General features: G+C 63.8%; 38 protein-coding genes and 1 tRNA gene (1 of these 39 running past the window's edge). 21 read left to right on the top strand and 18 right to left on the bottom strand.

Annotation, left to right across the window (positions count from 1 at the left end; translation table 11 throughout):
- On the top strand, nucleotides 1-402 hold a 402-nt coding region (locus QZ409_RS14805; RefSeq protein ID WP_296712822.1), incomplete at its 5' end, for an efflux RND transporter permease subunit.
- Between the two features lie 485 nt (nucleotides 403-887).
- Entirely contained in the window at nucleotides 888-1,646 is a 759-nt protein-coding gene (locus tag QZ409_RS14800; protein ID WP_296712821.1) for an outer membrane beta-barrel protein, read from the top strand.
- A gap of 679 nt (nucleotides 1,647-2,325) precedes the next feature.
- Here QZ409_RS14800 and QZ409_RS14795 read toward each other — a convergent pair.
- From QZ409_RS14795 to ppk2, 3 genes are all read right to left on the bottom strand, one after another.
- Nucleotides 2,326-2,799, bottom strand: coding sequence for an OmpA family protein (locus QZ409_RS14795; RefSeq protein ID WP_296712819.1), 474 nt, complete (start codon nucleotides 2,797-2,799; stop codon nucleotides 2,326-2,328).
- Nucleotides 2,800-3,063: 264 nt separating this feature from the next.
- Entirely contained in the window at nucleotides 3,064-4,662 is a 1,599-nt protein-coding gene (locus QZ409_RS14790) for a phospholipase D family protein (RefSeq protein ID WP_296712817.1), read from the bottom strand.
- 73 nt (nucleotides 4,663-4,735) lie between these two features.
- Entirely contained in the window at nucleotides 4,736-5,590 is an 855-nt protein-coding gene (gene ppk2, locus QZ409_RS14785; RefSeq protein WP_296712816.1) for a polyphosphate kinase 2, read from the bottom strand.
- 1,355 nt (nucleotides 5,591-6,945) lie between these two features.
- Between ppk2 and QZ409_RS14780 the strand changes: the two genes are divergently transcribed.
- The 5 genes from QZ409_RS14780 (at nucleotide 6,946) to QZ409_RS14760 (ending at nucleotide 12,670) form a co-directional block, all read left to right on the top strand.
- Entirely contained in the window at nucleotides 6,946-8,658 is a 1,713-nt protein-coding gene (locus tag QZ409_RS14780) for a hypothetical protein (protein ID WP_296712815.1), read from the top strand.
- Between the two features lie 200 nt (nucleotides 8,659-8,858).
- Nucleotides 8,859-9,737 (top strand): tyrosine-type recombinase/integrase, encoded by an 879-nt coding sequence (locus QZ409_RS14775; protein WP_296712811.1) that lies wholly within the window; start codon nucleotides 8,859-8,861, stop codon nucleotides 9,735-9,737.
- The gene (locus QZ409_RS14770; RefSeq protein ID WP_296712809.1) at nucleotides 9,734-10,528 is read left to right on the top strand and encodes a hypothetical protein; all 795 of its coding nucleotides are present in this window, start codon (nucleotides 9,734-9,736) and stop codon (nucleotides 10,526-10,528) included. The genes QZ409_RS14775 and QZ409_RS14770 overlap by 4 nt, the downstream gene beginning before the upstream one ends.
- Nucleotides 10,529-11,014: 486 nt before the next feature.
- Entirely contained in the window at nucleotides 11,015-12,040 is a 1,026-nt protein-coding gene (locus QZ409_RS14765; RefSeq protein WP_296712807.1) for a recombinase family protein, read from the top strand.
- Nucleotides 12,041-12,100: 60 nt separating this feature from the next.
- Nucleotides 12,101-12,670 (top strand): hypothetical protein, encoded by a 570-nt coding sequence (locus QZ409_RS14760; RefSeq protein ID WP_296712805.1) that lies wholly within the window; start codon nucleotides 12,101-12,103, stop codon nucleotides 12,668-12,670.
- Here the strand turns inward: QZ409_RS14760 and QZ409_RS14755 are convergent.
- Nucleotides 12,641-12,717, bottom strand: a tRNA-Arg gene (locus tag QZ409_RS14755). The genes QZ409_RS14760 and QZ409_RS14755 overlap by 30 nt on opposite strands.
- A 286-nt stretch (nucleotides 12,718-13,003) precedes the next feature.
- On the opposite strand from QZ409_RS14755, the gene rpmH reads away from it, so the two are divergent.
- The 10 genes from rpmH (at nucleotide 13,004) to dapE (ending at nucleotide 21,460) form a co-directional block, all read left to right on the top strand.
- Nucleotides 13,004-13,138: a 50S ribosomal protein L34 gene (gene rpmH / locus QZ409_RS14750; RefSeq protein WP_283364330.1), complete on the top strand. Its 135-nt coding sequence runs from the start codon at nucleotides 13,004-13,006 to the stop codon at nucleotides 13,136-13,138.
- Between the two features lie 31 nt (nucleotides 13,139-13,169).
- Complete coding sequence (gene rnpA, locus QZ409_RS14745; RefSeq protein ID WP_296712800.1) at nucleotides 13,170-13,613, top strand: ribonuclease P protein component; 444 nt, start codon at nucleotides 13,170-13,172, stop codon at nucleotides 13,611-13,613.
- 11 nt (nucleotides 13,614-13,624) lie between these two features.
- Nucleotides 13,625-15,424, top strand: coding sequence for a membrane protein insertase YidC (gene yidC, locus QZ409_RS14740; protein WP_296712799.1), 1,800 nt, complete (start codon nucleotides 13,625-13,627; stop codon nucleotides 15,422-15,424).
- Nucleotides 15,425-15,496: 72 nt separating this feature from the next.
- Nucleotides 15,497-16,189: a ribosome biogenesis GTP-binding protein YihA/YsxC gene (gene yihA, locus QZ409_RS14735; RefSeq protein WP_296712798.1), complete on the top strand. Its 693-nt coding sequence runs from the start codon at nucleotides 15,497-15,499 to the stop codon at nucleotides 16,187-16,189.
- Between the two features lie 31 nt (nucleotides 16,190-16,220).
- Complete coding sequence (gene argB, locus QZ409_RS14730; protein WP_296712796.1) at nucleotides 16,221-17,126, top strand: acetylglutamate kinase; 906 nt, start codon at nucleotides 16,221-16,223, stop codon at nucleotides 17,124-17,126.
- Nucleotides 17,123-17,833 (top strand): pyrimidine 5'-nucleotidase, encoded by a 711-nt coding sequence (locus tag QZ409_RS14725; RefSeq protein ID WP_296712793.1) that lies wholly within the window; start codon nucleotides 17,123-17,125, stop codon nucleotides 17,831-17,833. The genes argB and QZ409_RS14725 overlap by 4 nt, the downstream gene beginning before the upstream one ends.
- A 136-nt stretch (nucleotides 17,834-17,969) precedes the next feature.
- A complete protein-coding gene (locus QZ409_RS14720) occupies nucleotides 17,970-18,869 on the top strand; it encodes a cation diffusion facilitator family transporter (protein ID WP_296712791.1) in 900 nt (299 codons plus the stop codon).
- Between the two features lie 71 nt (nucleotides 18,870-18,940).
- Nucleotides 18,941-19,795, top strand: a complete 855-nt coding sequence (gene dapD / locus QZ409_RS14715) for a 2,3,4,5-tetrahydropyridine-2,6-dicarboxylate N-succinyltransferase (RefSeq protein WP_296712789.1) — start codon at nucleotides 18,941-18,943, stop codon at nucleotides 19,793-19,795.
- On the top strand, nucleotides 19,795-20,271 hold the full coding sequence (locus QZ409_RS14710) for a hypothetical protein (protein WP_296712788.1): 477 nt from the start codon (nucleotides 19,795-19,797) through the stop codon (nucleotides 20,269-20,271). The genes dapD and QZ409_RS14710 overlap by 1 nt, the downstream gene beginning before the upstream one ends.
- 13 nt (nucleotides 20,272-20,284) lie before the next feature.
- Complete coding sequence (gene dapE / locus QZ409_RS14705; RefSeq protein ID WP_296712787.1) at nucleotides 20,285-21,460, top strand: succinyl-diaminopimelate desuccinylase; 1,176 nt, start codon at nucleotides 20,285-20,287, stop codon at nucleotides 21,458-21,460.
- A 35-nt stretch (nucleotides 21,461-21,495) separates the two neighbouring features.
- Here dapE and QZ409_RS14700 read toward each other — a convergent pair whose 3' ends face one another.
- Both QZ409_RS14700 and QZ409_RS14695 read right to left on the bottom strand, forming a co-directional pair.
- A complete protein-coding gene (locus QZ409_RS14700) occupies nucleotides 21,496-22,467 on the bottom strand; it encodes a nitronate monooxygenase (protein ID WP_296712784.1) in 972 nt (323 codons plus the stop codon).
- A gap of 57 nt (nucleotides 22,468-22,524) precedes the next feature.
- Nucleotides 22,525-23,259: an SDR family NAD(P)-dependent oxidoreductase gene (locus QZ409_RS14695; protein WP_296712781.1), complete on the bottom strand. Its 735-nt coding sequence runs from the start codon at nucleotides 23,257-23,259 to the stop codon at nucleotides 22,525-22,527.
- Between the two features lie 127 nt (nucleotides 23,260-23,386).
- Here QZ409_RS14695 and rpiA point away from each other — a divergent pair, with 127 nt between their 5' ends.
- The 4 genes from rpiA (at nucleotide 23,387) to QZ409_RS14675 (ending at nucleotide 29,101) form a co-directional block, all read left to right on the top strand.
- Nucleotides 23,387-24,100 (top strand): ribose-5-phosphate isomerase RpiA, encoded by a 714-nt coding sequence (rpiA, locus tag QZ409_RS14690; RefSeq protein ID WP_296712780.1) that lies wholly within the window; start codon nucleotides 23,387-23,389, stop codon nucleotides 24,098-24,100.
- Between the two features lie 138 nt (nucleotides 24,101-24,238).
- Nucleotides 24,239-25,624, top strand: coding sequence for a glutathione-disulfide reductase (gene gor, locus QZ409_RS14685; RefSeq protein WP_296712778.1), 1,386 nt, complete (start codon nucleotides 24,239-24,241; stop codon nucleotides 25,622-25,624).
- Nucleotides 25,625-25,667: 43 nt separating this feature from the next.
- Complete coding sequence (locus tag QZ409_RS14680) at nucleotides 25,668-26,357, top strand: SOS response-associated peptidase (protein WP_296712777.1); 690 nt, start codon at nucleotides 25,668-25,670, stop codon at nucleotides 26,355-26,357.
- 89 nt (nucleotides 26,358-26,446) lie between these two features.
- A complete protein-coding gene (locus QZ409_RS14675) occupies nucleotides 26,447-29,101 on the top strand; it encodes a DUF2339 domain-containing protein (protein WP_296712775.1) in 2,655 nt (884 codons plus the stop codon).
- Here QZ409_RS14675 and QZ409_RS14670 read toward each other — a convergent pair.
- The 12 genes from QZ409_RS14670 to QZ409_RS14615 form a co-directional block, all read right to left on the bottom strand.
- The gene (locus QZ409_RS14670; RefSeq protein ID WP_296712771.1) at nucleotides 29,098-30,003 is read right to left on the bottom strand and encodes a PhzF family phenazine biosynthesis protein; all 906 of its coding nucleotides are present in this window, start codon (nucleotides 30,001-30,003) and stop codon (nucleotides 29,098-29,100) included. The genes QZ409_RS14675 and QZ409_RS14670 overlap by 4 nt on opposite strands.
- Nucleotides 30,004-30,009: 6 nt before the next feature.
- Nucleotides 30,010-30,810, bottom strand: coding sequence for a CDP-diacylglycerol--serine O-phosphatidyltransferase (gene pssA, locus QZ409_RS14665; protein ID WP_342394847.1), 801 nt, complete (start codon nucleotides 30,808-30,810; stop codon nucleotides 30,010-30,012).
- 70 nt (nucleotides 30,811-30,880) lie between these two features.
- On the bottom strand, nucleotides 30,881-31,579 hold the full coding sequence (locus QZ409_RS14660; RefSeq protein ID WP_296712768.1) for a phosphatidylserine decarboxylase: 699 nt from the start codon (nucleotides 31,577-31,579) through the stop codon (nucleotides 30,881-30,883).
- 107 nt (nucleotides 31,580-31,686) lie between these two features.
- Nucleotides 31,687-31,902, bottom strand: coding sequence for a SlyX family protein (locus QZ409_RS14655; RefSeq protein ID WP_296712765.1), 216 nt, complete (start codon nucleotides 31,900-31,902; stop codon nucleotides 31,687-31,689).
- A 31-nt stretch (nucleotides 31,903-31,933) separates the two neighbouring features.
- Complete coding sequence (mutL, locus tag QZ409_RS14650) at nucleotides 31,934-33,745, bottom strand: DNA mismatch repair endonuclease MutL (protein ID WP_296712762.1); 1,812 nt, start codon at nucleotides 33,743-33,745, stop codon at nucleotides 31,934-31,936.
- A 20-nt stretch (nucleotides 33,746-33,765) separates the two neighbouring features.
- Nucleotides 33,766-35,103, bottom strand: a complete 1,338-nt coding sequence (locus tag QZ409_RS14645) for a pitrilysin family protein (RefSeq protein WP_342394846.1) — start codon at nucleotides 35,101-35,103, stop codon at nucleotides 33,766-33,768.
- 22 nt (nucleotides 35,104-35,125) lie between these two features.
- Nucleotides 35,126-36,472, bottom strand: a complete 1,347-nt coding sequence (locus QZ409_RS14640; RefSeq protein WP_296712835.1) for a pitrilysin family protein — start codon at nucleotides 36,470-36,472, stop codon at nucleotides 35,126-35,128.
- A gap of 111 nt (nucleotides 36,473-36,583) precedes the next feature.
- Nucleotides 36,584-37,351, bottom strand: coding sequence for a hypothetical protein (locus tag QZ409_RS14635; protein WP_296712759.1), 768 nt, complete (start codon nucleotides 37,349-37,351; stop codon nucleotides 36,584-36,586).
- Between the two features lie 53 nt (nucleotides 37,352-37,404).
- Nucleotides 37,405-37,809, bottom strand: coding sequence for a hypothetical protein (locus QZ409_RS14630; RefSeq protein ID WP_296712758.1), 405 nt, complete (start codon nucleotides 37,807-37,809; stop codon nucleotides 37,405-37,407).
- A gap of 72 nt (nucleotides 37,810-37,881) precedes the next feature.
- The gene (gene lspA, locus QZ409_RS14625) at nucleotides 37,882-38,412 is read right to left on the bottom strand and encodes a signal peptidase II (RefSeq protein WP_296712754.1); all 531 of its coding nucleotides are present in this window, start codon (nucleotides 38,410-38,412) and stop codon (nucleotides 37,882-37,884) included.
- Nucleotides 38,409-41,408 (bottom strand): isoleucine--tRNA ligase, encoded by a 3,000-nt coding sequence (gene ileS, locus QZ409_RS14620; protein WP_296712750.1) that lies wholly within the window; start codon nucleotides 41,406-41,408, stop codon nucleotides 38,409-38,411. Before ileS ends, lspA begins: the two co-directional genes overlap by 4 nt.
- A gap of 279 nt (nucleotides 41,409-41,687) precedes the next feature.
- Nucleotides 41,688-42,307, bottom strand: the final stretch of a protein-coding gene (locus tag QZ409_RS14615) for an NAD(P)(+) transhydrogenase (Re/Si-specific) subunit beta (protein WP_296712747.1). The gene runs 784 nt beyond the window's last position; the window shows 620 of its 1,404 coding nt (coding positions 785-1,404); the start codon falls outside the window, past its right edge — the gene reads right to left on this strand; it ends in the stop codon at nucleotides 41,688-41,690.

Raw genomic sequence — 42,307 nt, 5'->3', positions numbered from 1 at the left:
ACGCTCGATCTCTATGGCCAGATCGGCATGGTCGTGCTCATCGGCCTCGCGGCGAAGAACGGCATCCTCATCGTCGAATTCGCCAAGGAGCAGCGTGAGCGCGGCGTTCCCCTGCTCGAAGCGGCGACCGAGGGCGCGCGGCTGCGTTTCCGCCCGGTGATGATGACCTCGCTCGCCTTCATTCTCGGCCTCTATCCGCTGGTCGTCGCCCATGGCGCTTCCGAGTTGGCGCGGAAAAATGTCGGCACGCCGGTGTTCGGCGGCATGATCCTGGCCTCGGTGGTCGGCATTTTCGCCATTCCGCCGCTCTATGTGGCGTTCCAGGGCCTGCGCGAAAAATTCCGCCCCTCGACGCGGCCGAAGGCCGAGCAGGAGAGCGCGGGAACGCCCGCGCACGGTTGAGCCACAGGGAGAAAAAGGACGAATGGTCTGGAACCAGGCCGTCCGGACCGAGGCGGCAGAACGAACGATGAGCCTCAGCATCCCTCGACGTGGCTTAAGGTACAAATTGGGGAAGATTCTGCGATGCCCCCCAAAAACCGCTACCGCCTGCTCGTTGAACGTGGCCTGTCGACAGCCCCATGAATCATTTTACTGCCTGGCGCGGATTCCTAAGCGACGCAGCTGAATCCGTTCCGAATATGGCCAACAAAAAGTGAAACTTTACGCTCAACGACTCGTCCATGAAGGCACATCAAATTGATCGGCATTATGCCGCGTCCACGCCCTCGGAAAACCGCCCCTCCGTGAGTCGCTTTTGCAACACTCCATGGAAAACAACACGATGAGGTTCAATTCGACTAGCCCTGGCTGATTAAGTCACATTATCATCTGACTAAGAAACGCAGCTTGCGTCCGTTACGGCATCCCGCAAGGAAGGAAAACAAATGCGTCATATTCTTCTCTCCACGGTCGCTCTTGCGGCTCTGGCGGGCTCGGCCTTGGCCGCCGACCTGCCCTCGCGTAAGGAAGCTCCGGTTTACGTTGCGCCGGTTCCGGTCTTCTCCTGGACCGGCTTCTACATCGGCGCCGACATCGGCGGTAACTTCGGCTCGACCTCGCTCCGCTCCGACTGGGGCTGGAACTCGCACAGCCTCGACACCTCGGGCGTGCTGGGCGGCGGCTACGTCGGCTATAACTACCAGATCAACCAGAACTTCGTGATCGGCATCGAAGGCGACTTCCAGGGCTCCTCGGCTTCGACGTCCTGGTCGTGGGTCGGCAGCAACATCAATGGCGACGCCAACGTCTACACCGCGAAGATCCAGACGAACTGGCTGGCTTCGATCAACGGCCGCCTCGGCGTCGCCTATGATCGCGCCCTGTTTTACGCCATCGGCGGCGCGGCTTGGGCTCAGGGCAGCACGTCCCTGTCGGGCGCGGCTCCGTCGGGCCTGTTCATCGGCTCCATTTCCCGCAACACCGACCTATCCGGCTTCGACGTCGGCGCCGGCGTCGAATACGCCTTCACCCCGAACTGGGTCGGCCGCGTCGAATATCGTTACTACGACTTCGGTTCGTACAACATTGTCCCGAACTGGGCTGCTGGTTACGACCCGATCCGGCCGTCGACCTCCATCAACACGGTCCGCGTCGGCTTGGCTTATCTGTTCAGCGCCCCGGCTCCGGTCGTCGCCAAGTACTGAGATCCGTAAGGATCAGGGTTTTTCCCTACCGAGCCCGGCCAATTGGCCGGGCTCTTTTTTTGCATTCAAATCGCCTTTGCGATTATGTCGCTTTCGCTCGCAAGCCAGTCTCCAGGACGTCAAGCTCCGCTGTATGGCCCGCGAGGCGTTGGGCTTGATGTGCGGCGCCTGGGCATGATCCCGCTGCTATTTTCTAACTCAAATCGCCCCCGCGGACACGCCTCTTCCAGCCTTTTACGATCTGCACTGCGGATTACGTCGATATTGCCCGCGTAAAGGGAACAGGCAGGCCTGATCGGACGCTCCAATTCCCTTCAAATACAGATAATTGCTCACAGCCGCCAGACGCGCGCATCACATTTTTGTATCACGCCGTCGCCCGCTCCACGACGGTGGTCGACGCGTCAAAACCTGACTACAAGATGACGCGGCGCTATTTCGCTAGGTTGCACTCCCATTCCCGAGGACTAAGGCAAACCTTGCGAGTTGGAAAGGCCATCTGGACAAGCTCATACTAAAGCTCTCGCGCGGACACCGGCGGGCGCTCCCCTATGTCGATGTCCCCGACTTTGTGGACCCGCCTGCGGGCTCGCACCTCAAAACTGCGGGCAACATGGCAGCCTTGGCGCTAGAGTTCCCGGTCCTGACCGCGGCCCGCACGAGCGAAACCCTTCAACGCTCATCTGCCACAAAAATGGCCCACCGTCGCTTTGCTAACGACAATCGCAACCACCCTGTTCTGTAAATCCGCCGTTTCATCGGCAGCGGACATGAATGGCAAACGCTCGCCAGTCCAGCACACCTCCACCCGGTTCTGTGCCACCTTGTTGTCATAAACGAGAGACCCGAAGACCGCATCGGCGCGTCGTTTGGATAGGCGCTCATTGAAGTCTGCGGAGCCAACCGAATCGGTCTTGCCGATGATCGTGGCGACGACGGTCGGGGAGCTTTGCATCATTGCGGCCACGTCGCGTATTTGGCCTTCGTCTTTCGCCGATAACGCGTGGCTGCCAGTGTCAAAGTAAATAAAATGGGCGGTAGAATCCCGCGGCAGACCTTTCGTCTCTTGCGCTGTCACAGCGTGAGCCGCAAAAAGCCCTATGAGCGCCGCCGCTGCAAGGCTCCTCGTTCCTTTGCTTTTGCTTTTAGACATTGGGGTTCCCCTTTCCCTAATACGGCATCCACCGGATGGTCGTTTGGGTAAATGACCGGGCGCAGGCCATTAAAGCGAAGAACCAGATAACATAGCATAATCCAACCGCTTCTGAAAGCACGAGCATCAGGGCTCAAGGAAATGGTCTGTCCTGCAGAGCGCAGGTCGTTTTCATGTGATGCTCGGCCGATGCACCACCGTTTCAGCGACAGCGTCGTGATCGGTCTCCGCCCATCTCTCAGGTCGAGTAGAAACTTCTACAGATCAGAGTTGCGAGTCGATCGGCAGGAGCTTCCACAGTTTGGCGACGAAGCGCCGGCGGAAGCCGGTTTCGGGCTCGTCCCGGTATCGTACTATTTGGCCGTCCCTCATCGTCTCCCAGACGATCTCGCCATTCGTGTCGAGGAGGACACGGTAACTGTTGGCGGGCTCGACGCCAGTCGACATGTAGGCCGTCAGCCTTTCGGCAAGTTCCCGGCTCTCGATATAGAGACCGGCTTCGGTGTTGATTACGGCCGAGCGCGGGTCGAGATTGAAGCTGCCGATAAACACGGCTTCGCGGTCGAAGACCATGGCCTTGGTATGCAAGGCCGCTGGCGACCGCCCGGAAAGAAGCGACCAGCCCGGCCGGAAGGCGTCAGTATCCGCGCGCAGTTCGTAAAGCTCCATGCCGTTCTCGAGCAGCCGCCTGCGGGTCTTGGCATAGCCTGAATGCGCGGGCAGCATGTCGTTTGAAGCGAGCGAGTTGGTCAGCACGCGCACCCGGACCTTGCGCTCGTGCAGCGCCTTGACGGTGGCCTGCGCCCTGGCGGGCAGGACGAAATAGGGCGACTCGGCAAGCAGTTCCTCTTTTAGCTGGGCGACCCGCCCGCGGATGAATTCGACCACGTCGTCGCTCTCCTCGCTGTGTGTGACGGTATCCGGGTCGTCGGCGATGATTCGGCCGGGCGCCCACACGAGATCGTCACGAAGCTCGGCGCCCCGAGCCGCCAGTTCGTCCAGGTCCTGGTCGATCGGATAAGGGTAGTCGACCACGGCGATCTCTTCACGCAAGCGAACCAGGATGGCGTCAAGATCGGCGGCGCCATAGACGCGATCGACGAGGGCCGCGATCGGTACGGTCGAGCGGCTATTCCAGTATTGGTCGAATACCCGCGACAGATCGCGGACGACAGGCCCAGCCGCCAATACATCCAGATCGCGAAAGTTGGCGGCGGTGTTCACGCCATAATAGATGTCGCCGATATTGCGGCCGCCAACGATCGCAGCCGCATTGTCGGCAATCATCAACTTGTTGTGCATGCGGCGGTTGACCCGGCCGAAGTCGAAAATGAAGTCAAGAGTGGACCACCTCCGGTTGGTGAGAGGGTTGAAAAGACGGATCTCGACATTCGGGTGTGCGTCGAGGGCGGCAATAACGGAATCGCTGGCCTTGTAGTAGGGATCGTCGACAAGGAGCCGCACCCTGACCCCACGATCGGCCGCCTTCATCACGCGGTCGACGATGATCCGGCCGGTCGTATCGCCATCCCAGACATAATACTGCATGTCGAGGCTTCGCTCGGCCAGGTCGCCGAGGGCCAGACGGACGATGAAGGCCTCGCGCCCGTGGCTCAAGAGGCTGAAGCCGGAGAGTCCCGGATGCTCATCGGCCGCCGGGTCGAAGAATTGGCCCAGCCTGGTCGAGGAGGTGTCCTGGAGCGCCGTCGAAATTGTGCGCGGATGATCGGGCCGAGGGCGGGTGGAGCCGCCGGTGATCTGGGCGAGCCAGTTCAGAACCTTGCGTGGAAGCCCGCGACGGGCCAGCGCCCGAGACTCGGCCGAACACGCAGCGCTGCTGGCTCGTTGCTGGTCGCCGCGCATTTGGCCGCAGCCCGCAAACCAAAAGGGCGTTCCACGGCGCATGGCGCTCTCCACTCCCACCCCCGCCCCACGCCTAGACCTTTTCCACGCCCCAATCATGTTCGGTGACATATTTATAGGGATAATCCGGCTCGACATAACCATCGCGGCTCTGGCGCTTGGGAAGTTTGATCTTCTCGCGCGGCAGGTCGTCATAGGGAATGTGCCTGAGCATATGCGAGATGACATTCAGCCGCGCCCGCTTCTTATCGTCCGAACGCAGAACATACCACGGCGCCCAAGACGAATCGGTGGCGGAGAACATTGCGTCGCGGGCGCGCGAATAATCATACCACCTGCTGAAGCTCTTCAAATCCATCGGCGACAGCTTCCAGATCTTGCGGCCATCGTCGATGCGCGATGCGAGACGACGCTCCTGCTCTTCCTCGCCGACCTCCAGCCAATATTTCAGCAGAATGATGCCGGATTCCGCCATCGCCTTTTCGAAGCTCGGCGCCTGCTCAAGGAAGCGCTCGGCCTGCGAATCGTTCGCAAAGCCCATCACGCGCTCGACCCCGGCGCGATTATACCAGGAGCGGTCGAAGATCGCGATCTCGCCCGCGGCGGGGAAATGCTCGATGTAGCGCTGAATATACATCTGCGATTTCTGTCGCTCGGTCGGCGCCGGAAGCGCGACGACGCGGAAGACGCGCGGGCTGACGCGCTCGCAGATCGCCTTGATGCAGCCGCCCTTGCCAGCGCCGTCGCGGCCCTCAAATACGATGCAAACCTTCAGGCCCTTGGCCACGACCCATTGCTGCAGCTTCACCAGCTCGACATGAAGCTTCTCAAGCTCCTTTTCATAGACCTTGTCCTTCAGCTTGCCGTTGGTTGCTTCGGCAGATGGTTCAGCGGCGTGTTCGACGTGGTTCTTTTTTTTCTTGCCCATTTCAGATCCTCCTCACGGCCATCCCGCGCTTTTGCGCGAAGCGGCGCGCGCTCCGTCCCCTCTGCTTCGCCGTCGTCAGGCGCGGCAATTTTCGGAAAGCCGCCACAAGACCGCGTCCGCACAGCTTTTTGTCGCATCGGCGCGGCCTGCCGCAATGAAACAGACATTACATAGCACAGGATCGTGCTTTCCGCGCGATGGGATCGCTCGCCGAGAAGTCACGTCGCAGAGCGGTTGCCGAACCTTTTCACTATCGCCAACGTCCGCTGTCAGATTATGTCGGCGAGCGTCACCTTCGGTAGTCTTCCCGCTCTTCCGTAGGGCACGCTAGGTGCGGTTGGCAGCAACAACGGACAGAGGAAGGCATTTGGCTCGTCAGCATTATGAGCTGCGATCTCGGCTTCATCGATCTGGCTTGCCGCTCGCCTTGCGGCTTGTTCCCCTCGCGAGCCTCGTCGCGGCCACAGCCTTCCTGATTTGTGCGCGCCATTGTCGCGCGGACCGATTGGAGGTTCCTTAGCTGCCGATCTGGCGGATCTGGAGAACGCTAGCGCGGTTCTGCTCCTGTCGCTGTCCTTCCACCCGCGCCTCCATCTTCAGGCGGTAGCGCAGGACATCAACCCCACCGGATCACCCCTCCGCCCCGCGCCGCGGATCCAAAACCTCTTTTGAATTCTGGTCGGTTTCCGGATCGGCCTCATAGGCGACCTGACTTAAAAATGGACGATGCGTCAATCTCGTACATCGCCTCCAATTTTTTGCTCGCAAGTCCAGGCGAGCGATCAAACACCGGGGGCCTCGGGAACTGGGGCTGCCGTTCGTCAGGTTTCTACCGTCCCGAATACTTCATCCCGCTCCGCTTCGAGGCCCGGACCACAAGAGCTTCCGTGCGGCCTTCCCGACTGGGTTAGTGCAGCGGCCGTCAATTCAGCTCCGACCAAGTGGTCCACATCGGATCGGGCTGACATGGGCAGTACCGGCGGCGCCGACGCCTCGGTTGGCGATGAAACAACCATTGAATGCGGTCGAAAGAGCAGCGGAAGACGCGACCCATCAACCCACGCGAGCACGCTAGCGCCTCTTCTTACCACCAAAGACGCTGCTCAAATCCTGAATGTCTCTCAGCGAACGATCCGCCGCCTCATCGCATCGGGGTCAATCCCAGCGGTTCGGATCGGCCGGTCGGTACGGATTAGGCGCAGGGATCTCGTGGCATTAATCGGAAGCGGTGAGACATTGAAATAACATTATATTTTTATTATCGTTATTACACTATCATGCAAACGCATTCGTTTAATAAGTATGGTAATAACGAAAATGACCGCCTGTCCACTCGTGTCATAACGAGACCGCACATGACCACTTCCGAAGCTTCACGAAGCACGCTCGCCGATCTCATCCCTCTGATTGAACGCGCGAATCTGTCGCCGACCCAAAAGCGCGACCAGATCTCCGCGGTGCGCACGCTCGCGCGCCTGCTCGGCGCGGAACCTCGGGATATCGCCGCCGATCCGGCAAGGTTGCGCCGCCGGATGGAGGCGATCGCGCCAGAGGCCGAGGGATTGTCGAATGGTCGTTGGACAAACATCAGGTCGCTCGTCGGCAAGGCGCTTAGCCTTGCCCGCCCGATGCAGCCGGGGCGCCAGGCTTTGCCGTTGACGCCCGAATGGGAAGCTCTGCTCAAACCTCTGCCGCGGAACCGCGCGACGCGACTTCTTGCTATGGCCCGGTATCTTGGCGCGAAGGGCGTTCGCCCTGCCGACGTCACCCTCGACGACCTTGAGGCCTATCGCGAAGCGATTCACGGCGATCGCCTGCGTTCGAAGCCAGAGCAGACCTGGGATATGATCGTCTGGACCTGGAACGCCTGTCGGCGGGAAATCGCAGGTTGGCCTGATGTCGAGATACCTCGAATCGTTCGCCGCGAAATCTATGTGCTGGACTGGTCCGCTTTTCCGGCTTCGCTGAAAACTGACGTCGACGCGTTTCTTTTGCGCCAGTCGGGCGCCGACTTGGACGAGGACGGGCCTCCTCGCCCGCTCCGGGCCGCGTCATTGAAGACCCGCGCATACCAGTTGCGCGTCGCGGCCTCTGCGCTCGTCCACAAGGGCGTCCCGCCTGAATCCATCTGTTCGCTCGCCGACGTCGTCAGCCTCGAGAACTTCAAACTGGTTTTACGGTTCTTGCTCGATCGTCATGACGGCAAGAACTCGCCCCAGGTCTCGCAAATGGCCGGTTTCCTGAAAGGCGTCGCCAAACATTGGGCGAAGGCCGACGATCTGATCCAGTTCAAGATGAAGAATCTGGCCGCGCGCTTTCCCGCCGGACCGCGGCGCCTGACGCCGAAGAACCGCGAGCGGCTGCGCCCGTTTGACGATCCCGGTGCTGTGGACCGTTTTCTAATCCTTCCGCAGCAGATTCGTTGTGCCGTCGAAAAGGATCGGCGGGCGCCAAAACTCAAGGCGATCGACGCCCAGATGGCGGCGGCGATCGCGATCCTCCAGGCCGTTCCCTTACGGCTCAAGAATCTGGCGCAGATCGACATGCGCAGGAACCTGGTTCCCCGTGGCAATCGCGTTTATCTGGTCATCGCCGAGAACGACACCAAGAACAAGGCGCCGATCGACTTCGAATTGCCCCCCGAAACGATTGAGATCATCGCATGGTACATCCGGGACTATCGGCCGCACCTCCTGCGCGCCGAGACGGACGCCCTGTTTCCAGGAGAAGGGGCGGCTCCAAAAGCCGCCTACGGGCTTGGAACCCAAATAAAGGCGACCGTCTTCCGTTTCACAGGCCTTGAGGTCAATCCGCACCTCTTCCGGCACGCCGGCGCGAAAATCTTCCTGGATCTGCGTCCAGGGCAATATTCGGTCGTGAAGGAGGTTCTGCGTCATCATTCGTTTGATACGACGATGAGCTTTTACGCCGGGGCGGAGACGCGGACCGCAGGCAAGCACTTTGCAGCCGTGATCAGCGAGCGTCGAGCAAAAGCTACGCCGCCGCATCGCCGCGCCAAGAATGGAGGCGTCCCCGGCCGCGCCAAAATGAAAGAGGAGCCGAAATGAGCGGTGGTCCTTATGGTCACGGGAAAGCGCCCGAGCGCGCCTGCCTGCCGCCATCCAGATGGCCGGAGACCGATCGACGGCTATGGCTCGCGGCATGCGCGCCAGTCGACATCCTCGACGACGAAGTTGGCGCAAGATCGAACCACTCCGCCATCAGCAACCGGAAAGCCGAGAAAGGCTATGGCCGATGGATTAACTTCTTGTCCTCTTTTGCGCGTGACGACTTTAACAAAGCGCCAGCCGACCGAATTACGCGCGAGCGCGTTCGCGCCTACGTCGACAGCCTGATCGCCCTCGACAACAGCACCCAGACGACTCTGAGCCGCTTGCAAGAGCTTGGCGAGGTCGCGAAGGTCATGGGACCGGAGCGCAATTGGTCATTCATCAACGAGGCGGCCTCGAAGATTCGCGCTCGGCATCGCCCCGTCCGCGACAAAGCGAACCTTCATCTCACGGATGAACTGGTCGATCTTGGCTTCCATCTGATGACGAGCGCCGGTTTGTCATCTGGCCTGGAAGCGGCCATCGCCTATCGCGACGGAATGATCCTCGCCTTCCTCGCCTTGATCCCGCTTCGTCGGCGCAATCTCGCGGATCTTGTCCTCGACCGGACGCTGATCCGGCAGGGCTCGGAATGGCTTGTCGCCTTCGGCGAGGATGAAACGAAAACCCATGCCGCCTTCGAAATCGGCTTGCCCGACATCTTGCATGCGCCGCTCGAAAACTATCTCCAGATTCACCGACCTGTTCTTGCGGCGAGGGAGGGACGCTGGACGCGCCCGATCGACGGCGCAGTCTGGGTTTCGAAGGACGGCTCACCGATGACGCAGATCGCTTTATACGATCGCGTAAGGGCCAGGACGAAAGACGGCTTCGGCGTCGCGATCAATCCGCACCTCTTCCGCGACGCCGCCGCCACGACAATGGCGATAGCAGATCCCGAGCATGTCCGATTGGCGGCGCCGTTGCTGGGGCACCGGACGTTCACCACGACCGAGAGATATTACCAGCAGGCCAGGGGTTACGAGGCTCATCGCGCCTATATCGACGCGGTGTTCGGCGACAGGAAGAAAATATGACGAAGTCCGAAGCGAAGGCCAAGGCGCAACTGGTCAACATAACCATTCCCCTATCTGAGGCATGGGACAACCTAATCTGTGACCTGAAACTGACGGAGGCGCAGGCCCACGCTCTCATAATTACGCTAAGGCACGTTCACGCCGACGTGGAATTCTACAACCAGGTGGTCTCCGCTCGACCCGAACGCAAAGAGCTAACCAGGCGCCTGAGATTGATGGAAAAGGCGTTTGCGCATCTGGATTATGAATGTCGCCGAAACGCAGACGTTCTGGAATTCGTTCTTCCGCATGACACCGGCGCCTTTCTCGGCAAGTCGCTGACCTTTTCCGGTATGAGTCAGGCGCTCGGCGAAAATGTCTTCCCCCGGAATTTCGATTTCCAAATCGAACTGATGGCGGCGGAGGGGACGCTGGCTACGCTTGAGGAGCGGTCTCGGCCGATGCGAGAAGCGCTTGGCCTTAAACACAGCCACCGTCTCCTCCCGTATCTCGTCGAGCAGACCTATGCGCCCCTCAAGAAATGGGTCGAGCTTGATCGGCTCAACCGCGGTGGCCGGACGCCGCAATTGGAGAGACGGCTTCTGATTTACGAACTTGCGAGGTCTGCGCCCGACATTATCGGGAAAGAGGCGAGCGTTGCGAAAACTGGCCGGTTCGTCACCCTGTGCGCCGGCGTGATGTCGGCATGCGGCCTGCCCGCTGAAGGCCTCGAAAATGCGATTCCAGGCATCGTGAAGCAATTTAGGATCGACGAGAGCGCTCGGGCCGAAATAATGTGTGCTCAGAAATGAAGACGATCGCAGTCAGCCTCAGAACTGGTCGAAATTTGTCTGACCTTGCGGGATCGCCCAGGGCGCTGGCCTCGACGATTTTGGCCTCATGCGCAAGCCACGTCGCCCGGACAGTTCCGATTCGCAGGGAACCTTCAAGACATCGCCTCGTCGGGCGGCGCGCGGACGAATTTTGCGGGCGCCGGCGCAATCAAATTCGCCATGCCTCCCTGCGACGACCCGGAACGTCCCCACGTCGGTTCGGCGTCGTAGCCCCCGCGTCGACGACAGGCTCTATGAGCTCGAAAGTGATCTTGGCCCCGAGACGCCGGTCACACCAGGCGAACTCGACGCCCTGGTTCTTCTGCTCGGTTCGGATCTCGACAGCTTTTTGTCCGGCAAAGACTAAGCACGCAAAGAGCAACAACGCCCTCGGCAGCGAGCGGCTTCTCGCGTACCATCCGCCATCTCCCCTTTTCCCGTCTCTATCTCCAGGGAGCGCCTGTCATGGCCTTTCGTAACGCCCCGCAAAGCGCGCCGCTCGCCGCTAAACGCGCCGCACTCTATTTGCGCGTCAGCACAGGCCGCCAGGCCGCGGGCGACGTCTCGCTCCCGTCTCAGCGCGACCTGACGCGCCGGTATTGCGAAGGCCAGGGATGGATCGTCACCGAGGAATATGTCGAGCCCGGCGCCTCTGCGACCGACGATCGACGGCCAGTCTTCCAACGGATGCTGGAGCAGGCCGGGGATCCCAATCGGCGGTTTGACGTGATCTGCGTGCATTCGTTCTCCCGCTTTTATCGCAACGGCGCCGAGATGGAGCTGACCATCCGGCAACTGCGGAAGTGCGGCGTCGACGTCGTCTCGGTGACGCAGCCGACCGGCGACGACCCGTCCCAAAACCTGATGCGCCAGATCATCGGCATTTTCGACGAATACACCTCGCGCGAGAACGGCAAGAACGTCACCCGGGCCATGCGCGAATCCGCCAAACAAGGATTCTGGAACGGCGCAACCCCGCCTCTGGGCTATCGCATCGTGGAGGCAGAACGGCGCGGTTCGAAGATCAAGAAGCGGCTCGACGTCGATCCCGTCGAGGCTGAACTCGTCCGGTTGATCTTCCGTCTCTATGCCGAGGGCGACGGAATTTCGGGGCCGCTGGGGGTCAAGGACACAACCAAGTGGCTCAACGCGCGGGGCTACCGCACGCGCCGGGGCGCAACTTTTGGGGTCGGGCCCGTCCATGTCATCCTCACCAACAGGTGCTACGCGACCGGAAAATGGCCTTATGGCGTGCGAAATTCCCGGACTGGCCAGCGAAACGATCCGGCTTCCATCGTCGAGATTGACGTCCCGACAATCATCCCGCTGGACTTATTCGAACACGTGCAGGCGCGACTTGCGGCCCAGAACCCCAGGGTCACCCCTCCGAGGGTCGTCAATGGTCCGACGCTCCTGACCGGCCTCGCCGTTTGCGCCTCATGCGGCGCCGGCATGACGAGAACCGGAACGCGACGCCGGGATCGCAACTAAAGCTACTACAGCTGCGCTGGCTGCCAGCAGAAGGGAAAATCGGTTTGCCGGGCGCGGCATATGCCGATGGAGAAGCTGGACGATCTCGTCATCGCCAATGTCAAAGAGCGGCTTTTCTCGCCTGACCGCCTGGCCGTCATTCTCGAAGGGCTTGTCGAGCGGCAGGGCGCCAAGGACCGGGCGGTCGAGGGCCGCCGCGCCGCGCTTCAGGTCGAACTCAACGCCAGGCAAGACAAACTCTCCCGGCTCTATCGCGCCATCGAAGAGGGCGTGATCGACCTCGACGAAGACCTCCGGAACCGAGTCAAGGCGCTGAAGACCGAGCGGGATATCGCCCAGGCCTCGCTCGACAGGATCGCAAGCCAGATCGCCTCAAGCGCCGCGATCACCCCCGAGCGGATAGAAGCCTTCGCAGCCCTTGTCTGCGAGAAAATCGACTCGGCCGACGTTCAGGGGCGAAAATCCTATTTGCGGTCAGTGATTTCTTACATAGAGGTCGATGACGACAAGGTCCGGATCGTCGGCGACAAAGCCACTCTTGCGGCCGTCATCGCAGGCCAGCGGACCCGGTTGGATAATGTTCGTGGTTTTGTACGTAAATGGCGCGCCCGAAAGGATTCGAACCTCTGACCCCTAGATTCGTAGTCTAGTGCTCTATCCAGCTGAGCTACGGGCGCATCACGCATCGGACCAAGCGGCCCGGCGAGTGGCGCGGTGTTTAACCGCTCTCGGCGGGCTTGGCAATAGGCAAAGATGCATGGCGACGGCAAATTCACTTCCCTCGCGTTGACTTTTGGCGGACCATGACTCTATAACGCCGCTCGCGATTTTCGGCTTCGCGCCGTGGTCGTTTCTGTTATTGGCGCTGATCAAAGGCGGCGAGCAGGAGCGGCAAGCGCGAAGCTTTTAAAATATGGCGGCGTCCGGCCCTGTCGACGCGCCCAGACAAACCGGAGCAGACCCGTGAAGCGGACCTATCAACCTTCCAAACTCGTGCGCAAGCGCCGTCACGGCTTCCGCGCGCGCATGGCCACTGTCGGCGGACGCAAGGTCGTCGCCGCCCGCCGCGCGCGCGGCCGCAAGCGTCTCTCGGCCTGACGCCGCGACGCCGGCGCGCCCGGCTTTCGCCATGACCCGTCCAGAAGACGGCGACACCTTTTCCACGCACGCCGTCTCCGGCGTGCGTCTTGGTGTTTTGCGACTGAAAAAGCGCGCCGATTTCCTTTCCGCCGCCAAGGGGCGACGCCAGCACCAGCACAGCTTCGTGCTGCAGGCGCGTGAACGCAAAGCCGCCCCGGACGGCGTCGAATCGGCCCGCGTCGGTTTCACCGTCACCAAGAAAGTCGGCAATTCCGTCGTCCGCAACCGCATCCGGCGCCGCTTGCGCGAGGCGGTCCGGCTGGCGGACGAATCGCTGTTCCAGCTCCGCTGCGATTATGTCCTCGCGGCGCGGCGCGAGGCTTTGGCCGCGCCCTTCGACGAATTGCGCGGCGAACTCGCCCGCGCCCTGAAGAAAATCCATCGGGCCGGCCCTGGCCGGTCTCCCGCCGCACAGGCCGCCGACCGCAAGTAAGACCTCTGAACATGCAGCAGGATTCCCGCAATCTCCTCATAGCCATGGGCCTGTCGCTCCTGGTCATCCTCGGCTGGAACCATTTCTATGGCGCGCCCAAGGTTCAGCAGGCGCGCCAAACCCTGAACCAGCTCAACCAGATCGAGGCGGGCAATCCGGCTCAGCCGGGCGCCGCCGGCGAGCCGGGACGCCTGGCCGCGCCGACGCCCCTGACCCGCGAGGAGGCGCTCGCCCAGAGCAAGCGAATCGCTCTCGAAACGCCGAATCTGTTCGGCTCGATCGCGCTCAAGGGCGCGCGGCTCGACGACGTCTCGCTCAAGAATTATCGCGAGACGACCGACCCCAAGAGCCCGAACATCGTCCTGCTGTCGCCGTCGGGCGCGCCGGATGGCTATTTCATCGACTTCAACTATGTCGCCCCGCGCGGCGTGACGCTCAACCTGCCCAAGGCCGACACGCTCTGGGCCGCCGATGGCGACAAGCTGACTCCGGCCACGCCCGTCACCCTGACCTTCGACAACGGCAATGGCCTGGTCTTCAAGCGCAAGGTCTCGGTCGACGAGTTCTTCATGTTCACCGTGGCGGACACGATCCAGAACAAGGGCAAGGAGGCGGTCACCCTCTTCCCCAATGCCGGCGCGACCCGGCAGGGCCTGCCCAAGACCTCAGGCTACGCTGTATTGCATGAAGGCTTCATCGGCGTGGTCGGCGCCGACCAGCCCTCGACCGAACTGACCTATGCGGCGATCGGCAAAGAGACCAATAACGCCAAGGTTCTGCCGGGCGAGGGCTACGCCCAGGGTGGCTGGCTCGGCTTCACCGACAAATATTGGGCGACGGCGATCATTCCCGACTCGTCCGAGAATTACAAAGGCTGGTTCCGCGAATTTCCCGGCGTGACGCCGCAATATCAGGCCGACGTCTTCGGCGAGGCCCGGACGCTCGCTCCCGGGGAAAACATGGCGCTGACCACCCGCGTCTTCGCGGGCGCCAAGGAATCCAAGGTTCTCGATCATTACCAGAACGATCTCGGCATCAAGAAGCTCGATATGCTGATCGACTGGGGCTATTTCCACTTCCTGACCCGGCCGATGTTCTGGCTGCTTGAGGAAATCTACAAGCTCGTCGGCAATTTCGGCGTCGCCATCCTCATCATCACCCTCGTCGTCAAGGGCCTGTTCTTCCCGCTGGCCAACCGCTCCTATCTGTCCATGGCGCGGATGAAGGAGATGCAGCCCAAGATCAAGGCGTTGCAAGAGCTTTATCCCGACGACAAGGTGAAGCAGCAGCAGGAAATGATGGAGCTTTACAAGCGGGAGAAGATCAATCCGGTCTCCGGCTGCCTGCCCGTCCTGTTGCAGATCCCCGTCTTCTTCGCGCTCTACAAGGTGCTCTTCGTCGCCATCGAAATGCGCCAGGCGCCCTTCTTCGGCTGGATCAAGGACCTTTCTGCGCCGGACCCGACCAATGTCTTCAACCTGTTCGGGCTGCTGCCGATCGATCCGACCCACCTGCCGCTATTTGGCCATCTACTCCATCTCGGCATCTGGCCGCTGATCATGGGCGTGTCGATGTGGGTTCAGATGAAGATGAATCCGGAGCCGACCGATCCGGTGCAAAAGACCATGTTCGCCTGGATGCCGGTGATCTTCACCTTCATGCTCGGCGCATTCCCGGCCGGTCTGGTCATCTACTGGACCTGGAACAACGTCCTCTCCGTGGCCCAGCAGACGCTGATCATGAAACAGGCGGGCGTGAAGGTCGAATTGTTCGACAATCTGCGCAAGACCTTTTCGCGCAAGGCGGCGTGACCCGCACCCTTTCTCCGCTGGCGCGGGGAAAGGCGCCGGGCGAGCGCGTCGCGTTTCCTTCGGAGCAATTCCGTGACCGAATCCGCACCCGCCCTCGATTTCGCTGAAATCGGCCGCAAACTCTTTGCGCAGAACTGCGAATTCATTTGGGCCGCCGACAAGATTGACGGCCTGCCGCCGATGGGACCCGTCGAGATCGCCTTCGCCGGCCGTTCCAATGTCGGCAAGTCGTCGCTGCTCAACGCGCTCACGACTCGCAAGACGCTGGCGCGCACCTCGCACACGCCGGGGCGCACCCAGCAACTGAATTTCTTCGCGCTCGGCCCCGACCCGAAGGAGCCCCTGCTGCGTCTGGTGGACATGCCGGGCTATGGCTATGCCGCCGTCTCGAAAGAGAAGATCGCCGGCTGGACCCAGTTGATGCAGGATTTTTTGCGCGGGCGCGCAAGCCTGCTTCGCGTGTTCGTGCTGATCGACGGCCGCCACGGCGTCAAGGACCTCGACCGCGACATGCTGAAAAAGCTCGATCAGGCCGCCCTCTCCTATCAGGTGGTGCTGACCAAGCGCGACGAGGTCAAGCAGGCCCAGGTCGAGAAGACCATCGCCGACGCCAAGACGATCCTGCGCGAGCATCCCGCCGCCCATCCCGACGTCATCTTCCTGTCGTCGCACAAGGGCGAAGGTCTGTCCGATCTGCGCGCCGCGGTCGCGCAACTGTTATACGAACGCGACAGAACGATTTTCCAGCCCGCCCAAATCGGCTAAACAGGCGCCATCCCCTCAAGAGGCAGCAGATATGAGCGAAGCCCCGGTCCCCTCCGCCCCCCTCGACCAGGCGGCCGCCATTGATCAGGCCAAGATCCTGATGCAGGCGCTGCCGCACATGCTGCATTACGACGACACCATCATCGTGGTGAAATATGGCGGCCACGCCATGGGCGACGAGGCGACCGCGCGCAATTTCGCCCGCGACATGGTCTTGCTCGAACAATCCGGCGTCAATCCGGTGGTGGTCCACGGCGGCGGCCCGCAGATCGGCGCCATGCTCAACAAGCTGGGCATCAAGTCGGAATTCGCCGACGGCCTGCGCGTGACGGACAAGGCCACGGTCGAAGTGGTGGAAATGGTTCTCGCCGGCGCCATCAACAAGCAGATCGTCGGCTATATCAATAATGAAGGCGGACGCGCCATCGGCCTATGCGGCAAGGATGGCAATATGGTCACGGCGCAGAAGGTCGTGAGAGTCGAACAGGAGGGCAAGGCCCCGGTCGATCTCGGCTTCGTCGGCGATCCGTCCAAGGTCGATTCCACCGTGCTGGAGCAAGTGCTCGGCCGCGAACTGATTCCTGTGCTCGCCCCCATTGCGCAAGGCGCCGCCGGCGAGACCTTCAACGTCAACGCCGATACCTTCGCCGGCGCTATCGCCGGGGCGCTCGGCGCCAAGCGCCTGCTCCTGCTCACTGACGTGCCCGGCGTGCTGGACAAGAACAAGCATCTCATCAAGCAGTTGCGCATCAGCGAAATCCCGGCGCTGATCGCCGACGGCACCATCACGGGCGGCATGATTCCCAAGGTCGAGACCTGCATCTACGCCATCGAGCAGGGCGTCGAGGGCGTCGTCATCCTCGACGGCAAGATCCCGCACGCCGTGCTGATCGAACTGCTCACCGATCATGGCGCGGGCACGCTGATCACAAGGTGACCGATCGATCCGAACAGGGCGCGCCTGGCCTGGCGGATTTCCGCCGGGTGGAGACCTGGGTCTTCGATCTCGACAACACGCTCTATCCGCCCGACAGCGATCTGTGGCCGCGCATCGACGCGCGCATCACCGCCTTTATGATCGCGCTGCTCGGGCTCGATGGCCAGTCCGCGCGCGCGTTGCAGAAACATTATTACCGCGTCTATGGCACGACGCTGGCCGGGCTGATCCGCGAATATGACATCGCGCCCGACGATTTCCTGCATTTCGTCCATGACATCGACCGCTCGTCGTTGGATCCCAATCCGGCGCTGGCGCAAGCGATCGAGGCCCTGCCCGGCCGCAAGCTGATTCTCACCAATGGCTCGCACGGCCATGCGCTGGCCACCGCCAAACAGCTCGGAATCGACCATTTGTTCGAGGGCATGTTCGCCATCGAGCACGGCGACTACCTGCCCAAGCCCGCCTTGCAGACCTATCAGCGCTTTTTCGAGCGCCATGCGGTCGATCCGTCGCGCTCCGCCATGTTTGAGGACATCGTCCACAACCTCGCCGCGCCCCATGCCTCAGGAATGTTGACCGTATTGGTGCGCCCGAAACAAGGTGCAGAAGACCACCGCGAGGACTGGGAAAAGCACGACCACACGCCGCCGCATGTGGATTTCGTCACCGACGATCTCGTGGACTTTCTGAACCGGCTGATCTGACGCCGCGAGCGAAACGCCCGAACATTTTGCGCCGGCCGTTCTCTCGCATATGATCCGCCCGATCCTGGTGAAAACGCAATCGAAGCAGCCTCAGGACGCGCGCCGCGGCGCGCGCGTTGCAAGCGCCGGAGACGCCGTGAAACTTCCTGTTTTGAGCCTCAACCAGATCGCCCTCGGCAGCCTGGGCGTGAGCCTCGTCGTGCTCAGCGTGAAATATGTCGCTTTTTTGCTGACGGGCAGCATCGCGCTCTATTCGGACGCGCTCGAAAGCATCATCAATGTCGCCACGGCCACGGCGGCCATCGTCGCCATCCGCATCGCCGCGCTGCCGCCCGACGAGGAACATCCCTATGGGCACCACAAGGCCGAATATCTTTCGGCCGTGGCCGTGGGCGTCCTGATCATCCTGGCGGCGCTGGCTATCATGCGCGAGGCCTATGCGGGCTTCCTGGCGCCCCGCGCGATCGAGGCGCCCGGCGCCGGCCTCGCCGTCAGCATGGGCGCCACACTGCTCAATGGGCTGTGGAGCCGTTTCCTCGTGCTGCAGGGCCGCGCGCATCGTTCAGCCGCGCTGAAGGCCGATGGCAAGCATCTCCTGGCCGATGTGGTCACCTCGCTCGGGGTGCTGGTGGGCGTCACGCTGGTCGTCGTGACCGGGATCGAATGGCTCGACCCCGCGATCGCCGGCCTCGTCGCTCTGCATGTCCTGTGGAGCGGCGGGGGCGTGGTCAAGGACAATGTCAGCGCCCTGATGGACGAGGCCGCGCCGGCCGATGAACTTTCGCGCATCAGGGAGATCATCGCCGGCAGCGGCGCGGGCTCGATCGAAGCGCACGCCCTGCGGACGCGGCACGCCGGCAAGGCCACCTTCATCGATTTCCATCTCGTCGTTTCCTCGGCCATGACAGTCGGCGCGGCGCATGACATCTGCGACCGGATCGAGGACGCGCTGAAAGCGGAGCTTCCCGGCGCGCTGGTCAACATCCATGTCGAGCCGGAGAGCAAGGCCAAACATGAGGGCATTGTCATGCCTTGATCCGGCGCAGCCTTGACTTCTCCGCGCCAAAACCCGAAACCAGCGCAACAAATTCTCCAGGGGGAACGCTCATGCCGCACGCGCTCGAGACCATTATCGACGCCGCTTTCGAGGATCGCGCCAACATCACGCCGCAGACCACGGGCGACGTGCGCCAGGCGGTCGAATCGGCGCTGCATCTGATCGACGCCGGCAAGGCGCGCGTGGCGGAAAAGATCCCCGGCAAGATCGGCCCCGACAGCTGGAAGGTCAATCAATGGCTGAAAAAGGCCGTGCTGCTGTCCTTCCGCCTCAATGACATGCATGTGATTCCCGGCGGCCCCTATGGCGCCACCTGGTTCGACAAGGTTCCCTCGAAATTCGACGGCTGGGGCGCCAAGGACCACGCCGCCGCCGGCTTCCGCTCCGTGCCCGGCTGTTTCGTGCGGCGCTCGGCCTATATCGCCCCCGGCGTGATCCTGATGCCGAGCTTCGTCAATCTTGGCGCCTATGTGGACACCGCCACCATGGTCGACACCTGGGCGACGGTCGGCTCCTGCGCCCAGATCGGCAAGAACGTGCATCTTTCGGGCGGCGTCGGCATTGGCGGCGTGCTGGAGCCGCTGCAGGCCGGCCCGACCATCATCGAGGACAATTGCTTCATCGGCGCGCGCTCCGAAGTGGTGGAGGGCGTGGTCGTCGGCGAGGGCGCAGTGCTGGCCATGGGCGTCTATATCGGCGCCTCGACCAAAATCGTGAACCGCGCCACCGGCGAGGTCCATGTCGGCTATGTGCCGCCTTATTCCGTCGTGGTCTCCGGCAATTTGCCCGGCAAGCCGCTGCCGGACGGAACGCCCGGCCCCTCGACCTATTGCGCCGTCATCGTCAAGACGGTCGACGCGCAAACCCGCTCCAAGACCGGCATCAACGAGCTGTTGCGCGACTGATGGAATTTTTGCGACTGATGGATCAGGCCCAGTTCAGCTTCCTTTTCCGCAACTCGGAAGGGACGATTTCGGCGCCGGTCTGGCGGCGCTGGACCTTGGCCTTGACCGGACTCTGCCTGGTCCTCGCCGGCGTCTGGGCGGCGATGAGTTCGTGGACGCATCGCGATCTTGCGGTTCAGGGCCTGTTCGACCTCAAGGCGTTCCTAGCCTTTTTCTATCTGCTGCTTTACGCGAGCCTGGTTCTGCTGGCCCAGATCAGCCAGTATAATCTCTCCGCCAAGCGCTTCCGCGCGCGAGGCTACAGCCCCGCCTGGGCCAGCGTCTGGCCGCTTGCGGGCTTCGCGGCGGGGGCGGCCTTCTGGGCGCAGCCCAATCTGTTCGGCCTGATGCCCGCCTTCGCGCCCTGGCTGGTTCTGCTGGTGGCGCTGGGGGCCTTCGCCGCGCAATTTTACGAACTGGCCCTGCGCCCGGACTGAGCAAGGAAGTGAGATGGAGGGCGATTTGGACGGCGAGACCAGCCCGAGCGTGGCCCTCACCCGCGACCTGATTCGCCGCCCCTCGGTCACGCCCGCCGACGCCGGCGCGCTCGACATCCTGCAGGCGCGCCTCGACGCCGCCGGGTTCAAGACCCACCGCCTGCCCTTTTCCGAAACCGGCACGCCGGATATCGACAATCTCTACGCCCGGATCGGCGACAGCGCGCCATTCCTGCTGTTCGCCGGCCATACCGACGTGGTGCCGCCGGGCGATTCCGCCAAATGGACGGTCGACCCCTTCGCTGGCGAAATCATCGAGGGCGAGCTTTACGGACGCGGCGCCGCCGACATGAAGGGCGGAATCGCCGCCTTCGCCGCCGCCGCCTTTCGCTATATCGAACGGAACGGCGCGCCAAAAAAAGGCTCGATCGGCTTTCTCATCACCGGCGACGAGGAAGGCCCGGCCATCAACGGAACGGTAAAAATGCTGCAATGGCTGGCGGAGCGGGGCGAAAGCTTCGATCATTGCGTGGTCGGCGAGCCGACCAACGCCCAGGACCTCGGCGACATGATCAAGATCGGCCGGCGGGGCTCGCTCAACGGGCGGCTCGTCGTGCGCGGCAAACAGGGCCATGTCGCCTATCCGCATCGCGCCGACAATCCGGTCCCCCATTTGCTGGCGCTCTGCGCCGCGCTCAAGGGCGAGCCGCTCGATACAGGCACGGACTGGTTCGACGCCTCCAATCTCGAAATTACCTCGATCGATATCGGCAACGAGGCGACCAACGTCATTCCGGGCGCGGCGCGGGTGCGGTTCAATATCCGCTTCAACGACCTCTGGACGCCGCAGTCGCTCGAAACCGAAATTCGCCGCCGCCTTCTGACCGTGCGTCCGCAAGAACAATTCGAACTGAGCTTCGACGCCTGCAACGCCGTGTCCTTCATCACCAAGCCGGGGGACTTCACGGAAAAGGTGGCGAAAGCGATCGAGGCCGAGACGGGCCGCCGGCCAGAATTCTCGACCTCGGGCGGAACCTCCGACGCGCGATTCATCTCGCAATATGGCCCGGTGGTGGAGTTCGGGCTGGTCGGCAAGACCATGCATCAGGTTGACGAACGCGTCGCCGTCTCGGACATCGACGGCCTGACCCGGATTTACACGCGAATCATCGACGCCTATTTCGCCTGAGCGTCGTCACCGCGATGAGGCCGGGCGCGGAACGGCTAACGTCCGAGCCCATAACGCGACGGCGCCGCCGCAAGAAGCTCCGCCGCTTCGCGAGCCATTCGCTCGATGATCTCGCCGGCCGATGGAATATCGTGAATGAGATCGACGGCTTCCCCGGCTATGACGGCGGCGATGTCGAAATCGCCTTTCGCGCGCGCCTCGCGATAAAGCGCAGCGACTTCCTTCTGCCGTACCAACAATTCCTCTTCCCGACCGGCCCATTGTTCGGAAAATCTGTTGCAAAGCACGCGGCCCGTAAATGGGCGCGGCCAAATGTTTTCACGCGCGATGTCGAAGATCAGACCACGGATCGTTTCATCGCCCGCCGCCTTGACGATACGGTCCTTCGCGTCCGCAGGCGACGCGGCTTCCTGGCAAGCGACAAGACGCGTTCCCAGCAGGCCGCCCTCCGCGCCGAGCATCAGCGCGGCGGCCAGACCGCGCCCGTCGGCGATCCCGCCGGCCGCCACGACAATCGCGTCAGGGGCGGCGTCGACAACCGCTGGAACGAGTGGAAGAGCGCCGCGCGAAACGCCATGTCCCCCCGCTTCGGCGCCTTGAGCGACGAGAATATCCGCGCCCGAGGCGACCGCGTCTCGCGTATGGGCAAGAGTCTGAACCTGGCAGATTAACTTTGCGCCGGCCCGTTTGATCTTGTCCGCGAAGGGGCGAACGTCGCCGAAGGACAACATGATTGCGGGAGGATGACGCTCCAGCGCGAGATCGAGCAGGCGCGGATTTTTGGCCAGGCTCCACGTAATGAAGCCCACGCCGACTCGTTCATCGCCGACGCCATCCAACTGCTTCGTCAGCCAGGTCTCTTCGCCGTAGCCGCCGCCGATCAGGCCGAAGCCGCCCGCCCGGCTCACGGCGGCCGCCAAGCGCGCGTCTGCGATCAAATCCATCGGAGCCAGCATGATCGGATGTTTCAGTCCGAGCTGTTCCGTCAGGCGCGTCGAAATGAGCATTGGCCCCCTCCCGGCTTCGGGGACAAACCAATATTGCGCTTTCCCGGTTCCAGGTCTTCACACTGCGGAACCATTGAACTTGGCGACAAAGGCCCATTCGTCGGGGCCGGGATTGTCCCGCAGCATACGCACCCTATCGACCAGAATCTCATCCGATCCCGTGGCAAATTTCTCCATTGCCTCCGCGATGAATTGATCCAGCGGCATGGCGCGGGACTGGTCGCGCGAGCCCATCAGATCCGTGCGCACCCAGGGCGGGACCAGCTCCAGCACGCGCACGGAGCTGCACCTGAGCCTGAAGCGTAACGACATGGTCCAGGAATGCAGAGCCGCCTTGGTCGCGGAATAGACCGCCGAAAAAGCCAGCGGTGTGAAAGCCAGCCCCGAGGTAACATTGACTACCGCCGCATAGGGCCGGGTCTTCAAGTGTTCGACCAGAGCCGAGGTCATGCGAACGGGACCGAGCAGGTTGGTCTCGACAATGGCCCGGTTGAGATCGTCGTCCATGAAGGCGCCCGTCTTGTCGCCAGACATGATCCCGGCGTTGTTGATCAGGACATTGACGTCGGGATGGGTCATGACCAGCCAATCAGCGGCCTCTGCGATCGCGAGAGGGTCCCGCAGATCGAGTTCGCAGAAATCCATGCCGGGATGCGTTTGCGTTAGCGCCAGCAGAGGCGCCTTGCGCCGCCCGGCGACAATCACCTTATTGCCACGGGCGTGAAAGGCTCTGGCGAGTCCCTGGCCGATGCCGGAGCCGCCGCCAGTGATGAAGATAGTGTTGCCGGTCATTCTCATAACGAGGCTCCCGAGCTGCTTCGGCATAGATCAGGGGTCCGAGCGCTGGTTGCAAGCGAGCGGATTGCCTTTCTTCGCCAATGCCGCTATCGCGGAAAGCATGGAATTTGCGGAGCGCGCCATGGATCATTCACCCATCGAATTGCTCAAACGGCAGGCAGCCGAACGCGCCGCCGCCCTGGTGCGCTCCGGCATGAAGCTAGGCCTTGGCACGGGTTCGACCGCCGCCCATTTCGTCGATTGCATCGGCGAAAAGGCGCGCGACGGTCTCGACGTGATCTGCGTGCCGACCTCCGAGCGCACGCGCATTCAGGCCGAAGGCTGGGGGCTGCGCCTCTCGACGCTCGATGAAACCCCGGAACTCGACCTGACTGTCGATGGCGCCGACGAATTCGATTCCGCCTTGCGCCTCGTCAAGGGCGGCGGCGGCGCGCTGCTGCGTGAAAAAATCGTCGCGGCGGCCTCGAAGCGCATGATCGTCATCACCGACGCGAGCAAGGAAGTCGCCCATCTCGGCAAGTTCAAACTTCCGGTGGAGGCCGACCGCTTCGGACTCGTCGCCACTCGCCGTCATATCGAGGAAGCCGCCCGCGCCTGCGGCTGCTCTGGCCCGGTCATGCAGCGCAAGATCGCTGAGGACAAGGACTACCTCACCGACGGCGGCCATCCGATTTTCGATTGCGATTTCCGTCTTATCCCGGACCCCGACGCATTGGCGCGCGCTCTCAACGCCATTCCCGGCGTCGTTGAACACGGCTTGTTCATCGGCCTTGCAAGCGCGGTCATCGTCGCCGATGTGAGCGGCATACGCGTCGTCGGCCAGCTTGAAGCCTGACGCCAAGACACACAGGTGAAAACCTGTGTGTCTTGGTTAGGCGCGACTGCGCCGCCGAGCTTATGCGAGGGATTTCTTGACCGCGTTCGGTCGCGGTCAAGGTCAAATGGTGCTGCAATCTGGAAGGAGCCTGCGCCGATGAGCGAATTCGAAACCGATCTTTTCGTGATCGGCGCCGGGTCGGGCGGCGTGCGCGCCGCGCGCATCGCGGCGGGCCACGGCGCGAAAGCCATGATCGCGGAGGAATTCCGCATCGGCGGAACCTGCGTCATTCGCGGCTGCGTCCCCAAAAAGCTTTATGTCTACGCTTCGCGCTTCGCCGATGATTTCGCCGACGCCGCGGCCTTCGGCTGGCGTCTGCCGCAAAAGCCAGAATTTGACTGGCGCAAGCTCGTCGCCGCGAAGGAGGCGGAGATTTCGCGCCTCTCCGGCATTTACGAGGCCAATCTGCGCAAGGCCGGCGTCGAGGTTTTCGAGGAGCGCGCGGAAGTTCTCGGCCCCAATGAAGTGCGCCTGACCCGCAGCGGCCGCGACGTCCGGACTCGGCACATTCTGGTCGCCACCGGCGGCGCGCCGGTGTTCCAGCCCGCCATTCCCGGGCTTGAGCACGCCATCAGCTCGAACGAGATCTTCGATCTCGCAACATTCCCAAAGCGCCTCGTCGTGGTCGGCGGCGGCTATATCGCGGTGGAGTTCGCCAGCGTTTTCGCTCGACTTGGCGCCAAGGTCACGCAAGTGTTTCGCGCCGACAATGTTTTGCGCGGTTTTGACGAAGCCATGCGCGACGGGCTGCGCGACGCCATGGCCCATGCCGGAGTCGAATTTCGGACCGGCGCGCTGCCGACAGCTATCGAAAAGACAGCCGACGGCTTGCTCATAACGCTTTCCGACGGCGGGACGATCGAAGCCGACCAGATTCTCATCGCCACCGGCCGCAAGCCGCACACCCAGGGCCTGGGACTGGAAAAGGCCGGCGTCGCGCTCGACAAGGCCGGCGCTGTCAAGGTCGATGCGCGCGGCGGCTCGAATGTGGCGTCAATCCACGCCGTCGGCGACGTCACCAATCACATCAATCTGACGCCCATCGCCATCCGCGAGGGCCATCTGCTCGCCGACCGCCTGTTTGGCGGAGGCGCACAGGAAGTCGATTACAATTTCATCCCCACCGCCGTCTTCACCACGCCGGAGATCGGCACGGTCGGCCTCACTGAGGCGGAGGCCCGCGAAAAATTCCGTTGCGTCGATATCTACCAGACCTCGTTTCGTCCGATGAAGGCCACGCTGACCGGCGGGGCGGAGCGGGTCATCATGAAGATCATTGTGGACGGCGACAGCGACCGCGTGCTCGGCGTGCATGTACTGGGCGAAGATTCCGGCGAAATGGTCCAGCTTCTGGCCATTTCGCTCAAGCTTGGCGCGAAAAAGGCCGATTTCGACGCCACCATGGCGCTGCACCCCTCCGCCGCCGAGGAACTTGTGACCTTGCGCAACCGCACGGCGCGCTACATCCGCGACGCAGCCTGACAGCCGATCGCGACCCGTCGCAATCGCAGGAAAGGGCAAGGAAATGTGTGGACGCTTCGCCATCACCTCGCCGCCCGAGGCCGTCCGCGCTTTTTTCCGCTATGCGGAACAGCCCAATTTCCCCCCGCGCTACAATATCGCGCCGACCCAGCCCATACCGATCGTCACGGCGCGGCGCGGGCCGCAGGGCGTCACCCGGCATTTCCAGCTGGCGCGCTGGGGCTTTTTGCCCGGCTTCGTCAAGGACCCGGCGAAATTCCCGCTGCTTATCAACGCCCGCGCGGAAACCCTGGCCGAAAAGCCGAGCTTTCGCGCAGCCTTGCGGCGGCGGCGCTGCCTCGTTCCCGCTGATTGCTGGTACGAATGGCGCGCCAATGGGCCTAATTCCGGAAAACCTGTGCCGAAGACGCCTTTCCTGCTGCGACGGAGCGGCGGCGGCTTATTGGCCTTCGCGGGACTGTGGGAAACCTTCGCCGATCCCTCCGGCGGCGAAATCGACACCGCCTGCATCGTCACCACCATGGCCAATGGCGCGACCGTCGCCATCCACGACCGCATGCCGACCGTGATCGAGCCGGAACATTACGACGCCTGGCTCAACCCCGATGAAACCATCGCCCCGCCCCTGAACCTTCTGCGTCCCGCCGACGAAGATACGATCGAATTTTTCGCCATTTCGCCGTTGGTCGGCCGCGTCGCCAATGACAGGCCGGAGGTCCAGCAGCCGGTTTAACTTCTGGTTTCCTCGGGACATTGTAAGAAAAGGGAATGCGGCGGCGCCGATAATCGCGCCGTTCGGTCATTTTTGCGCGGATTGGGTCCATGAGTTTAGTCACCGGCCTGCTGACGCTACTTGGCGCGTTGGGATTCTTCCTCGCGCTGGACGCGCGCGGCCGGATGGACCGCATGGAGAGAACGCTGCGCGCATTGCAGGCGGAATTGCGCGCCCTTCGCGCCTTCCCGCCCGCTCCGCCGCAGGCCGCGCCAGCCGAGGCGCGAACGGAACCGGCTGAAACGCCTCAACCGGCGCCTGCCTTTCCGGCCGAGCCGCTACAGGAGCGGGCGCCGCAAGGCGCGGCGGCGCCACAAACTGCTGAACAGCCCCATTTCGCGCCCGCGCCGCGCCCCGCCGCTTCGCTCGAAGAGGCCATCGGCACGCGCTGGGTGGTCTATGTCGGCGGCATCGCGCTGGCGCTCGGCGGCCTGCTGCTGGTCCGCTTCGCCATCGAACAAGGACTGTTCGGCCCCGCCGCCCGTGTGCTGCTGGGACTGGGTTTCGCGGCGGCGCTGACCGGAGCAGGCGAGTTTCTGCGCCGGCGCGAAAAAAGCGCGGACGAGGCGACGCCAACCCCCGCCGTGCTGACCGCCGCCGGCGCGACCGCCGGCTTCGGCGCGATCTACGCCGCCTATGCGCTCTATGGCTTCATCGGCCCTGGCTTCGCCTTTGTCGCGCTGGGCGCCGCCGGGCTCGCGACCATGTTCGCGGCTGTGTGGCACGGCCCCGCCATCGCCGGCTTCGGGCTGGTTGGCGCGCTCGCGGCGCCGCTTCTGATCGCCACGCCCGACCCGACCCCTTGGCCTTTGTTGATCTATATCGCCATCGTCGCGGCCTCCGCCTATGGGCTGGCGCGGCTACGGCAATGGGCGTGGCTCGCCATCTCCTGCGCAATCGGCGCCGCGATCTGGGGCCTTGCCCTGGCTGTCGGCCGCCAGCCCGATTTTCCCCAGGCTGCCGAGCTGCATTTCGTCGTGCAAATGGCGTTGGCTTGCTTCGCCTTCGCGCTCGACCGCGCGGCCCTGACGCCGAGCCCGCGCTGGCGTCTCGCCCTCGCTCATGCGGGACCGCTCGGCCTCGCTTTCGTCGCCAGCCTGGCGTTGTCCTACTGCGCCAATCGCGGCGATTTCGACAATTTCTGGCTGTTCGGCGCGTTGGGCGTCGTCGGCCTGCTCGCGGCGAGTGGCGCGGCGCGGCCCTGGCTCGCGCCCGGCCTGCTGGCGGGCGCGGGGGCCCTCGCCTTCTGGTTGCTCGCGCTCTGGCCGACCGACACGCCCAGTTTCGACTTTGCCGATGCGCCGCCGGTCCTGCCCGTCCGCTTCCAGCTCTTCGCCGCCATCTGCGCGGCGACTGTCGCCGGGCTCGCTGGCCACAGCCTGTGGCGGCGCGTGGAAATCCCGAAATTCGCGGCGCTGGTCCTCGCCGCGACCGCCGCCCTGACCCCGCTCTCCATTCTTTGCATCATTTACCTGAGGCTGACCTGGGCGGCGATCAGCCTGCCGCTTGGCCTTGTCGCGCTCGCGCTGGCGCTGGCTTTCCTCGCCTTCGCCCGCGCCTTCCGTCAGCGCGACGCAGAGGGCTCGAACGACCGCCTCGCCTTGGGCGTGATGGCTAGCGCCACCCTCGCCGCCCTTGCACTCGGCCTGACCTTCACGCTCGATCGCGGCATGCTTACCGTGGCGCTATCGCTTTCGGCGCTTGGCGCGGCTTTTGTTGAATCGCGTCTTGGCGTCCCGGCCCTGCGGCGAGCGGTCGCCGCCATGGGCTTTGTCATCGCCGCCCGGCTCGCCTGGGATCCGCGCATCGTCGACGCCGAACTGGGAACGACGCTGATCTTCAACTGGCTGCTGTTCGGCTATGGCGTCCCGGCCCTGTCCTTTGGTCTGGCGGCGCGGCTGCTCGCGCGCAATGGCGGCGAGGACCGCGCGACCCAGATCGCCGAAGCCTTGGCCATCGTCTTTTCCGCCTTGCTGGTCTTCTTCCAGATTCGTCATGCGCTGCATGGCGGCGATCTCTTTGTGGAAGACGCGAGCCTCGTGGAAAATGGCCTCTATGCCGTCAGCGCAATGGGATTTTCGCTGGTGCTGTCGCGGCTCGATCTCGGCCGCCGCAGCCCGGTGCTGTATTTCTTCTCGCTTGGCTTTGGCGTCGCGTCGGCTTTGATCGCCTGTCTCTCCCTCGCCCTGTGGAGCAACCCTTTTTTCAGTCAGCGCCCCATCATCGGCGGACGCTGGCTCAACAGCCTGCTGCTCGGCTACGCGCTGCCGGCGGTCGCCGCGGCGGGGCTGGCCAAGCTCTGCCTGACCACCCGCCCGCTGTGGTTCCTGCGCATGGCGCGGCTAATGGCGCTGCTGCTGATCTTCCTCTATGCGACGCTGGAGACGCGCCGCCTGTTCCAGGGCATGTGGATCGGATGGAATCAGGCGACCAGCGCAACCGAACAATATGCCTATTCGGCCGTCTGGCTCGCCCTCGGCGTGGCGCTGCTCGCCTATGGCCTGCTGCGCCATTCGCTGGAGGCGCGCGTCGCCTCCGCGGCCGTGATCGTCCTCGCCGTGCTGAAGGTGTTTTTCTTCGATCTCGCCCATCTGGTCGGGGCGCAGAGGGCCTTTTCCTTCATCGGACTCGGCGCCGTGCTGATCGGGATAGGCCTTGTCTATCAGAAGCTGGTGTTCCGGCCGAGGAAAACGCCGGAAAGCTAAAAGCTCAGGAAGCCTTCGCCGAATTTCACGCAAGCGCCGCCGACGCTCGTTTCAACGAGAGCGCCGTCTGAAACCTGCATGGCGAGGGCGATCTGGCTCGGGCGGCCCATCGCAAATCCCTGCTCGATGACGATGGTGTGTTCGCCATCCTCCGGCTGTTCGAATTGGACGGCGACTGCGGCGAAAGCGCAGGCGGCCGAACCTGTCGCCGGATCTTCGTGAACGCCGAGACCGGGAACGAAGACCCGCGCCTGCACATGGTTCGCCGGATCGGCGGTTTCGCGCGTGTAAATGAAGGCGGCGGGCCGCTCGAGTTGGAAGGCGCCGGCGAAACGCGAAAAATCCGGCGCGATTCGATTGAGCGCCGACAGGCTGCTGACCGGAATGAAGGCGAAGGGCAATCCCGCCGAGGCCAGCACAGGCTCATGGCCGTCGAAGCCGATCTCGGCTTCATCCAACCCCAGTGCGGCGGCGATGCCCGCGCGATCCGCAAGCGCGCCAGTGAGTTCAGGCTGCTTCGGCGCGACAAAACTGGCGCGCAAGGAACCCTGCCAGCGGACCACTTCGCAGACGACGGCGCCGACCTGCTCTTCCAGCACCAGCCGCAACGGCTGCCGGCCCAGCATGTCCGGCGCCCGCAATTGCGCGATCAGGCAGGCCGCGCCGATGGTCGGGTGACCGGCGAAGGGCAGTTCCAGCGCGGGCGTGAAGATGCGCAACCGCGCCGTATGGACCGGATCGGCCGGCGTAACGACGAAGACCGTCTCGGACAGGTTGAATTCGCGCGCAATGGCCTGCATTTGCGCCGCATCAAGCCCGTCGGCGTCGGGAACGACCGCGAGGGGATTGCCCGCGAGCGGGCGCTCCGTGAAAACATCCAGCAGATGATAGGCGAGACGCATCGCCGCTCAGGCCGCGCCGTCAACAGGCGGCGAAACGGCCGCGTTTTGGGCGGGCGGCGGCGATGTCCCGGCGTTCTCGGCGGCGTCCTGTTCCGACAGGCGGCGGAAGGCGCGGATCGAGAAGGGAATCATCGCCAGATAGAGGAGGCTGACGCCGATCAGCATTTGCAGAGGGAACGAGGCCAGCAAAATCAGGATGGCGGCGACGGCGAAAAGCACGAAGACGAACGCCTCGCGCGGCACCCGGCCGATGGTCTTGCCCGAGTAATGTGGAATACGGCTCACCATCAAGCCGGCGACGACGACGACATAGAGCGCCTCGGCCAAAGTCAACGCCCGCGATTCCGGCAGGTCGAACGACAGATGAACATAGAGCGGCAACAACACGACGATCGCACCGGCCGGGGCTGGCATGCCGGTGAAAAAGCGGCCCATCCATGCGGGCTTGTCCGGATCGTCGATCATCACGTTGAAGCGCGCGAGGCGCAAGGCCGCCGCGATGGCGAAAATCAGCACCGCCGCCCAGCCCACGGTTTTCAGATCGTGCAGCGACCAGAAGAACAGCAACAGGCCCGGCGCGACGCCGAAATCGATGAAATCGGCGAGCGAGTCCAATTCGGCGCCGAAACGCGACGAGCCCTTGAGCGCCCGCGCGATGCGGCCGTCGATCCCGTCGAGCACGGCAGCGACCAGAATGGCAAGCACCGCGCTCTCGAATTTGGCCTCTACGGCGAAGCGGATCGCGGTCAGGCCGGCGCAAAGCGCCAGCAGGGTCACCACATTGGGCACGACGAAGCGCAGCGGCAAGCCACGCAGCCCGCGCGGACGGAAACTCGCGTGAGCCGGCCCCGTGGGGGAAGGACGGTCGGTTTCCATCTCAGCCAACCTTGAAATGGCGTTCGCCCTCGGTCTCCCGATAGTCGGCCAGCACGGTTTCGCCCGCCACCGCCTTGGAGCCGATCGCGACGAGGACACGCGCGCCCGGCGGCAGATAGACGTCCACGCGCGAGCCGAAGCGGATAAGGCCGAAACGCTCGCCGACTCCGAGGCTCTGGCCCTCCTGCACGAAGGACACGATGCGGCGCGCGACGAGGCCCGCGATCTGCACCACGCCGAATCGCCCGTAAGGCGAGTCGATCACGAGGCCGTTGCGCTCATTGTCCTCGCTCGCCTTGTCGAGATCGGCGTTGAGGAAAATGCCCGGCTTGTAGGCGATGCGGGAAATGCGGCCCGTGACCGGCGCGCGGTTCACATGGCAGTCGAACACATTCATGAAGACGCAGACGCGTTGCATCGGGTCCACGCCGAGGCCAAGTTCCGGCGGCGGCGGGAAATTGCCGATCGAGCAGACGATTCCGTCCGCGGGCGAAACCACCAGCCCTTCGAGCACCGGCGTCACGCGCGGCGGATCGCGGAAGAAATAGGCGCACCACAGGGTCAGGAAACCGCCCACCCAGCCGAGCGGCGACCAGATCCAGCTCAGCACCAGCGAGACGCCGGCGAAAAGCGCGATGAAGACATAGCCTTCCGGATGGATGGGAACGATCTGCTTGCGCAGGGAATCGATGATCGTCATGAGCGCGCGAACTCGCAAAGGAGGATTGCGCGCGCTTTATGGCGCCAAATCGCGCTCAAGTCACGAGTCACGCTGGATGAGTCGCGCTTCACCCCGCGACAAAGGCGCTAATAATGCGGCGGCGGCCTGTCCGGCGCGCTGCGCTCGCCCTGGACCTGGACCTCGTCACGCAAGCGCAGGACTTCGCGTGTGAGCGCGTCGATGCGCGCCCATTGCGCCGCGATGGCGTCGCTCAGTTCGGCGATGACGCGGTCCTGATGCGCGCAAGCCGCCTCCAGCGCCTCGATACGCGCCTCGTCCGGGCCGGGATTGGATGCTGTCATGACGCCTGTTTAGCGTGGGGCGCGCAAAAGGTCACCGCCGTCCGAACAATTTCTCGATATCGGCGAGCTTCAGCTCGACATAGGTCGGGCGGCCGTGATTGCACTGGCCCGCGCCCGGCGTGCGCTCCATTTCGCGCAACAGCGCGTTCATTTCCTCCGGCGCGAGGCGGCGGCCCGAGCGCACGGAATGATGGCAGGCCATGGTCGCCAGAACATGGTCGAGCTTTTTCTCCAGCGGCGCGGCGGCGCCGTCTTCGGCCAGCGAACAGGCGAGATCGCGCACGAGCGACTCGATGGCCGCCACGCGCAGCGCCGCCGGCGCTTCATGCACCGCCACCGCGCCCGGGCCGAAAGGCTCCAGCGCCAGCCCGAGCGAGAGCAGCAGATCGGCTGCATCGGTCAGGCGCGCTGCATCATCGGGGTCGAGATCGACCACCAGCGGCGACAACAAAGCCTGCCGCGCCACGCCATTCTTCGCGCGCTCCGCCTTGAGCCGTTCATAGACCAGCCTTTCATGGGCGGCATGCTGATCGACCAGCACCAGCCCGTCGCGAGTCTGGGCGATGATATAGGTCTCATGGATTTGCGCGCGCGCCGCGCCGAGCGGCGCCGCAAGGTCGCTCTCCTGCGGTGCGGCCTCATGGGCCCGCGCGTCGGCGGCGGGCGAGGCCTCAGCGAAGCCGGACGGCGCGCCCTCGTTGAAGGAAGGCGCGGCGTCGAGCAGCGAAGGCGCGGCCGGCGAGGCGCGCCAGTCCCAGTTCTGCGCCGGCGCGGGCCGGAAAAAGCCGGGCAGGTTCGACGCGAATTTCTGCGCGGCCGCCGCCGCATTGGTCGTCGTGGCGCGATGCAGGGCGCCGGCGAGGCTCTGTTTCAGGGCGCCGATGACCAGCCCGCGCACCAGTCCGGGATCGGCGAAACGCACTTCCGCTTTCGCGGGATGGACGTTCACGTCGACGCGATGCGGCGGGCACTCGATGAACAGGGCCAGCGTCGGGTGCCGGTCGGAGCTGAGATAATCCATATAGGCGGCGCGGATGGCGCCGGCGATCTGGCGGTCGCGCACCGGTCGGCCATTGACGAAGACAAATTGCGCCAGGGCGTTGGCGCGATGCCAGGTCGGCAGTCCGGCGAAGCCCCATAGCTGGAAATCGTCGCGCGCGGCGTCGACTGCGAGCGCGTTCTCGCGGAAATCACGGCCTAGAACCTGGGTCAGCCGCGCCAGCAGCCCCTCCTGACCGGGAGCACAGGCCTGATGGTCGAAGCCCGAAAGGCCTTCGCCGCCAAGCGAGAAGCGCACGTCCGGATGCGCCATAGCCAGCCGCTTCACCACATCGGCGACGGCCGAGGCTTCCGCCCGCTCGCTTTTGAGGAATTTCAGCCGCGCCGGCGTGGCGGCGAACAGGTCGCGCACCTCGACCCGCGTGCCTTGCGCCAGAGCCATGGGCGCGGCGGCGGAAACCTCGCCGAACGCCACCCGCAGCCGCAGGCCATGCGGGGCCTCCGCCCGGCGCGTGGCGATCTCCAGCCGCGCCACTGACGCGATGGAGGGCAGCGCCTCGCCGCGAAAGCCCAAAGTCGCGATATTGGTCAGGTCGCCATCGGGAATTTTGGACGTGGCGTGGCGCTCGACGCAGAGCGCGAGATCCGCCTCGTCCATCCCGGCGCCGTCGTCGATGACGCGGATCAGCTTCTGGCCGCCGCCCGCAATGGTCACATCGATTCGCGAGGCGCCGGCGTCGAGCGCGTTTTCGACCAGTTCCTTGACGGCCGCCGCCGGGCGCTCAACCACTTCGCCGGCGGCGATGCGGTCGGCCAGAATGGGATCGAGCCGACGGATGGCCATGGATTCGGGCGGCCTTCTGATCAGGCGGCGGATTGCTCCGAAACCCCCTCGGGCCGGCCGACGATGGCCACGAGAAGGCGCGAATCGCCGATCAGGCGCTTCGCCACGCGGCGGGCGTCCTCCAGGCTCACGGCCTCGACCTCGGCGTTGCGGCGGTCGAGATAATCGACGCCGAGGCTCTCGCGCTGCAATTGCAGCAGATGGCCGGCGATCTTGGTCGAGGTGTCGAAGCGCAGGGCGTAGGAGCCGGTCAAATATTTCTTGGCCTTGTCCAACTCCTCGGCGGTCGGACCATCTGCCGCAAGACGCGTATATTCGGTCTCGATCACGCTGAGCGTCTCCGCCGCACGCTCATTCTTGGTGGAGGTCGAACCGATGAAGGCGGGGCTGTGGTCGGCGGTGCTGAGCGAGGAATAGACCGAATAGGTCAGGCCGCGCTTCTCGCGCACCTCCTGCCACAGGCGCGAGGTGAACGAGCCGCCGCCCAGAATGTGGTTGACCACCATGGCGGGGATATAATCCGGGTCGCGGCGCGCGATTCCGGGGCGACCGAAGCGGATATTGGACTGCGGCACGTCGTAATCGACCACAATGCGCCGGCCGGCCCCCTGCACCTCGATGTCGGGAACGGGGGTCAGATCGGCCTTTTCCGGCAGGCCGGCGAAAAGCGAGTCGAGATGGCGGGCAAGCGTCGCCGCGTCTATGGCGCCGACCACCGAAATCTTGAGCGTTTCCCGGGCCAGCATTTTTTTGCGCAGCGCGACGAGATCGTCGCGCGTCACGGCGTCGATCTCGCCCAGTTCGCCGCGCGAGGCGCGCGAATAGGGATGACCCGGCCATGCGGCGCGGCGCCAGGCCTGCGCGGCCATGGCGTCGGGTTCCCGCGATTCCCGCTTGAGCGCGGCGTTAAGCTGGCCGCGCACGCGCTCCAGCGGCTCGGCATCGAAGCGCGGCGCGTTCAAGGCCAGCGCCATCAGCTCAAAGGCCTTGTCGCTGTGCCGGACCAAAGTCTGCAAATGGCCATAGAACTCGTCGCGCTCGGCGCTGAAGCTCAATCGGATGGCGTGATCCTCGAGCGCGCGATGAAAGGCCTCCGCCGTCAGATCGCCGGCGCCCTCGTCGAGGAGGCCTGCGAGCAGCGACCCGGCGCCCGCCTTGCCCTGGGGGTCCTGCGAGGCGCCGCCGGCGAAGGAAAACTCCATCGCGACCAATGGCACGGCGTAATCCTCGACCAGCCAGGCGGCGATTCCGCCCGGGCTGACGATTTGCTGGACGCGCTCGGCGCGCGAGACCGGCGCGCCAACCGGGTTCTTGCCGGCGGATATTGTGGCGGTTGCGTTTTTTGTTGGTGCGTTCACAGCGCAAACTCTCTTCTGACGGTCACGCGACGGCTTCGTCCTTGAGCAAATAGCCCGTGACGGCGCGGCGCTTCTGCAGCCATTTCATGGCGCTGGCGACGTCCTCGGCGGTCACCGCCTCGATGCGGGCGCTCCAGCCCAGCACGTCCTGAACGGTCCCGCCATTGGCCAGCGCCGCGCCGAACCAGCGGGCGAGCGAGGTCTGGTTGTCCTGCGCATAGACGGCGTCGGCGACCAGACGTGTCGACGCGCGCTCGACATCCTCGCGGCTCATGCCGTCGCGGCGCAGCTCGGCCAGGACATCGTCCACGCCGCGCTCCAGCTCTTCCAGGCTGACGCCCTCGGCCGGGAGGCCATAAACATAGAAGCGGCTCTCATCCACCGAGTCGGCGTAATAATAGGAGCCAGCCGAGACCGCGAGCTTGCGCTCCAGCACCAGCCGGCGGAACATCAGGCTGGTCTGGCCACCGCCGAGATAGTGGGAGAGCACGTCCAGCGCTTCCGCCTCGCCCTTCTGGCCGGTATGGGCCGAGGGCGCGAGATAGATGCGCTCGAATTGCGGCTGCTCGACCTTGGCGTCGGCCAGCTTGACGATGCGCTCCGCGCGGGGTTCGGGTTCCTTCTGGCGATTGCGCTTCGGCGCCTCGCCGCGCGCGGGGATCTTGCCATAGGTCTCGCGGGCGAGCGCTTCCACCTCGGGCGCCTCGATATCGCCGGCGACGACGAGAATGGCGTTTTCCGGCGTATAGAAGCGGCGGTAATAGTCGAGCGCGTCCTGGCGGTCGAGCGTCTCGATCTCATGGCCCCAGCCGATGATCGGCACGCCATAGGAATGATGCGTGAACAGCGCGGCGTTCAGCGCCTCGTCGAGCTGCGCGGCGGGATCGGCCTCGGTGCGCATGCGCCGTTCCTCCATCACCACCTCGCGCTCGGGCGCCACAACCTCGTCGGTGAGGTTGAGATTGGTCATGCGGTCGGCTTCGAACTCCATCACCACGCCGAGATGCTCACGCGCGACGCGCTGGAAATAGGCGGTGAAGTCATAGGAGGTGAAGGCGTTTTCCTGGCCGCCCAGCTCCGCGACCAGATGCGAGAACTCGCCCTGCTGGTGCTTGTGTGTTCCCTTGAACATCAGATGCTCAAGGAAATGCGCGATGCCGCTCTTGCCGCGCGGGTCATCCGCCGAGCCATTGCGATACCACACCATATGGGTGACGACGGGCGCGCGGTGGTCCGGAATGACCACCACATCCATGCCGTTTTCGAGCTTGAAATGATCGACGCGCGGCCCAGCGTGCGACGCCTGCCCTTCCCCTGTCCCGACCGAAGGCGTCTCCTGCGCCGAGCCAGAAGGGGGAGAGCTGTTCATTAGGGCCACTGTGCGAATCCTTGTCCTGACCAAATCCTAGCCATCCAATATAGAACGCAAAAGCCGGAGCGACAGCCCCGGCTCCTGAATTTTTGCTGGATGGGTTCGGCCTCAGAACAGACCGAAGAACTTCTTGTCCTTGGGAATGTCGCTGTCGCGCAGACCCGAAGCGACGCCATCCGGGCCGCGAACCTTTTCGAGATAGGTCTCCGGCGGCTTGATCAGATAGTCGCCATTGGCGGCGCGGGTCGGCGGCGGATCGCCGGCGACCGCCGCCGGCGGCGGCAAGGCGCGCTCCTTGGGCACCGCCAGTTTCGGGCGCTCGTTGTAGTTGATCGTGTCCGGCGAGCCGTTTGCGGCGCCGCCGACCGACCCCAGCATCTTGTCCCACATGCTCGGCTCCGCCGCGCGCGGCGGCGGGGGCGGAGGCGGCGGGGTGACGGCCTGAGTGGGAGAAATCGCCCTCTGCGGCGGCGCTACGGCGCTCGCCTGCTGTGTAGAGGCGCCCTGCGCGGCGGACTCTGCGCCACGGCCCCAGCCGAACCAATTGGTCAACAGGTTCGACCCCTGGGCGGGCGCCGCCTGGCTCACGCTTTCCTGAGCCGCGGGAGCGGCGGGAGGAGCCACATTGGTGGATTTGGCGTTCTGTTTCGGCTGCGGCGCCGGAACATTGGGCTGAGGCGCGGGAGCGGCCTGTGCCGGGGCGCTGTCCTGGGCGGGCTGGGAATTGCCGCCGAGGCCGATCGAACCGATCGCCTTGCCCCAGAGCGAATCGTCGGCTCGAGCGGCCGGCGCGACCAAAACAAACGCGCAGACCGTCATGCCGGCTGCAATGAGCGAGCTGGCCTTAGCGTGTTTCATGCGGTTCGTCAGCGGCATCCTCAACCTCGAAATCCTTCGCTCAATTATAAAACATCGCCTCTAACCCGGATTCAAGGCGTTTTCGCGGCGGGCGCCGCAGCGGCGGACGGCGGCGGGGCGCTGACCCGGTTCGGGGCCGGGTCTTCGCCGAAACTTTCCGAGCTGAACATGCGGTTCAACAGATAACGCTTCGGGAACGGGCCGTTACCCTCTTCCTCGGCGGCCTGAGCCGCAGCCGAACCGCCCTGTCCACCTGCGGTGGCGCCGGAGCCCTGTGGCGCGGGCTGAGGGGCGGGATTGGTTAATTTATTGAAGAAAAACTGGCGCGGCATCTGCTGCCCAAAGGCCATTTCCGGCTGCGGCGCGGGCTCCTGCGCAAGAGCCGGCGCCGCCAAACCGCAAGCGGCCAGCAGGCACGCGGCCAGGCGCAACGTCGATTTCACGCTTAAAAACGGGTTCAACCGCATCATGCTCATTCCGAAATCCTTCCTGGCCGCAATCCTGTCGCCCCTTGAGCGGCTTCGCGGCGATCTCGGGATGAAGGCCCGTCAGGCCCTGTCTTCCCGGTTCGTAAACGCGTCATACACCAGCAAGACGACGCCGACAAATATGGCGGCGTCGGCCAGATTGAAAACATAGTTGGACAAAGGCCCAAGCGAAAAGGGCGTGTGAAAATAAAGAAAGTCGGCCACAGCGCCATGGACAAGTCGGTCGCTGGCGTTGCCGAGCGCCCCGCCGATCAGGCAGCCGAGGCCGAGCGTGGCGGCGAGGCCCCGCGCGCGCCACAGCCAGTAAGACAACAGGCCAACCGCCAGAAACGCTAAGCCCGCCAGAGCGAAACGCCCAAAATCGCCCTCCGAGCGTAGCAGCGTATAAGCGATGCCGCGATTCCAGCTCATGACCAGCGCCAGAAAGGGCGTCAGGACGATGGACGGGCGCTCCGGCCCGTCGAGCAGACCAATCGCCCAGGACTTGCTGGCCTGATCCGCGACCACCACCGCCGCCGCCACGGCGAAGCCGATCAGGCGGCGGCGCGGCTCGCGACCGGAAAAGCTCACGGCCGGCGGCGCAAGCCTCACGGCCAGAGGCCCTTGGCCCGCAATTCGCGCAGGGCCTGCGCATCGCGCGGGGTCACGTCCGGAAATTCCGGATCGGAGCCGACCAGTTCCGAAATACGCCAGGAGCGCGCGCATTTCCGGCCTTGAGCGCGGCGGCTCACCACGCCGACGCCCAGCGCTTCAGGCAAAGTGAAGGCGCCTTCAGGCGGGGCCTCGGCGACGATCTCAATCGCGGAAGTGATGCAGATTTCGGCGAAATCGACGCCGTCGAGCGCCTCGCGCAAGGCGGCATCGGCGATAAAGACCCGCGGATCGGCTTCGAGCGAAGATCCGATGTTCTTCTGCGCGCGCTCGATTTCCAGAGCGCCCGTGACGACGGCGCGGATGCGGCGGATGGCGCGCCATTTCGCGGCGAGCGGCTCGTCACGCCAGACCGCCAGCCCGGCAGGGAAAGTCGTCAGATGGACGGAAGGCGCGGCGCCAGGCCGGAAGGCGAGCCAGGATTCCTCCGCCGTGAAGCACAGGATCGGCGCCAGCCATTTCAGCAGCGCGTCGCACAGGATGTCGATGGTCGTCAGCGCCGCCTTGCGCGCCACGCTCGACGGCGGATCGCAATAGAGGCCGTCCTTGCGGATATCGAAATAAAAGGCAGAAAGGTCGCCGGTCATGAAGGCCGAGAGCAGCGCGACCACCTTCTTGTAATCGAAAGCGGCGTAAGCCTCCGCGACCTGAGCGTCGATCTCGGCCAGACGGTGCAGGATGTAGCGCTCCAGCTCCGGCATTTTTTCGCGCGACACCGCCTCAGTCGGATCGAAATGCGCGAGCGCGCCGAGCATCCAGCGGATCGTGTTGCGCAGCTTGCGATAGGTTTCGGAAAAGGTGGAGAGGATTTCCTTGCCGATGCGCAGGTCGTCGGAATAGTCGGAGGCCGCAACCCACAGGCGCAAGATGTCGGCGCCGGAATCCTTGATGACTGTCTGCGGGGCCACGACATTGCCGAGCGATTTCGACATCTTGCGGCCCTTCTCGTCCAGCACGAAGCCGTGGGTCAACACGGAATCATAGGGCGCGCGGCCGCGCGTGCCGCAGCTTTCCAGCAGCGACGAATGGAACCAGCCGCGATGCTGGTCCGAGCCTTCGAGATACATCACCTCGTCCGGCCCGCCGTCATGGCGGCGGCTGACGCCCACCAAAGTCGGGAAATGGACCGGGTCTTCCAGCGTGAAGGCGTGGGTCGAGCCGGAATCGAACCAGACGTCGAGCACGTCGTCGATCTTGTCATAGTCGTTGGGGTCGTGGTCGGGCGCCAGGAAACGCTTTGCTGCGCCCTCCTCGTACCAGGCGTCGGCGCCCTCTTGCGTGAAAGCCGCGACGATCCGGGCGTTGACCTTGTCATCGACCAGAATGTCGTGGCCGCCTTTTTTCACGAAAACCGCGATCGGCACGCCCCAGGCGCGCTGGCGCGACACCACCCAATCGGGGCGGTTGGCGATCATGCCGGTGATGCGGTTCTCGCCCGCCGCCGGAACCCATTTTGTGCGTGCGATTTCTTCCAGAGCGATAGCGCGCAGGGTCGGGCCATTGGACCCAGCGCCCAAGCCCTTTGTGGCGACGGCATCAAGCGCGACGGCGAAAGGCTTGTCCATCGCAATGAACCATTGCGGCGTATTGCGGAAGATGACGGGCTTCTTCGACCGCCAGCTATGCGGATATTGGTGCTTCACACGACCGCGCGCGAGCAAGGCGCCAGCCTCGACCAAAGCCTTGATGACCCGCTCATTGGCGTCGCCCTTGTTCCCCTTGTCGTCGATGACGCGGGCGCCGGGGAAGCCGGGGACTTCGTCGGTGTAAAAACCATCGGCGTCGACCGTATAAGGAATGCGGCCGTCGATGCCGCGCTCATGCAGCAGGCGGCTCGACGCCATCCAGATGTCGAAATCCTCGCGGCCGTGGCCAGGAGCAGTATGAACGAAGCCAGCGCCCGCGTCATCGGTGACATGATCGCCGTCGAGCAGGGGCACGTCGAAGTCATAGCCCAGCGCCGCGAGGGGATGGGCGCAGGTCATCGCCGCCAATTCGGCGGCCGGGACGTCGCGGACGCGTTCGAAAGCCTCTACTTTGGCGGATTGCATTACGCCTTCGGCCAGCTTGTCGGCCAGGATGTAATGATCGCCGGTCTTGGCCCAATTGCCCTCCGGCGCCGTCGTCACGCGATAGAGGCCATAGGCGATCCGATGCGAGAAGGAAATCGCGCGATTGCCCGGCAGGGTCCAGGGCGTGGTCGTCCAGATCACGACACGGGCGTCCTGACCGCGCACCGGAAAACCTACGAAAACCCAATCCGAGGTGTGGTCTTCATATTCCACTTCCGCCTCGGCCAAAGCGGTCTTTTCCACCACCGACCACATCACCGGCTTGGAGCCGCGATAGAGCAGGCCATTGGCGGCGAATTTCATGATTTCGCGCGCGATGATGCTTTCCGCCGCATAATCCATGGTGGCGTAGCGGCCCGACCAGTCGCCCGCGATGCCGAGCCGCTTGAACTCCTCGCGCTGCACGTCGAGCCAGCCTTCCGCGAAGGCGCGGCATTCGCGGCGGAACTCCACCACTGGGACTTCATCCTTGTTGCGGCCCTTGGCGCGATATTGTTCCTCGATCTTCCATTCGATCGGCAGGCCATGGCAGTCCCAGCCCGGCACGTAATTGGCGTCCTTGCCCATCATGCGCTGCGAGCGCGTGACGATGTCTTTCAGGATCTTATTGAGCGCATGGCCGATATGGATATTGCCATTGGCGTAGGGCGGGCCGTCATGCAGCACGAATTTCGGCTTGCCCGCGTTTTCCTTTCGCATCTGCTCGGTCAGGCCGATCTGCTCCCAATGGGCCAGTAGCTCCGGCTCCTTTTTCGGCAGGCCGGCGCGCATCGGAAAATCGGTTTTCGGCAGATAGAGCGTGGCGGAATAATCAGGACCCGTCTTTTCGGGCTTCGGGGCGTCTGCCTTGGGGGCGTCGGACATTTGGCGAAAACTCTCAAGCGATGGGCGGCGAAGCCCGGAATCGGCGCGGACGCATGACTGTCATGCGGAACCTCCCGGCGCGCTGGCGAGCGCAAACGCTCAGCCGCGGGCCGGGCCGATAATTCGCCGGGAGAGGAAACGGGCGCGAAACGACATGGCGCCTTGTAGCAAGAACAGCGCCTGCGAATAAAGGGCGTCGCGGCAAATTTCTCCGCACAAAGAAAAAGGCGCAAGCCGGTGATCCCGGCTTGCGCCCCCGCACGCGGAGACGAGCGCGATTTAGTGGTTCATGGCCTTGATGATGTTCTCGACCACCTTCTTGGCGTCGCCGAACAGCATCATCGTATTGTCCTTGAAGAACAATTCGTTCTCGACGCCGGCATAGCCCGAGCTCATGCCGCGCTTGATGAACATGACCGTCTTGGCCTTTTCGACATCGAGGATCGGCATGCCATAGATCGCCGAAGTCTTGTCGGTCTTGGCCGCCGGATTGGTGACGTCATTTGCGCCGATCACGAAGGCCACATCCGCCTGCGAGAATTCGGAATTAATGTCCTCCAGTTCGAAAACCTCATCATAGGGGACATTGGCTTCCGCCAGCAGCACGTTCATATGGCCGGGCATGCGGCCCGCCACGGGGTGGATGGCGTATTTGACCTCAACGCCTTCCTCCTTGAGCAGATCGGCCATTTCGCGCAGGGCGTGCTGTGCCTGCGCCACCGCCATGCCATAGCCGGGCACGATGATGATCTTGGACGAGTTCTGCATGATATAGGCGGCGTCGTCCGGCGAGCCCTGCTTGACCGGCCGCGTATCCTTCTCGCCGCTGGCCGCCGCAGCGTCCTCGCCGCCGAAGCCGCCGAGAATGACGGAGATGAAGGAGCGGTTCATGCCCTTGC

This window comes from Rhodoblastus sp. (genome assembly GCF_019449565.1).
In the GTDB taxonomy this organism is placed as follows: Bacteria; Pseudomonadota; Alphaproteobacteria; order Rhizobiales; family Beijerinckiaceae; genus Rhodoblastus.
This window is presented reverse-complemented; position numbering and strand designations above follow the sequence as displayed.

Coding starts and splice junctions, on each gene's coding strand:
- QZ409_RS14760 (WP_296712805.1), top strand. CDS start 12,101: ATGCCGATGGAGAAGCTGGACGATCTCGTCATCGCCAATGTCAAAGAG.
- QZ409_RS14800 (WP_296712821.1), top strand. CDS start 888: ATGCGTCATATTCTTCTCTCCACGGTCGCTCTTGCGGCTCTGGCGGGC.
- QZ409_RS14675 (WP_296712775.1), top strand. CDS start 26,447: ATGAGTTTAGTCACCGGCCTGCTGACGCTACTTGGCGCGTTGGGATTC.
- QZ409_RS14660 (WP_296712768.1), bottom strand. CDS start 31,579: ATGACGATCATCGATTCCCTGCGCAAGCAGATCGTTCCCATCCATCCG.
- rnpA (WP_296712800.1), top strand. CDS start 13,170: ATGACCCGTCCAGAAGACGGCGACACCTTTTCCACGCACGCCGTCTCC.
- QZ409_RS14640 (WP_296712835.1), bottom strand. CDS start 36,472: ATGAACAGCTCTCCCCCTTCTGGCTCGGCGCAGGAGACGCCTTCGGTC.
- ppk2 (WP_296712816.1), bottom strand. CDS start 5,590: ATGGGCAAGAAAAAAAAGAACCACGTCGAACACGCCGCTGAACCATCT.
- argB (WP_296712796.1), top strand. CDS start 16,221: ATGAGCGAAGCCCCGGTCCCCTCCGCCCCCCTCGACCAGGCGGCCGCC.
- ileS (WP_296712750.1), bottom strand. CDS start 41,408: ATGTCCGACGCCCCCAAGGCAGACGCCCCGAAGCCCGAAAAGACGGGT.
- yidC (WP_296712799.1), top strand. CDS start 13,625: ATGCAGCAGGATTCCCGCAATCTCCTCATAGCCATGGGCCTGTCGCTC.
- QZ409_RS14790 (WP_296712817.1), bottom strand. CDS start 4,662: ATGCGCGGCGACCAGCAACGAGCCAGCAGCGCTGCGTGTTCGGCCGAG.
- dapD (WP_296712789.1), top strand. CDS start 18,941: ATGCCGCACGCGCTCGAGACCATTATCGACGCCGCTTTCGAGGATCGC.
- dapE (WP_296712787.1), top strand. CDS start 20,285: ATGGAGGGCGATTTGGACGGCGAGACCAGCCCGAGCGTGGCCCTCACC.
- QZ409_RS14765 (WP_296712807.1), top strand. CDS start 11,015: ATGGCCTTTCGTAACGCCCCGCAAAGCGCGCCGCTCGCCGCTAAACGC.
- QZ409_RS14630 (WP_296712758.1), bottom strand. CDS start 37,809: ATGAGCATGATGCGGTTGAACCCGTTTTTAAGCGTGAAATCGACGTTG.
- gor (WP_296712778.1), top strand. CDS start 24,239: ATGAGCGAATTCGAAACCGATCTTTTCGTGATCGGCGCCGGGTCGGGC.
- QZ409_RS14700 (WP_296712784.1), bottom strand. CDS start 22,467: ATGCTCATTTCGACGCGCCTGACGGAACAGCTCGGACTGAAACATCCG.
- QZ409_RS14695 (WP_296712781.1), bottom strand. CDS start 23,259: ATGACCGGCAACACTATCTTCATCACTGGCGGCGGCTCCGGCATCGGC.
- QZ409_RS14655 (WP_296712765.1), bottom strand. CDS start 31,902: ATGACAGCATCCAATCCCGGCCCGGACGAGGCGCGTATCGAGGCGCTG.
- QZ409_RS14710 (WP_296712788.1), top strand. CDS start 19,795: ATGGAATTTTTGCGACTGATGGATCAGGCCCAGTTCAGCTTCCTTTTC.
- QZ409_RS14795 (WP_296712819.1), bottom strand. CDS start 2,799: ATGTCTAAAAGCAAAAGCAAAGGAACGAGGAGCCTTGCAGCGGCGGCG.
- QZ409_RS14635 (WP_296712759.1), bottom strand. CDS start 37,351: ATGCCGCTGACGAACCGCATGAAACACGCTAAGGCCAGCTCGCTCATT.
- QZ409_RS14780 (WP_296712815.1), top strand. CDS start 6,946: ATGACCACTTCCGAAGCTTCACGAAGCACGCTCGCCGATCTCATCCCT.
- rpiA (WP_296712780.1), top strand. CDS start 23,387: ATGGATCATTCACCCATCGAATTGCTCAAACGGCAGGCAGCCGAACGC.
- mutL (WP_296712762.1), bottom strand. CDS start 33,745: ATGGCCATCCGTCGGCTCGATCCCATTCTGGCCGACCGCATCGCCGCC.
- QZ409_RS14670 (WP_296712771.1), bottom strand. CDS start 30,003: ATGCGTCTCGCCTATCATCTGCTGGATGTTTTCACGGAGCGCCCGCTC.
- QZ409_RS14770 (WP_296712809.1), top strand. CDS start 9,734: ATGACGAAGTCCGAAGCGAAGGCCAAGGCGCAACTGGTCAACATAACC.
- QZ409_RS14680 (WP_296712777.1), top strand. CDS start 25,668: ATGTGTGGACGCTTCGCCATCACCTCGCCGCCCGAGGCCGTCCGCGCT.